Annotated in this window: 52 protein-coding genes and 1 tRNA gene; 34 read left to right on the top strand and 19 right to left on the bottom strand. The window is 58.2% G+C overall.

Going from position 1 to position 57,671, the window contains the following annotated elements; translation table 11 throughout:
- Positions 1-38 precede the first annotated feature (38 nt).
- From GOW60_RS18090 to GOW60_RS18100, 3 genes are all read right to left on the bottom strand, one after another.
- Positions 39-815, bottom strand: coding sequence for an integrase (locus GOW60_RS18090; RefSeq protein WP_171230369.1), 777 nt, complete (start codon positions 813-815; stop codon positions 39-41).
- A gap of 123 nt (positions 816-938) precedes the next feature.
- Positions 939-1,015 (bottom strand) — tRNA-Pro (locus GOW60_RS18095).
- 389 nt (positions 1,016-1,404) lie between these two features.
- Positions 1,405-2,520 (bottom strand): class I SAM-dependent RNA methyltransferase, encoded by a 1,116-nt coding sequence (locus GOW60_RS18100; protein ID WP_171230370.1) that lies wholly within the window; start codon positions 2,518-2,520, stop codon positions 1,405-1,407.
- Positions 2,521-2,817: 297 nt separating this feature from the next.
- Here GOW60_RS18100 and GOW60_RS18105 point away from each other — a divergent pair, with 297 nt between their 5' ends.
- Genes GOW60_RS18105 through nqrF form a run of 6 tightly spaced genes read left to right on the top strand, consistent with a single transcriptional unit; the run spans position 2,818 to position 8,690 of the window.
- Positions 2,818-4,161, top strand: a complete 1,344-nt coding sequence (locus GOW60_RS18105; RefSeq protein WP_171230371.1) for a Na(+)-translocating NADH-quinone reductase subunit A — start codon at positions 2,818-2,820, stop codon at positions 4,159-4,161.
- Between the two features lie 5 nt (positions 4,162-4,166).
- Positions 4,167-5,375 carry an NADH:ubiquinone reductase (Na(+)-transporting) subunit B gene (locus GOW60_RS18110; RefSeq protein ID WP_171169456.1) on the top strand — a complete coding sequence of 403 codons (1,209 nt, stop codon included), beginning with the start codon at positions 4,167-4,169 and terminating at the stop codon, positions 5,373-5,375.
- Positions 5,368-6,195: a Na(+)-translocating NADH-quinone reductase subunit C gene (locus GOW60_RS18115; RefSeq protein ID WP_171230372.1), complete on the top strand. Its 828-nt coding sequence runs from the start codon at positions 5,368-5,370 to the stop codon at positions 6,193-6,195. Before GOW60_RS18110 ends, GOW60_RS18115 begins: the two co-directional genes overlap by 8 nt.
- Complete coding sequence (locus tag GOW60_RS18120) at positions 6,195-6,848, top strand: NADH:ubiquinone reductase (Na(+)-transporting) subunit D (RefSeq protein WP_152460184.1); 654 nt, start codon at positions 6,195-6,197, stop codon at positions 6,846-6,848. Before GOW60_RS18115 ends, GOW60_RS18120 begins: the two co-directional genes overlap by 1 nt.
- The gene (gene nqrE, locus GOW60_RS18125) at positions 6,848-7,456 is read left to right on the top strand and encodes an NADH:ubiquinone reductase (Na(+)-transporting) subunit E (RefSeq protein WP_050603817.1); all 609 of its coding nucleotides are present in this window, start codon (positions 6,848-6,850) and stop codon (positions 7,454-7,456) included. The genes GOW60_RS18120 and nqrE overlap by 1 nt, the downstream gene beginning before the upstream one ends.
- Before the next feature lie 10 nt (positions 7,457-7,466).
- Positions 7,467-8,690 (top strand): NADH:ubiquinone reductase (Na(+)-transporting) subunit F, encoded by a 1,224-nt coding sequence (gene nqrF / locus GOW60_RS18130; RefSeq protein ID WP_171169459.1) that lies wholly within the window; start codon positions 7,467-7,469, stop codon positions 8,688-8,690.
- 59 nt (positions 8,691-8,749) lie between these two features.
- Here nqrF and GOW60_RS18135 read toward each other — a convergent pair whose 3' ends face one another.
- Entirely contained in the window at positions 8,750-9,763 is a 1,014-nt protein-coding gene (locus tag GOW60_RS18135) for an NAD-dependent epimerase/dehydratase family protein (protein WP_171230373.1), read from the bottom strand.
- 184 nt (positions 9,764-9,947) lie between these two features.
- Here GOW60_RS18135 and GOW60_RS18140 point away from each other — a divergent pair, with 184 nt between their 5' ends.
- A complete protein-coding gene (locus GOW60_RS18140) occupies positions 9,948-10,712 on the top strand; it encodes a metallophosphoesterase family protein (protein ID WP_171230374.1) in 765 nt (254 codons plus the stop codon).
- 11 nt (positions 10,713-10,723) lie between these two features.
- On the opposite strand, the gene GOW60_RS18145 is transcribed toward GOW60_RS18140, so the two are convergent.
- Positions 10,724-11,248 carry a CBS domain-containing protein gene (locus GOW60_RS18145; protein ID WP_171230375.1) on the bottom strand — a complete coding sequence of 175 codons (525 nt, stop codon included), beginning with the start codon at positions 11,246-11,248 and terminating at the stop codon, positions 10,724-10,726.
- Between the two features lie 123 nt (positions 11,249-11,371).
- Between GOW60_RS18145 and GOW60_RS18150 the strand changes: the two genes are divergently transcribed.
- The 7 genes from GOW60_RS18150 (at position 11,372) to GOW60_RS18180 (ending at position 18,827) form a co-directional block, all read left to right on the top strand.
- Entirely contained in the window at positions 11,372-11,557 is a 186-nt protein-coding gene (locus GOW60_RS18150) for a hypothetical protein (RefSeq protein ID WP_152460190.1), read from the top strand.
- Positions 11,558-11,623: 66 nt separating this feature from the next.
- Positions 11,624-12,649: an FAD:protein FMN transferase gene (locus GOW60_RS18155; RefSeq protein WP_253283539.1), complete on the top strand. Its 1,026-nt coding sequence runs from the start codon at positions 11,624-11,626 to the stop codon at positions 12,647-12,649.
- 15 nt (positions 12,650-12,664) lie between these two features.
- Positions 12,665-12,901, top strand: coding sequence for a (Na+)-NQR maturation NqrM (nqrM, locus tag GOW60_RS18160; RefSeq protein WP_171230376.1), 237 nt, complete (start codon positions 12,665-12,667; stop codon positions 12,899-12,901).
- 71 nt (positions 12,902-12,972) lie between these two features.
- Positions 12,973-14,643, top strand: coding sequence for a sulfatase-like hydrolase/transferase (locus tag GOW60_RS18165; protein ID WP_171230377.1), 1,671 nt, complete (start codon positions 12,973-12,975; stop codon positions 14,641-14,643).
- 192 nt (positions 14,644-14,835) lie between these two features.
- A complete protein-coding gene (gene gpmI, locus GOW60_RS18170; protein ID WP_171230378.1) occupies positions 14,836-16,353 on the top strand; it encodes a 2,3-bisphosphoglycerate-independent phosphoglycerate mutase in 1,518 nt (505 codons plus the stop codon).
- Entirely contained in the window at positions 16,350-17,480 is a 1,131-nt protein-coding gene (locus tag GOW60_RS18175; protein WP_171230379.1) for a murein hydrolase activator EnvC, read from the top strand. Before gpmI ends, GOW60_RS18175 begins: the two co-directional genes overlap by 4 nt.
- A gap of 6 nt (positions 17,481-17,486) precedes the next feature.
- Positions 17,487-18,827, top strand: coding sequence for a S41 family peptidase (locus tag GOW60_RS18180; RefSeq protein ID WP_171230380.1), 1,341 nt, complete (start codon positions 17,487-17,489; stop codon positions 18,825-18,827).
- A gap of 42 nt (positions 18,828-18,869) precedes the next feature.
- Here the strand turns inward: GOW60_RS18180 and GOW60_RS18185 are convergent, their stop codons facing one another.
- The 3 genes from GOW60_RS18185 to GOW60_RS18195 form a co-directional block, all read right to left on the bottom strand.
- A complete protein-coding gene (locus tag GOW60_RS18185) occupies positions 18,870-20,396 on the bottom strand; it encodes an MFS transporter (protein WP_171230381.1) in 1,527 nt (508 codons plus the stop codon).
- 78 nt (positions 20,397-20,474) lie between these two features.
- Entirely contained in the window at positions 20,475-20,834 is a 360-nt protein-coding gene (locus GOW60_RS18190) for a hypothetical protein (RefSeq protein WP_152460198.1), read from the bottom strand.
- A gap of 11 nt (positions 20,835-20,845) precedes the next feature.
- Positions 20,846-21,607, bottom strand: a complete 762-nt coding sequence (locus tag GOW60_RS18195) for a DUF6478 family protein (RefSeq protein ID WP_171230382.1) — start codon at positions 21,605-21,607, stop codon at positions 20,846-20,848.
- A 252-nt stretch (positions 21,608-21,859) separates the two neighbouring features.
- Here GOW60_RS18195 and GOW60_RS18200 point away from each other — a divergent pair, with 252 nt between their 5' ends.
- The 4 genes from GOW60_RS18200 to GOW60_RS18215 are packed head-to-tail and all read left to right on the top strand — an operon-like array spanning position 21,860 to position 28,105.
- Complete coding sequence (locus GOW60_RS18200) at positions 21,860-24,967, top strand: ABC transporter transmembrane domain-containing protein (RefSeq protein WP_171230383.1); 3,108 nt, start codon at positions 21,860-21,862, stop codon at positions 24,965-24,967.
- Positions 24,960-25,844, top strand: coding sequence for a CPBP family intramembrane glutamic endopeptidase (locus GOW60_RS18205; RefSeq protein WP_152460201.1), 885 nt, complete (start codon positions 24,960-24,962; stop codon positions 25,842-25,844). Before GOW60_RS18200 ends, GOW60_RS18205 begins: the two co-directional genes overlap by 8 nt.
- A 60-nt stretch (positions 25,845-25,904) precedes the next feature.
- Positions 25,905-26,834, top strand: a complete 930-nt coding sequence (accD, locus tag GOW60_RS18210) for an acetyl-CoA carboxylase, carboxyltransferase subunit beta (protein WP_152460202.1) — start codon at positions 25,905-25,907, stop codon at positions 26,832-26,834.
- Positions 26,831-28,105: a folylpolyglutamate synthase/dihydrofolate synthase family protein gene (locus tag GOW60_RS18215; RefSeq protein ID WP_171230384.1), complete on the top strand. Its 1,275-nt coding sequence runs from the start codon at positions 26,831-26,833 to the stop codon at positions 28,103-28,105. The genes accD and GOW60_RS18215 overlap by 4 nt, the downstream gene beginning before the upstream one ends.
- A gap of 64 nt (positions 28,106-28,169) precedes the next feature.
- Here GOW60_RS18215 and zapE read toward each other — a convergent pair whose 3' ends face one another.
- Positions 28,170-29,237 (bottom strand): cell division protein ZapE, encoded by a 1,068-nt coding sequence (gene zapE, locus GOW60_RS18220; RefSeq protein ID WP_171230385.1) that lies wholly within the window; start codon positions 29,235-29,237, stop codon positions 28,170-28,172.
- A gap of 148 nt (positions 29,238-29,385) precedes the next feature.
- Between zapE and GOW60_RS18225 the strand changes: the two genes are divergently transcribed.
- On the top strand, positions 29,386-30,621 hold the full coding sequence (locus GOW60_RS18225; protein WP_171230386.1) for an MFS transporter: 1,236 nt from the start codon (positions 29,386-29,388) through the stop codon (positions 30,619-30,621).
- A gap of 45 nt (positions 30,622-30,666) precedes the next feature.
- Here GOW60_RS18225 and GOW60_RS18230 read toward each other — a convergent pair whose 3' ends face one another.
- From GOW60_RS18230 to GOW60_RS18255, 6 genes are all read right to left on the bottom strand, one after another.
- Complete coding sequence (locus tag GOW60_RS18230; RefSeq protein ID WP_217355636.1) at positions 30,667-32,706, bottom strand: bifunctional aldolase/short-chain dehydrogenase; 2,040 nt, start codon at positions 32,704-32,706, stop codon at positions 30,667-30,669.
- 75 nt (positions 32,707-32,781) lie between these two features.
- Complete coding sequence (mtnA, locus tag GOW60_RS18235) at positions 32,782-33,876, bottom strand: S-methyl-5-thioribose-1-phosphate isomerase (RefSeq protein WP_171230387.1); 1,095 nt, start codon at positions 33,874-33,876, stop codon at positions 32,782-32,784.
- Between the two features lie 121 nt (positions 33,877-33,997).
- On the bottom strand, positions 33,998-34,453 hold the full coding sequence (locus GOW60_RS18240; RefSeq protein ID WP_171230388.1) for a YaiI/YqxD family protein: 456 nt from the start codon (positions 34,451-34,453) through the stop codon (positions 33,998-34,000).
- A complete protein-coding gene (sthA, locus tag GOW60_RS18245) occupies positions 34,450-35,907 on the bottom strand; it encodes a Si-specific NAD(P)(+) transhydrogenase (protein WP_171230389.1) in 1,458 nt (485 codons plus the stop codon). The genes GOW60_RS18240 and sthA overlap by 4 nt, the downstream gene beginning before the upstream one ends.
- Positions 35,908-35,910: 3 nt before the next feature.
- Positions 35,911-36,744 carry an S-formylglutathione hydrolase gene (gene fghA, locus GOW60_RS18250; RefSeq protein WP_171230390.1) on the bottom strand — a complete coding sequence of 278 codons (834 nt, stop codon included), beginning with the start codon at positions 36,742-36,744 and terminating at the stop codon, positions 35,911-35,913.
- Between the two features lie 103 nt (positions 36,745-36,847).
- The gene (locus GOW60_RS18255; protein WP_171230391.1) at positions 36,848-37,777 is read right to left on the bottom strand and encodes an AEC family transporter; all 930 of its coding nucleotides are present in this window, start codon (positions 37,775-37,777) and stop codon (positions 36,848-36,850) included.
- 146 nt (positions 37,778-37,923) lie between these two features.
- On the opposite strand from GOW60_RS18255, the gene GOW60_RS18260 reads away from it, so the two are divergent.
- The gene (locus GOW60_RS18260) at positions 37,924-38,541 is read left to right on the top strand and encodes a TetR/AcrR family transcriptional regulator (protein ID WP_171169500.1); all 618 of its coding nucleotides are present in this window, start codon (positions 37,924-37,926) and stop codon (positions 38,539-38,541) included.
- Here the strand turns inward: GOW60_RS18260 and GOW60_RS18265 are convergent.
- Positions 38,529-39,629 carry a CHRD domain-containing protein gene (locus GOW60_RS18265; protein ID WP_171230392.1) on the bottom strand — a complete coding sequence of 367 codons (1,101 nt, stop codon included), beginning with the start codon at positions 39,627-39,629 and terminating at the stop codon, positions 38,529-38,531. The genes GOW60_RS18260 and GOW60_RS18265 overlap by 13 nt on opposite strands.
- Before the next feature lie 182 nt (positions 39,630-39,811).
- Between GOW60_RS18265 and GOW60_RS18270 the strand changes: the two genes are divergently transcribed.
- Positions 39,812-40,189: a LysR substrate-binding domain-containing protein gene (locus GOW60_RS18270; RefSeq protein WP_171230393.1), complete on the top strand. Its 378-nt coding sequence runs from the start codon at positions 39,812-39,814 to the stop codon at positions 40,187-40,189.
- A 129-nt stretch (positions 40,190-40,318) separates the two neighbouring features.
- On the opposite strand, the gene GOW60_RS18275 is transcribed toward GOW60_RS18270, so the two are convergent.
- Together GOW60_RS18275 and GOW60_RS18280 are read right to left on the bottom strand one after the other, a co-directional pair.
- Positions 40,319-41,020, bottom strand: a complete 702-nt coding sequence (locus GOW60_RS18275) for a GntR family transcriptional regulator (protein WP_152460215.1) — start codon at positions 41,018-41,020, stop codon at positions 40,319-40,321.
- Positions 41,021-41,098: 78 nt separating this feature from the next.
- The gene (locus GOW60_RS18280) at positions 41,099-42,460 is read right to left on the bottom strand and encodes a formimidoylglutamate deiminase (RefSeq protein WP_171230394.1); all 1,362 of its coding nucleotides are present in this window, start codon (positions 42,458-42,460) and stop codon (positions 41,099-41,101) included.
- 82 nt (positions 42,461-42,542) lie between these two features.
- Here GOW60_RS18280 and hutI point away from each other — a divergent pair, with 82 nt between their 5' ends.
- The 13 genes from hutI (at position 42,543) to GOW60_RS18345 (ending at position 56,866) form a co-directional block, all read left to right on the top strand.
- Positions 42,543-43,754: an imidazolonepropionase gene (gene hutI, locus GOW60_RS18285; protein WP_171230395.1), complete on the top strand. Its 1,212-nt coding sequence runs from the start codon at positions 42,543-42,545 to the stop codon at positions 43,752-43,754.
- Positions 43,751-45,289 (top strand): histidine ammonia-lyase, encoded by a 1,539-nt coding sequence (hutH, locus tag GOW60_RS18290; protein ID WP_171230396.1) that lies wholly within the window; start codon positions 43,751-43,753, stop codon positions 45,287-45,289. The genes hutI and hutH overlap by 4 nt, the downstream gene beginning before the upstream one ends.
- The gene (gene hutG, locus GOW60_RS18295; protein ID WP_171230397.1) at positions 45,286-46,080 is read left to right on the top strand and encodes an N-formylglutamate deformylase; all 795 of its coding nucleotides are present in this window, start codon (positions 45,286-45,288) and stop codon (positions 46,078-46,080) included. The genes hutH and hutG overlap by 4 nt, the downstream gene beginning before the upstream one ends.
- Positions 46,077-47,759, top strand: a complete 1,683-nt coding sequence (gene hutU, locus GOW60_RS18300; protein WP_171230398.1) for a urocanate hydratase — start codon at positions 46,077-46,079, stop codon at positions 47,757-47,759. The genes hutG and hutU overlap by 4 nt, the downstream gene beginning before the upstream one ends.
- A 142-nt stretch (positions 47,760-47,901) precedes the next feature.
- On the top strand, positions 47,902-48,951 hold the full coding sequence (gene nadA, locus GOW60_RS18305; RefSeq protein ID WP_171230399.1) for a quinolinate synthase NadA: 1,050 nt from the start codon (positions 47,902-47,904) through the stop codon (positions 48,949-48,951).
- Positions 48,952-48,957: 6 nt separating this feature from the next.
- Positions 48,958-50,526 carry an L-aspartate oxidase gene (locus GOW60_RS18310; RefSeq protein WP_171230400.1) on the top strand — a complete coding sequence of 523 codons (1,569 nt, stop codon included), beginning with the start codon at positions 48,958-48,960 and terminating at the stop codon, positions 50,524-50,526.
- A complete protein-coding gene (gene nadC, locus GOW60_RS18315) occupies positions 50,523-51,371 on the top strand; it encodes a carboxylating nicotinate-nucleotide diphosphorylase (RefSeq protein WP_171230401.1) in 849 nt (282 codons plus the stop codon). Before GOW60_RS18310 ends, nadC begins: the two co-directional genes overlap by 4 nt.
- A gap of 115 nt (positions 51,372-51,486) precedes the next feature.
- On the top strand, positions 51,487-52,467 hold the full coding sequence (gene bioB / locus GOW60_RS18320) for a biotin synthase BioB (protein WP_171230402.1): 981 nt from the start codon (positions 51,487-51,489) through the stop codon (positions 52,465-52,467).
- Positions 52,464-53,597 carry an 8-amino-7-oxononanoate synthase gene (locus GOW60_RS18325; RefSeq protein ID WP_171230403.1) on the top strand — a complete coding sequence of 378 codons (1,134 nt, stop codon included), beginning with the start codon at positions 52,464-52,466 and terminating at the stop codon, positions 53,595-53,597. The genes bioB and GOW60_RS18325 overlap by 4 nt, the downstream gene beginning before the upstream one ends.
- Complete coding sequence (gene bioD, locus GOW60_RS18330; RefSeq protein ID WP_171230404.1) at positions 53,594-54,214, top strand: dethiobiotin synthase; 621 nt, start codon at positions 53,594-53,596, stop codon at positions 54,212-54,214. The genes GOW60_RS18325 and bioD overlap by 4 nt, the downstream gene beginning before the upstream one ends.
- Positions 54,211-55,497 (top strand): adenosylmethionine--8-amino-7-oxononanoate transaminase, encoded by a 1,287-nt coding sequence (gene bioA / locus GOW60_RS18335; protein WP_171230405.1) that lies wholly within the window; start codon positions 54,211-54,213, stop codon positions 55,495-55,497. Before bioD ends, bioA begins: the two co-directional genes overlap by 4 nt.
- Positions 55,494-56,114: a DUF452 family protein gene (locus tag GOW60_RS18340; protein WP_171230406.1), complete on the top strand. Its 621-nt coding sequence runs from the start codon at positions 55,494-55,496 to the stop codon at positions 56,112-56,114. Before bioA ends, GOW60_RS18340 begins: the two co-directional genes overlap by 4 nt.
- Positions 56,111-56,866: a methyltransferase gene (locus tag GOW60_RS18345; protein WP_171230407.1), complete on the top strand. Its 756-nt coding sequence runs from the start codon at positions 56,111-56,113 to the stop codon at positions 56,864-56,866. Before GOW60_RS18340 ends, GOW60_RS18345 begins: the two co-directional genes overlap by 4 nt.
- Positions 56,867-56,870: 4 nt before the next feature.
- On the opposite strand, the gene GOW60_RS18350 is transcribed toward GOW60_RS18345, so the two are convergent.
- On the bottom strand, positions 56,871-57,644 hold the full coding sequence (locus GOW60_RS18350) for a DeoR/GlpR family DNA-binding transcription regulator (RefSeq protein ID WP_171230408.1): 774 nt from the start codon (positions 57,642-57,644) through the stop codon (positions 56,871-56,873).
- Positions 57,645-57,671 lie beyond the last annotated feature (27 nt).

Raw genomic sequence — 57,671 nt, forward strand, 5'->3', positions numbered from 1 at the left:
CGTGGTCCTCCGTTTCCTAAACATAACGGTGGACCAGTTCAGTGGGGGAGGCTCACAGAGTTTGCACTCAGAGGAAGGACACGCGCTTCCGTGTTTGGCAAAGCGCGCAACACTTCCACGGCTGTAGGCGACAACGGAACCAATCGTGAATGCCCGTTCTTGGTTCTGGGCAGAAACACCATACACGCATCGAAATCGACATGTTTCCACCCCATTGAAAGGAGTTCACCGCGCCGCATTGCAGTCTCTCTCGCGAGAACCAGCAACGGCTTCACGTAGGGGTTAAGGCACTCGTCAGCCGCCTGAAGCAATCGACGCCATTCGTCTTCAGTCAACCTGCGATCGCGTTGTTCCTTGCTCCTTGGCCGTTTCGCGTGCCTGACCGGGTTCGCGTCACTTCCGCTGTCGCCAAGTACTCGGTCAATTGCTGTTTGCATCAGCGACAGCTCGCGAACGACTGTAGACGGCTTGGCATCTTGCAGGCGTACGTCTCGCCAAGTCGAAACGTCTTTCGCAGTCAGCGCTTCGATCTGCGATCTGGCCAACTTGGAGCGTGCCAATGCCTCGAGTCGCCAGCGTTCTCCAGGCATTTCATTTGTCAATCGGCGGAGTGCATCTGCGAGGGTCAGCTGCAGCGCATCTGCCTGCTTGCTTGCCGGTTTCGGCAAGCCTCCCCCGATTGCATCGGCCTGCGCTTCGACGGCGCTTCCCCACTTCATCGCATCCGCGCGTCTTTCAAACGACTTGCTTGCCGTACGGCCCTCACGTCTGACGATGCACTGCCACTTGGTTCCACGCTTTCTGATCGTTGCCATTCCCGTTGCTCCGTAGGTGGGCAACGCGGTGCTGCGAGTGACGAGAGAGTGACAGACAAGTGCACGTCGGTGCGTGCCGAGGGGAGAAACTGCAAAAGATGTATGTCACATCAAGTAGTTAATTGGTCGGAGTGAGAGGATTCGAACCTCCGACCCCTGCCTCCCGAAGACAGTGCTCTACCAGGCTGAGCTACACTCCGACCGTGGCGGGTGATCTATACGCGGCGTGTCTGATGCGCAAGAGGATTCTGTATTTCGATCACTCGAATCTTTCGAACGCAACAACCAAAAAAGGGCGGCGCACCGATAAGGTCGGAACCCGGTAATTTGAGCAGGTCTTCACGATTCGAAAAAACGAGCGGTTGCTTGTCTGCGTTCTTCTGGTTGATCGGCAAGCAAGAGTGTCCGCCAACTTGTTCGCCCCTGCCGGACGGGTCACGATTGCACCGGTGCCAAGATGTCGAGAGGTTCACAGGCACGTTGAGAAACAAGGGAAGCGCCCCCTTTGCGGCGGAAACCCTGTGGTTTTCTTGTCCGCTCTCGCCCGCGCAGCCATCGTCATGAATTGGTTGTGAAGCGTCCCAGGCAATCACGGCAAGCGATCTGTTTTGTACAGACGAATTTTGGTTCCACCATGGTCGACGACCGGTCCTGGCGCCAGCAAAGGCAGACGTGTGGCCCGGGCAAGCCCCGGAGCGCTGGTGATCACGCCGACCCGCCATCCCCGGAACCGGTTCATCAAGGTCTTGCCCATCGCACCATAGACCGAACGCAAGCGTCTTTCGTCACCAATCCGCGCCCCGTAGGGCGGGTTCACAATGACCAGCCCCGCAGGACCTTCGGGGGGCTTTATGTCACTGACGGAACGCTGTTGAAACTGCGTCACAGCAGCGACTTGCGCCCTTTCGGCATTGGCAGTCGCCGCGTCGACCGCGCCCGAGTTGCGATCCGAGCCGTAGAAGGTAAGCGCGCATTCCGCCGTCTTGGTTTCCTGCCGCATTTCCTGCCACTGATCAGGGTCAAAGCCCGCCAGGTCCTCGAATGCAAAACTGCGGGAGCGGCCAGGGCGCAGACCCAGAGCGATCTCGGCGGCCTCGATCACGAAGGTACCGGATCCGCACATCGGGTCCAATACCGGTTCATCGCCCGAGTAGCCACACTCTCTCAGGAACATGGCGGCCATTGTTTCGCGCATTGGGGCCTTGGCAATGGCTTCCTTGTGACCGCGTTTGTGCAACAGCTCGCCGGAACTGTCGACCGAGATCGTGCAGATGTCTTTCTCGATTCGAAGCAAGACCCGAAGGTTTGCCTCGGATGAAATCGAGGTGCCCAATGTCTCGGATATTGCCCGCTCGATCCTCTGACGAGCTGCACCGGCGTGATAAATTCTGGATTTGCGGCTGATGGCTTCCACCTTGACCGGCACGTCAGGACGCAAAACGGTGCCCCAAGGAAATTTCCGAGCACGTTTGTCCAATTGGGCAAGGTGCACGGCGGGGAAACTGCCCAGTCGCACCAGAACCTTGTTGGCGCCGCGCAGTGTCAGGTTGGCGCGCCAGACCTCGGGCCATGAACCCCGGCATGTCACCCCGCCGGGTACAGTTCTGACCTGCGCGAATCCGTTGAGTTCCGCCTCGTCACCAAGAGGCGCTTCGAGGCCCGGCGTGGCAACCAGAAAGATTTCCAAATCTGTGTCTTTTTCCATTCCGGTTGCTTACACTGGAACCTTGGTGGGCGCGATATGCAATTATACGCCATGGATTCAGAGGAAATGACCGATCAATCGAAGGATTGTGTGGTTCATCCTCAAGTTTTGGCGGTAACAGGTTTGCGTTTGTGACCTTCCCCGCGTAAAGGGTCCTTGATCGGAAATACGCCTGCGGATTTTGGACCGTTTTCGACGCTTTTGCGACGGAGGTTCAAAAAAACCGCGCTATTGCATGACCCCGAAAGGGCGTTGGCAGAGCTGGCGCAGAAAAGAGGCTTGGAAGAACGTAGCAACATGCAAACTTTCAAACTGAAAAAGGGGCTGGATCTGCCGGTGGAAGGCGCTCCTGACCAGACCATTCACCCGGGCCCGGAATACTCGACCGTTGGCGTCCTGGGCGGTGACTACATCGGCCTGAAACCCAAGATGCTGGTGCAGGAAGGCGACAGCGTCGTTCGTGGCGCGCCGCTGTTCTGTCACAAGGACGCGCCTGACGCGATGATGGTCGCACCGGTAAGTGGCAGGGTCGTCGCGATCAACCGTGGTGCCCGTCGGGTGCTGCAAAGCGTCGTGATCGAAGTGACAGACGTCAATGACGCCGGTGTTGATTTCTCGGGCATAGGGGATGCCGACAGCGCCGAAGGCGTGACGGCCAAGCTGTGCGCCGCCGGCCTGTGGACGTCGTTCCGCACGCGTCCCTATTCGAAAATGCCGAACCCCGGCGCCAAACCGGATGCGATCTTTGTCACCGCCATGGACAGTGACCCGTTGGCCGCTGACGCTGCCACGATCATTGCCGAGGCGCCCGAAGAATTTATCGCCGGTTTGGCGGCAGTCAGCACATTGACCGAGGGCAAAACCTATCTTTGCCAAAAAGAGGGTGACACGATACCCGGCGCAGATGTCGCCGGTGTCGAAGCTGCATCTTTCGCAGGCCCGCACCCATCGGGGCTGGCCGGAACGCATATTCACTTCCTCGAACCCCTTGCAGGCGACAAGCAGGTCTGGACCATCGGGTATCAGGATGTCATCGCCATTGGCCGCCTGATGCTGACCGGCCATCTGGATCCGAATGTCGTGATTGCCCTGACAGGGCCGGGTGCGCGTCAACCGCGTTTGATCCGTACCGTGATGGGCGCATCAACTGACGATCTGACCCGCGACGAAGTCGATTTGGACGGTACGCCCCGTGTCATTTCGGGTTCGATCCTGTCGGGCCGGCACGCTGAGGGTCCGACCGCCTATCTGGGCCGGTTCGCGCGCCAGATCAGCATCATCCGTGAAGATCCCGATCAAATCCCGTTGGGCTGGATTCGTCCGATGCCGTCGAAATACGCGGTCCAGCCTGTATTGGGTTCGGCATTCGCCAAGAAGCTGTATGCCTTCACATCCAACCTGAACGGCGGGCGTCGGGCCATGGTGCCCACAGGTGTTTTCGAAGACCTGATGCCGCAGGACTATCTGCCCACTCAGTTGCTGCGGGCGCTGCTGGTAATGGATACGGACACTGCCCAAGCCTTGGGTGCGCTGGAGCTGGACGAAGAGGATCTGGGCCTTGTGGGCTTTGCCTGTCCGGCAAAATATGAATACGGGCTGGCGCTGCGCGACTGCCTGAGCAAAATTGAAAAGGAGGGCTGAGCCGAATGGGTTTGCGCAGCTTCTTTGACAGGATCGAGCCGAACTTTACCAAGGGCGGCAAGTACGAAAAGTACTTCCCCATCTACGAGATGGTGGAAAGCTTCATCTACACTCCAAAAACCGTGACCACGGTGGCGCCGCACGCGCGGTCCTATGTGGATATGAAGCGGATCATGACCTATGTCGTGATCGCGACGATCCCCTGCATCCTGTGGGGGATGTGGAACACCGGCTATCAGGCGAACTCGGCGATTGCTTTGCTGGGGCCGGAATCGGCCACCGGCTGGCGGATTGCTTTGTTGCAGATGTTCGGGATTTCGCTGGACCCGTCCAGCATCTTTGCCAACGTCATGCATGGTCTGATGTATTTCCTTCCGATCTACATCGTCACGCTGGTCGCGGGCGGTATCTTCGAGGTCATCTTTGCCACCGTGCGCGGGCACGAGGTGAACGAAGGCTTCCTTGTTACATCAATGCTTTACACGCTGATCATGCCTGCTTCGACGCCCCTGTGGCAGGTGGCATTGGGCATCATCTTCGGCGTCGTGATCGGTAAGGAAGTGTTCGGGGGCACCGGCAAGAACTTTCTCAACCCCGCGCTTGTGGGGCGGGCGTTTTTGTATTTCGCCTATCCGGCACAGATGTCGGGGGATGCGGTCTGGACACCCGTTGACGGGTTCTCGGGCGCAACTGCATTGGGCGTGTCTGCGGCCGAAGGTGTGCAGGCACTGGCCGCCGAAGGCATCACTTGGTCGAGCGCGTTTTTCGGCACCATACAGGGCAGCTTTGGCGAAACATCGACACTGGCCTGCATGATCGGTCTGGCTTTCCTTCTGATGACCAGGATCGCCAACTACCGCCTGATTGTGGGCTGCCTGGCGGGCACCATCGGCTTTACCCTGCTGTTGAACCTGATCGGATCGGATACCAACCCGATGTTCGCGATGCCGTGGTACTGGCATATCGTGTTGGGCGGTTACGCTTTCGGGCTGGCCTTTATGGTGACGGAACCGGTTTCGGCCAGCCACACCAATGTAGGGCGTTATATCTACGGCGCTCTGATCGGTGTCATGGTCGTGATGATCCGCGTGATCAACCCGGCTTTCCCCGAAGGGATGATGCTGGCAATCCTGTTCGGCAACGTCTTTGCACCGCTGATCGATTATTTCGTCGTGCAAGCCAACATCAAACGGAGGGCGCGTCGCCATGTCTGATACGCAATCCCCAGATAAAAACGAGGCACCCAAGGGCGCATTGGCCAAATTCCTGGCGGCGTCGCCGGATTCTGTTGGCAAGACGATCTTCATCGCCGTTGCCGTCTGTCTGGTCGCCTCGATGGTTGTGTCCGCAGCCGCAGTCAGCCTGCGCCCGGTGCAAGAAGCCAACCGGCTGAAGGACAAACAGGTAAACGTTCTGCAAGTTGCGGGCGTGTTTGAGCCGGGCATCGACGTGACAGAGGCTTTTGCCGCCTTCGAACCACATGTGCTGGAGCTGTCCACAGGCACCTTCGTCGATGATCAGTTTGATCCGACCACGTTTGACGACATCACCGCCGCCAGCGATCCAGAGCTGAGCGTCGCGCTGGACAATGACCCAGCCGGTATCGGCCGCAAATCCAAGTACCGTGTTATCTATCTGCTGCGCGATGATGCGGGTGATCTGGACAAGGTGATCCTGCCTCTGCACGGATACGGCCTGTGGTCGACGCTCTATGGATTTATCGCGCTTGAAAACAACGGCAACGATATCTACGGCCTGCAATTCTATCAGCATGGTGAAACTCCGGGTCTCGGGGCCGAGGTGGACAACCCGCGCTGGAAAGCCTTGTGGAACGGGAAAAAGTTGCGCGACGAAGCAGGTGATCTGCAAATCACCGTTGCCAAATCGCAGCCCGCCGCCGGGCCAGATTTCTATGTGGATGCGTTGGCGGGGGCCACGCTGACGTCGGTCGGCGTCGACAACCTTGTGAAATTCTGGATGGGCGATGCGGGCTATGGTCCCTTCCTGGCCAAACTTCAAGCAGGAGAGATTTGATGTCCCAGACCAAGAAAGAGATGCTGGTCGACCCGCTTGTCGACAACAATCCGATCACATTGCAGGTGCTGGGCATCTGTTCGGCGCTTGCGGTGACATCATCGCTGCAAGTGTCGATGGTGATGGCGCTGGCGGTGATCTTCGTGACCTCGTTTTCGTCCTTCTTCATTTCATGCCTGCGCAACCAGATCCCCGGTTCGATCCGGATCATCGTTCAGATGGTGATCATCGCGTCGTTGGTGATCCTGGTGGACCAGATCCTGAAAGCCTATGCTTTCGAGATTTCGAAAACCCTGTCGGTTTTCGTCGGCCTGATCATCACCAACTGCATCGTGATGGGCCGCGCCGAGGCGTTTGCGATGAAGAACCCTCCGGTTGCGTCCTTCATCGACGGAATGGGCAATGGCATGGGCTATGGTCTGATCCTGCTGCTGGTCGGCTTCATTCGTGAGCTGTTTGGCGCGGGGTCGCTGTTCGGCGTCACCATTCTGGAAACCGTCAACAATGGCGGCTGGTACGTGCCCAACGGCATGTTGCTGCTGCCGCCCTCGGCGTTCTTCATCATCGGTCTGATCATTTGGGCTTTCCGCACATGGAAGCCGAACCAGGTGGAAGAGCGTGAATACAAAATTCAGCAGGTAGAGGCCCACTGATGGAAGGTCTGATCTCACTGGCCGTAAAGGCCATCTTTGTCGAAAACCTTGCGCTCAGCTTTTTTCTTGGCATGTGCACTTTCATCGCCGTGTCCAAGAAGATTTCGACAGCGCTGGGGCTGGGGATTTCGGTCATGGTCGTGCAGGCCATCACCGTGCCTGCCAACAACCTGCTGCTGAACTATCTGCTGAAACCGGGCGCGCTGGCCTGGGCCGGGTTCCCGGATGTGGACCTGACCTTCCTTGGCCTGATTTCCTATATCGGCGTGATCGCGGCGATGGTGCAGATCCTCGAGATGGTTTTGGACAAGTATTTCCCACCGCTTTACAACGCGCTGGGGATCTTTCTGCCACTGATCACGGTGAACTGCGCCATCCTTGGCGGCTCGCTGTTCATGGTGGAGCGTGACTATAACTTTGCCGAGGCGGCGACTTATGGCTTGTCTTCCGGTTTTGGCTGGGCACTGGCAATCACCGCAATGGCCGGAGTACGGGAAAAGCTGAAATATTCGGACATTCCCGATGGTCTGCAAGGTCTGGGCATTACCTTCATTACCGCAGGTCTGATGGCTATGGCCTTCATGTCCTTCTCGGGCGTGAAACTGTAAGGGGGCGTTGATGGAAACCTTTACCTTAGGCGTAGCTCTTTTCACCGTAATCGTTCTGGCATTGGTGGCCATCATCATGGCCGCCCGATCCAAGCTGGTATCGACTGGAAACGTCAACATTACGATCAACGGCGAAAAGACGATTTCCGTCCCGGCAGGTGGCAAGCTGCTACAGACACTGGCTGCCGAGAAGCTGTTCGTTCCTTCAGCCTGCGGTGGCGGCGGCACCTGTGCGCAGTGCCGGGTGCGGGTGCATTCGGGGGGCGGATCGATCCTGCCAACCGAAGAAAGCCATATCACGAAACGTGAAGCGTCATGTGGTGATCGCCTGTCTTGCCAGGTGGCCGTCAAGCAGGACATGGATATCGAAGTTCCGGAAGAAGTCTTCGGCGTCAAGAAATGGGAATGTACCGTTCGGTCGAACGAAAACGTAGCGACCTTCATCAAGGCGTTGATCCTGGACCTGCCCGAGGGCGAGGATGTGAACTTCCGCGCCGGCGGCTACATCCAGATCGAAGCACCTGCACACCAGTTGAAATACACGGATTTCGACATTGAAGAGGAATATCGCGAGGATTGGGATCGCTTCAATCTGTGGCAATATGAATCGGTGGTGACCGAACCCATCGAGCGCGCCTATTCGATGGCCAACTACCCGGACGAAAAAGGCATGATCATGCTGAACGTCCGCGTGGCCTCGCCGCCGCCGGGGTCCGAAGGCATTCCGCCGGGTCAGATGTCGTCCTACATCTTCAACCTGAAGCCGGGTGACAAGGTCACCATTTCAGGCCCATTCGGCGAGTTCTTTGCCCGTGAAACTGACAAAGAGATGGTCTTCATTGGCGGCGGCGCCGGTATGGCACCGATGCGCAGCCATATCTTTGATCAGCTCAAGCGTCTTCAGAACCGCAACCGCAAGATCAGCTTCTGGTACGGTGCGCGGTCGAAGAAAGAGATGTTCTTTGTCGAAGACTTCGACAGTCTGGCTGAAGAATTCGACAATTTCGAATGGCATGTGGCCTTGTCGGACGCGCAGCCCGAGGACAATTGGAAAGGCTATACCGGCTTCATCCACAACGTATTGTTCGAAGAGTACCTCAAGAACCACCCCGCGCCTGAGGATTGCGAATACTACATGTGTGGTCCGCCAATCATGAACCAGTCGGTCATCAACATGCTGCTGGATCTGGGCGTGGATCGTGAAGACATCATGCTCGACGATTTCGGCGGGTAAGGAACAAAAAAGAACCGGTGTTGAAGACGCCGGTTCTTTCATTTGGCGATAGGCCTGCGTTATTTTCCGTAATAATCTCGGTACCACGCAACGAACTGGGTGATGCCGTCTTTCAGGTCTGTCCGGGGACGATAGTTCGTCAGTCTTTGTAGCAGCCGATTGTCTGCCCAGGTGGCATGAACATCACCCATCTGCATCGGCATGAAGTTCTTGATCGCCTTCTGCCCCACGGCCTGTTCGATGGCTTCGATGAAATCCATCAGGCGCACTTTTTCTCCGTTGCCGATATTCACGATGCGGTAGGGCGCGACGGGGGACAGGCTGTCTCCGTCCTCGATATCCTCACGCCTGGCTGGCCGCACTGGAGGCACGTCGATCAGCAATCTGATGCCGCGTACAAGGTCTTGGACATGGGTGAAATCCCGGTACATGTCGCCGTGATTGTAAATGTCGATCGGGCGGCCATCCAGGATGGCGGCGACAAATTTGAAATACGCCAGATCCGGCCGTCCCCAGGTGCCGTAGACGGTAAAGAAGCGGAACATGGTCGTCGGCAAATCCCAAAGATGCGCATAGGAATGCCCCATCGCCTCATTCGCCTTTTTTGTTGCGGAATAGATGGTCAGCTGGGTGTCGGCTTTTTCCGTCTCGGTAAACGGCATGTCTTCGTTGGCACCGTATATCGAAGAGGTCGATGCCATTAAAAGATGATCCACCTTATGTTGCCGTGCAATTTCCATCACGTTGAATGTTCCAACGACATTCGATTCAACATAGCTGCGGGGATGTTCCAAACTGTGTCTCACACCGGCCTGAGCCGCCAGATGAACGATGACTTCCGGCTGAAACTCTTCGGCGACCTGCATCAACCGATCAAAATTTTCCAACCGATCCTCGGTTGCCGTGAACCCGGGTGTCTGAAGCAGAATTTGATGCCGACGCTGTTTCAGGACCACATCATAGTAATCCGTCATCCCGTCGTATCCATGCACGCGGAACCCTTCCTCTAACAGCAGCTTTGCCAGATGGAACCCGATGAACCCCGCAGAGCCCGTAATCAAAACTCGTTTCATAGAACCCTCAAAACGCCCTGCACGATCATCGCCGAACAAAAGGTTCTGCCCGTGATGCCGGGTCAAACATTTTGAACTGCGCCGAAGGTCATATCGAACATCCAGACGTCATTGGTCAACTCTTTGCTGATTCAATCAGATGCTCATTGCCGCCAATGGAGGAGAAGGATAGGGATCAACGTGTATGATTACGAACTGGATCAGACGGTGGTTCGACCGCAGTGCGGGGCGGACAACGAATGCAGTGTCTTGCGACATCGCTCCGGCCGAGAAAGTGACGGCCGTGGGCGATGTCCACGGTCGTCTGGACGTGTTGCAGGCGTTGTTGCCCAGACTGGACGATCAGGGCTTGCTGGTCTTTGTCGGAGATTACATCGACCGAGGGCCATACAGCGCGCAGGTGCTGCGCCACCTGTTTCACCTGAGCGAGACGTCAGGAGGACGCGTTCAATGTCTTCTTGGAAATCACGAAGAGTTTCTGTTGCAATTCCTGGAGGCGCCGGAAGGCAACGCTCGGCTCTGGTTTCAAAATGGGGGCGTGCAAACGCTGGCGTCTTTCGGGTTGAAGCCGCCCGGGGATGTCGACAACAACCAGCAGGTTCGAAAACTGGCGGATGATCTTCGCCTGAAGATGGGGGAAAGCCTGATCAACTGGCTTGCCGACCGGCCTTTGACCTGGACCACCGGCAACGTCACTTTCGTTCATGCGGCGCTGGACCCCCGACATCCGATTGAGGCCCAGGATCGCCAGATTTGCCTCTGGGGACATCCCATGTTTCCCAGGCTGGCTCGCAGCGATGGCCAATGGGTGGTGCATGGCCACACCATCGTGGACCTGCCCCGGATCAGGAACCGGGTGGTATCGATTGACACGGGCGCTTTCGCTTCGGGTCGATTGACAGCCGCCGAGATCAACGCCGGAAGTGTTCGGTTCACCTCGACCGGATGAACAGTGGGCCTTTAGCCGACGATCATTTGCTTCATGCGAAGCGCTTCATATTCCAACTCTTTGAGACGGAAGTGGACAACGTCTCCGATCGTGATGACGCCGCACAAGTTTCCGTCGCGCAGCACCGGCATATGGCGAAAACGACCCTCGGTCATTGTTTTCAGAACTTCATTCAGCAGATCATCCGGTGTGCAGGTCTTGACATCCCTGGTCATGAGGTCTTCGACCGATTGCGGAAGGGTCTGGCCGGGTGTATCTGCCATGCGCCGAACGATGTCGCGCTCTGACAAAATCCCCTGCAAAGCCCCGTTCTGATCCGTCACGAGAACAGCACCGATCCGCTTTTCCTTCAGCGTGTTGACCACAGAATGGATGGTGTCATTTGGCCGCACCGAAAACACCGCGTCCCCTTTACCTTCCAGCAGCTTGGCCACGGTTGTCTGCGAATGCGACAGGTTCGATTCCGCTGACTGGCTGTACGTCGTCTTGTCTGACTTGTCGCCACGCGAAGGCGACTGGTAAGAGGTTGGAGCCATGGGCAATCTCCTTGTGGTTCTTGCAAAGTCTTTCCCTTTCACCTTAGCGCAGCTAAACGACCTGTATAGGGTGCAATTGCGCCGATCGGCAAAAACGCGGGCCCGGAAAGGACGTTCAAGCCATTGAGTGAACTCTATCTTACGCCACCCATAGCGGCATTGATCTTCTTTGCCGTTGTTGTTTGTGGCCACAATTTCCGCATGGCGTGGAAGCAACAGCCGCCGGGTTGGCAAAAACGTGCGTGGTTGTTCGGCGTGCCGGCGGGGGTCGGCCTTTTGATGCTGGGTTTCCTGCCGCTGAAGATGTGATCGCAGTTTGACTCTGGCCGGGGCCACTGGCATATGCCGGGCACAGAATTTCCCGGAGATCGCCCGATGCGTCTTATGCCTTTACTGGCCGTTGCCACCCTTCTTTCCGGCTGTTTGTTCGACAAAGAACCCGAGGTGGTTCGTCTGTCGGGCGAAACGATGGGCACGACCTTCAACATAACCGCGATCGGCGAAGATCTTGATGAGGCCGCATTGGCCGCGGCCGTCGAAGAGACGCTGGCCGAGGTGAACGCCAAAATGTCCAACTGGGATCCAGAATCCGAGGTGTCCGTCTTTTCGGCGTCAACCAGCACAGCCCCCGTTCCGGTCTCGGACGAACTCGCATTGGTCCTTTCGGCAGCCAATGACGTGCACGAAAAAACCGGTGGGACTTTTGATGTAACTCTGGGCCCGCTGATCGAACTTTGGGGCTTTGGCCCACGCAAGCCCGAGGATCCGGTGCCATCGGATACCGAAATCGAGGCCGCGTTGAGCGGCGTCGGGCAGGCCCGTTTGCTGACGCTCGACACCGAAGCCGGCACGCTGTCGAAGGCTGATCCAAAGGTGGGCATCAACCTGTCGGCGATTGCAAAGGGCTATGGCATCGATACGGTTGCCGGTGCTTTGCAGGATGCCGGTATCGACGATTACCTTGTCGAGATCGGCGGTGATCTTGTTGCCAAAGGCAAGAATGAGCAGGGCGAAGCCTGGCGCATTGGCATCGAAAAGCCTGAAACGGGCGCTCAGAGCATTCAACTGATCGTTTCTCTGGATGATCGCGGCATGGCCAGCTCGGGCGATTACAAGAATTTCTTCGAACAGGACGGTGTGCGTTATTCGCATATCATCGATCCGACCACGGGACGCCCGATCACACATCGCACGGCCTCTGTCACGGTTCTGGCGGAAAACGCAATGTTGGCGGATGCTTGGGCAACGGCCATGCTGGCTTTGGGTCACGAGAAGGGAATGGACATTGCGGAAAAGCATAAACTTGCCGTGTACTTCATCTCGCGGGATGTGACAGGCGGCGAAGATGCCTATATTACTTCGCACAGCACCGAGTTCAAAAACGCTTTGGGAACCAACTGACAGTCAGGAACCGAGATGAGCACTTTTATTCTGGCCTTTATTCTTTTGGCGCTTGTCATGGTCGGTATGTCATTGGGCGTCATGCTGATGGGCAAGACCATCAAAGGCAGCTGCGGTGGCCTGAATGCGATCTCGGGCGCCGATAAATGCGTTGTGTGTCAAAAGGATGTCGACCCGGACAGCCCGCTGCGCGATCAGTTGCAGTGCAAACGTGCCAGGAAGATGCTGGAACAGATGGAGCATAAGGCCTGAAGCAAGTTTTGCTTCGCTCTGCGAACGGAAGTGGCTAACTAGGTCCCTATGACTTTCGGGGAGGCACCGTATTGGCCAAGGCAAAAAATATCCTGTTCATCATGTTCGACCAGCTGCGCTGGGATTATCTGAGCTGTTACGGGCACCCACATCTGCATACTCCGAATATCGATCGTCTGGCCGCGCGCGGTGTCCGCTTTGACCGGGCCTATATCCAATCGCCGATTTGCGGCAGTTCCCGCATGTCGACCTATACCGGGCGCTATGTGCATTCCCATGGGGCCTCATGGAACAACATTCCCCTCAAAGTGGGTGAGATCACGTTGGGCGACCACCTGCGCAAGGCGGGAATGGATTGCTGGCTGGTCGGCAAGACCCATATGGCAGCCGATGCCGAGGGGATGGCCCGTCTTGGGCTGGAGCCCGACAGTATCATCGGGGCCCGCGTCGCGGAATGCGGGTTTGACGTGTTCGAACGCGATGACGGGTTGCGCGCAGAGGGTCCGGACGGATTCTATGACCCGGACGGGGCAAAGAAATACAACCATTACCTTGCAGACAAGGGATACGAGAGCGACAATCCGTGGCATGATTTTGCCAATTCCGGTCTGGATGCCGATGGCAACGTGCTGTCGGGGTGGTTCCTGAAGAATTCATCCGAACCGGCAAATATCGCGGAAGAGGACAGTGAAACACCATATCTGACCACCCGTGGAATCGAGTTCATGGACAGCCATGACGGACCGTGGTGCTGTCACCTCAGCTACATCAAGCCTCACTGGCCTTACATCGTGCCGGAACCTTACGCTTCGTTGTACGGGCCCGAACATGTCGTGCCCGTGGTCCGCTCGGAAGCTGAGCGAAAGAATGCCCATCCCGTCCTGAAGGCCTTCATGGACACCAAGGTCGGGCAGGCATTTTCGCGGGAGGATGTCCGCGAGGCGGTGATCCCGGCTTATATGGGGCTGATCAAACAAGCGGATGACCAGATGGGTCGTCTGTTCGACTGGATGGAGAAAACCGGGAGGATGGAAGACACGATGATCGTGCTGACCTCGGATCACGGTGATTTTCTGGGTGACCACTGGATGGGTGAGAAGACTTTCTTCCACGATGCCTCCACCAAAATGCCGCTGATCATTTATGACCCGTCACCCGAAGCGGACGTCACGCGCGGCACCACCTGCGACGCGCTGGTCGAGTCGATCGATCTGGCGCCGACGTTTCTGGAACTGGCAGGCGGCGAAAAGGCCGGGCATATTCTCGAGGGGCATTCTTTGCTGCCGATCCTGCATGGTCAGTCCGACAAAACGCCCCGACAGGTCGCGATCTGCGAATATGACTATTCCGCGTCTCCCATCGCGCAGCGGCTGAACCTATCCGTTCGTGACGCGGTGATGTTCATGGTCGCGAATGAAAAGTGGAAGCTCATCCATTGCGAGGGCGGGTACAGGCCGATCCTGTTCGATCTGGAAAACGACCCCGATGAACTGGTGGATCTGGGTGACAGCGCGGATCATTCGGATGTCATCGCGCAAATGTACGATCACCTGTTTGCCTGGGCGCGGCGCCCGTCACAGCGCACCACCCGGTCCGAACAGCAGTTGATCGACATGCGGACCCGAAGCGGAGGCACGGGCATCATGATCGGCATCTACGACGAAAACGACACGCCACTGGAACTGACGGTCAAATATCGCAACCGCAAGGCGAAGCCATACACAAGTTACCGAAAAGACTAGTCTCGTCCGGGTTTTCACCGATAAAACCATGATGGCTTTGCGTCGAAAAATGCAGCGGCTCATTGTCCTCCAGCGATGGGCCGAAGCCGCCAGGCCGTTTGATTAATTCTGCGTAAATTGCCGCAAAGATGGTTCACCCCTTGCCGGCCAGACGCTAGAAGAAGACCCAAGAGCAGTAATCGGAGAATTTCAATGCCAACCCCCAAACCCGTTGTTCTGTGCATTCTTGATGGGTGGGGCGTGTCAGACGACACACAGGCGAATGCGCCCTATCTGGCGCACACGCCGACCTTTGACGCGATCATGGCCAAATGCCCGCACGCCACGCTGACAACGCATGGCCCGGACGTAGGTCTGCCCAGTGGGCAGATGGGTAATTCCGAAGTCGGTCATACCAATATAGGTGCGGGCCGCGTTGTGGCCATGGATCTGGGGCAGATCGACCTGGCCATCGAAGACGGTTCGTTCTTTGACAATGAGGCATTGCAGGCATTCATTTCCAAGGTCAAATCCTCTGGGGGGACGGCTCATCTCATGGGGTTGGTCTCGGACGGTGGTGTTCACGGGCACCTGAACCACATCATCGCTGCAACCAAGGCCATTACGGATGCCGGTGTTCCGGTCGCCCTTCATGCGGTCACGGATGGGCGCGACGTGGCCCCAAAATCAGCGCTGACCTATTTTTCCAAGTTGGAAGAACGGCTGCCCGAGGGGGCCCGTGTCGTCACGGTAAGCGGTCGCTATTTCGCCATGGATCGCGACAATCGCTGGGAACGGATCGCAGAAGCTTATGACGGGATGATCAACGGCAAGGGCAGGGCGGCCAGCACCGCACATGGCGCCGTGGACCATGCCTACAACCAGTCTGAATCTGATGAATTCATCACGCCGACCGTGTTGCAAGGTTACAAAGGTGTCTCCGACGGCGATGGCTTTTTCTGTCTCAATTTCCGTGCAGATCGTGCTCGTGAAATCCTGCGCGCGATTGGTGAACCGGGCTTTGCCGAGTTCGAAACCGGGCCGCGGCCGAAACTGTCGGCGCTGCTGGGCATGGTAGAGTATTCGGACGGCCACAACACATATATGACCACGGTTTTTCCGAAACGGGCGATCGTGAACACGCTCGGGGAATGGGTCGCCAAGCAGGGGTTGCGTCAGTTCCGGCTGGCTGAAACCGAAAAATACCCCCATGTCACTTTTTTCCTGAACGGGGGCAAGGAGACCCCTGAAAAAGGTGAAGATCGCTTTATGCCCAAATCACCCAATGTCGCGACCTATGATTTGCAACCCGAGATGTCCTCGGCCGAGGTCACAGCCAAGTTTGTCGAGGCGATCGAACAAGGTTACGACCTGATCGTAACCAATTACGCCAACCCTGATATGGTCGGGCATACCGGCGACCTGCAAGCCGCGATCAAGGCATGCGAGGCCGTTGATGCAGGACTGGCTCAGGTCATTGCTGCCTTGGAAAAGGCAGGCGGTGCAATGATCCTCACCGCCGATCACGGTAATTGTGAAGTGATGGTTGATCCGGAAACCGGCGGTCCGCATACGGCGCACACGCTGAACCCGGTGCCCGTCGCGTTGGTTGGGGGACCTGAAGGCGCGCGATTGCGTCAAGGAAGATTGTCTGATCTGGCGCCGACGCTGCTTGATTTGATGAACCTGCCCAAACCGCCGGAAATGACCGGAGAAAGCCTGCTGTCATGAGGCTGACCGCCCTAGCGATTGTGCTGCTTTCAGCTTGTCAGGCCTTTGCCCAGACCAACGCTTCTCGGGCAGCACTGGATGCGGCAAGGATGCTGGAACAGGCGTCGATTTCGCTGAGCGAAGCCGACGGCGCAAGGGATCGGGTGCGGGCGCTGACCGAAACGATACAGGCCTATGAGGCCGGGCTGAGCGCGATGCGGACCGGTCTGCGCAAGGCTGCAACACGCGAAGCGCAACTGAGCGCGCAATTGAGCGCGCGTGAAAAGGACGTCAGGCAGTTGCTTGGTATTTTGCAGACCATCGAAACGACCGCGCCGCCAGTGCTGATGCTGCACCCGTCAGGCCCATTGGGCGCGGCGCGGGCCGGAATGATGCTGTCCGAGGTCACGCCTGGTCTTAACGCAAAAGCGCAAGCGCTGGCACAGGACCTGCAAGAGGTTCAGACCCTGCGTCTGCTGCAACAAAGCGCCTCGGAAACTTTGACCGAAGGGCTGCGTGGCGTGCAGGACGCCCGCACGCGGTTGAGCGAAGCGATTGCCGACCGCACTGATTTGCCGCGTCGGTTTGTCGAAGACCCGGTGCGCACGGCCATTCTGATTTCTTCGACCGAGACCCTGGATGGCTTTGCAAGCGGTCTGTCAGAGATTTCAGAAGGCGAGATCGTTGAAACCGACGCAAGCATCCTGAATCAGAAAGGACAGATTCCCTTGCCGGTGCAGGGCATCCTGCTGCACAAGGCCGGTGAACCGGACGCTGCAGGGGTCGCCCGCGCTGGTCTGGTCATCGGCACCCGTTCCCGTGCGCTTGTAACATCCCCCACTGCGGCCACGATCCGCTATCGCGGGCCATTGCTGGATTTGGGAAACCTTGTCATTCTGGAGCCGCAACCGGGCCTGTTGTTCGTGTTTTCGGGTTTGCAAGAGGTCTATGGTCAACCAGGGCAGGTGATCCCCAAAGGCACTCCGGTTGGCCTGATGCCGGGTGAAACGCCGGAAATCGGCGCAATATTGTCAACAAGCGGTGATGGCACTGGAACTGATCGTCCAGAAACGCTCTATATAGAGGTAAGAGAATACAACACCCCAGTGGACCCGGAAACTTGGTTTCGGACCGACAAGGATGGATAAACGAGTATGAAGAAATTTGTGATGGCCGGTTTGGCCGGAACTGTGGCAGGCATTCTTGCGACAACGCAGATCGCAGGCCCCCTGCTGGCGCAAGAGGCTGTGAACAAGGCCAGCGTCTATGAACAGCTTGACCTGTTCGGTGACATTTTCGAACGCATCCGTGCGCAATATGTCGAAGAGGTCGAGCCCGAAGAACTTATCGAGGCGGCAATCGATGGTATGCTGACCTCTCTTGATCCGCATTCCAGTTATCTTTCGCCCGATGATGCGGAACAGATGCGCGTGCAGACCCGGGGCGAGTTCGGTGGACTGGGTATCGAGGTCACGCAGGAAGACGGTTTTGTCAAAGTCGTGTCACCCATCGACGACACACCCGCTGACGAGGCCGGGATCGAAGCCGGAGATTTCATCACACATGTGGATGGCGAAAGCATTCTGGGCCTGACGCTGGACAAGGCGGTGGATCTGATGCGGGGTCCGGTCGGCTCCGAGATTGTTATTACCGTCGTGCGCGAAGGCGAACCTGATCCCTTCGATGTCACCATTATCCGTGACACGATCAAGCTGACCGCCGTTCGCGCCCGCACCGAGGGCACAAGTGTCGTGCTGCGGGTAACGACCTTTAATGATCAGACTTTCCCCAACCTACAGGAAGGGTTGAAGGAACAGATCGAAGAAGCTGGTGGCATCGACAAGGTCAATGGTGTCGTACTGGACCTGCGCAACAACCCGGGCGGTCTGTTGACACAGGCCATCAAAGTTTCGGATGCGTTCCTGAACGAAGGGGAAATCGTCTCGACCCGTGGACGGAACCCGGAAGAGGGTGAGCGGTTCAACGCCACCCCCGGCGATCTGGCGGAAGGCAAACCCATTGTCGTGTTGATCAATGGTGGTTCGGCCTCGGCATCTGAAATCGTCGCGGGCGCGCTTCAGGATCATCGCCGGGCCATCGTCGTCGGCACCAAAAGCTTCGGCAAAGGGTCGGTTCAGACGGTGATGCCGTTGCGGGGTGATGGTGCGATGCGCCTGACCACGTCCCGGTATTACACCCCATCAGGGCGGTCGATTCAGGCTCTGGGTGTCAGCCCTGATATCATCGTGGAACAACCCCGTCCGGCGCCGGAACCGGAAGAGGAAGAAACCAACGCCCGTTCACGCTCCGAGGCCGATCTGCGCGGCAGCCTCAACAATGACAGCCTGAGCGAAGATGAGATTCGCCAGATCGAAGAAGATCGCGCCAAGGCCGAAGCAACCGCAGAGCTGAGGGAAGAGGATTACCAGTTGGCCTACGCCATCGATATCTTGAAGGGGCTGTCCGCCTTCAACCCCAACGGGCCGTCACAGTAAAACGGTAAGGGCTGCGGATGTCGCAGCCCTTGGCTCCCGGCTTCAGCTTTCGATCCGGTGCAGTTTCTTTTCGTCGAGAAGCAGCGCCAGAACGAGACCGACCGAGACGGACAAGGCCGAAAAGACGAAAGCCATACTCATCCCGCTGTCAAACGCCGCCGACAATGCCCGTTGAACCGTCTCTGCCTCGCTGGATGACAACCGGCTGATGACCGCGTGGGCGGACGGCGTATCAAGTGTTCCGCCGTTGATCGTGCGAAGCTCTGCTTCGGTCAACTTGATACCCGAAGCGGCCACATTCTGGCGAAGGTCAGACAGGCTGACGACGTACATGATGGCCGTGGCACAGGCGACAGAGATTGCGCCGTAAACCAGGTGGGTCATGAAGCTCAGGCCGCCAACCAGCCCAGCCCGTTCCGGCTTTACGGCGCACATTGCAGCAGTGCCGGACGGCCCGACCGTCAAAGTTGCGCCCAGTCCGATCATCGCCATGCCGGGCAGGATGCGAAAGTACCCCAGATCACCGGGCAGCACGACAATGGTCGCAGCGCCGATCGTTGCGATCAGATATCCCCAAAACAGCAGCCGCTTGGGGCCGAAATCATTGTAAAGCGTGCCCGAAACAATTGATCCCACGGCAAGCAACACGGTCAGCGGCGCCAAGCCCAGTGCCGATTCAAACGTCGACCAGCCCAGCACCTTTTGCATGTATTGGGGAAAATACAGCAGCCCCACAAATGCCGCGGACACGTTGAACATGTTCAGGCCAAGGGTGATGCGAAACTCGCGGTTTTGCATCATCTGCGGCAAAAGCAGCGGCTCTGTCACGCGTTTTTCGACTTTGGGGAACAGAATGAAAAGCGCAGCGCTGATGAAAAACAGCATCAACAACGGGACGGACGTCCACCCCCAGTCCGCGCCCACATCCAAACCGTAAAGCAGCAGCAAAACGGCAAAGGACAACACACCCATCCCAGCGAGGTCGAGGTGTTCATCCGGTTTGTGCTGTGTTTCGCGCTCCATCAGGATCAGCGCGGTGGCCATCGAAATGCAGGAAAAGACCACATTGGCAAGGAAGAAGTAGCGCCACTCTCCCAAGTTCACGGCCAATCCGCTGATCATCGGACCAAACACGTTTCCGGTGGTCACACCTGCCAGAATTAGCCCCATCACCAAGGCTCGATGTTCTGGCTTTGATACTTTGGTTGCCCCGAAGGCCAGCGTGCAGGGCCACACACAACCCGCGCCGATGCCTTGCAGCGCACGCGCAATGACAAGAAAATCAAGACTGGGCGAAACGAAGCACATGACCGAGGAAAACAGAAAGATCGACAGGCCAAAAAGCATCATTCTGCGGTGGCCGTACATGTCGCCAAGCCGCCCGCCTGCGACCATGGTCATGGCGAAAAACAAGGCATAAATGTTCAGAACCCATTGGGTGCTGGTGATATCGGCGTCAAAGCTGCTTTCGATCGCAGGCACCAGCATCAGGGCGCCGGTAAAATCAATACCGATGCCAAATCCGGTAACCATCAAAGCGATGACTTTGACTATGCTGCTGCGATCCATGACAAGGCGCGATCCGCTCTGAAAACGCCAATGATGCACGAATCTGGCAAGATTGACAGGAAAACCAGCAGGAACGAATTAGGGGTCGTCTCGGCAAATCCGGCGGAAAGCGCGTTTCAGCATATCCAGTTCAGCCCGCAGCAAATCAATTTCGGCCCTTAGATCATCTGCGGCGGGCTCACCGGCAATCACCGTGAAGCTTCCCAGTTTCTCGGTCGTGGCTGCATCTGCAACGACGAACGTGTGCACACCTTCGGACAGGGCCGCAACAGGCACCTGTATGCGCAAGTCCCATCCGTCTTCTGCGGGCGACAGGTCAACATCGCTCAGGGTTTCGCCCTGATAGCTTACCTCGGGGTTAGGCGTACTGCTGGCTTGAATGTGGCCTTGCCAGATTCCGTTTTCGAACCGTATGAAGGTTAGCTTGGTCTGCGTCATGACTGATCTTCTCACAAATCGGCGCGATGAAAACGGCAAAACGTAAGATCCCGCACCACCATGCGATTCATCTCGGGCGTTTCAAAAATCAGATCAAGCCAGATTTTTTCGATCCTGCGCTCATTCAGGGGGAGATGCGCCAGATCAAAATCCACGGCTTTTGATACCTCGCCGGGATCAAGGCTTCGCAATACCTGTTCCATGTTGGGACCGTGCTGAATGTTGAGGCGCGCGAACACGCCCGATGGCTTTTCACACTCGATCAGGGTTTCCACCCTCACAAGGTGCTCGCGTGTCAGGTGAATTGCAGCATCCTCAGGCAATTCGACCGAAACGGACAGAAAGGACCCCCCAAAGCTGAAAACCTCGATTACGAGACTGAACGGAGCCAGGTCTCTGTCCCCTCTGTTCCGGACTTGCCGAACGGCAATTTCAGAAAACGGGCAATCGTGGAACACGCTGACTTGACTGTCCAGAACGGTCTTTCGCGGGGCCGAAGCCACACCGGGTTGCGTCAGGGGCGCACGCCATAGGTCGGGGCGGCAGCTCCAGTCTGTTCCGACGGGTTTGGGAAACTGCGTTGACCCAATCGTTGGCCGGATCAGGCGACTGTCTGCCTGCTGTATCAAATGATCAAGATGCCTGCGCAAACCGCGGGCCTGATCCCTTTGCAAGCGCAAATCTGCCTGGCTGGCATACGGTGCCTGATGCGCGGCCCGACGCCAGCGCCCCAGAGTCTTGCGATGAATATAGCGATCCAGAATCCTGCCCATGGCCACGTCGTCCAATAATGCCCGGCCTTAGTCAAGGACAACGGCATGAACAAAACCGCAATAACGGATTTGCTATTGAAGACTTGTGTTTTCCTGTTGGGGTCCCTCCATAATTTGGTTAGGCGCAACATGCTGAAACTGAACTGGTCTATTCTTGCAATGTACCGGGTCAGTGCTTACCGTTTGGCTCCTGCAAAGTGGGTCATCCCAAGAACAGCCACACAACAGTTTAGCGCATGACAAGGCCAGGTTATGGAGTCCACTTTATTTGCCTTCATTTGGAAATATTCGAAGAAACAGCAACTTGTTCTTCTTCTGCTGACGGTCCTGTCGTTCCCGTTTCTTTACGCCTCGCTGGAATTGCCCAAACAAATCATCAACGACGCAATCGGCGCGCCGGGTGACACGGTAACCATCTGGAACTTCACCGTGACGCAGGTTCAGTATCTGATGATACTGTGTGTTGCATTCCTGGCGACGGTGATCGCGAGCGGTGTCATGAAGATGCGCATCAACACGATGAAGGGCGTCCTAGCCGAGCGCATGCTGCGGCGCCTGCGCTATACGTTGATCCAACGGTCGATGCGGTTTCCGAAATCCTATTTTGCGACCACCAGCCAGGGTGAGCTGGTATCGATGATCACGTCCGAGGCCGAACCGATGGGTGGCCTGATGGGAGATGCCATCGCGCAGCCGGTTTTCCAGTTCGGCCAGATGATGACGATCGTCACCTTCCTGTTCATGCAAAGCGTTTGGTTCGGACTTGCCAGTATCGCGCTGATCCCGCTTCAGGCCTGGCTGATCCCCAAGCTTCAGCGGCAAATCAACCTTCTGAACAAGGACCGCATTCAGGAAGTTCGACGTCTGAGCTCGGAGATCGGCGAAACTGCGGCGGGTATCAGCGATCTGCGGACCAACGGAGGGTGGCGCTATCGCCTTGCGCAATTCAGCCATCGGCTGGGGAAACTGTTCGAGATCCGTTTTAAGATATACAACAAAAAATTCTTCATGAAGTTCCTCAACAACCTGATAACTCAGATGACACCCTTCCTGTTTTATTCAGTGGGTGGATATCTGGCGATCACCGGTGAGGTGACCGTAGGTGCGCTGGTTGCCGCGTTGGGCGCCTACAAGGATCTGAGCGGCCCATGGAAGGATCTGCTGACCTATTACAATCAGGTACAGGACATGTCTTTGCGGTGGGAAATCGTCACCGAGAGATTTGCGCCGGACAACATGATACCGGAAGAGCTTTTCGAGGGTGAGCCTGAAACCATTCCGCGTCTGACTGGCGACATAGAGCTGCGAAATGTGACGGTTCGCGACAGCGATGGTAAAACCGTTCTCGAAGATCTCGATCTGACCATTCCGCGCGGCGCGCGCGTCGCAATTCAGTCTGGACAGGCGTCGGAACGCAGCGCGCTGGGACAGCTTCTGACACGTGAGGTGTTGCCGGCTCAGGGTGAGGTGATCATAGCCGGGCATAATCTGCGGGGTCTGCATCAGGCCGTCATCGCGGCCCGCATCGGCTATGCCTATTCGCGCCCTTACCTGTTTGACGGGACATTGGGCGACAACCTCATGATGCCTTTGCGCACGCATCCACGACATCAAGCAGATACGCTCAAGGCCCCGACGCGGTGGCAAATCGAAGCTGTTCGTGCAGGCAATTCACCGGATTCTCTGGACGATGAATGGATTGACCCGGGCCTCGCCGGTCTTGATGATATCGACGACATACGTGACTGGTGGTTCCAGCTGGTGGAAGCGATGGGTATCGACGAGTTCATGTTCCGCCGCACTTTGCGTACGCAGTTCGACCCGGAAATTCACCCGGTCCTGGCACAGGAAGTTGTCAATTTACGAGGGACCATCGCCGAGCGCCTGGCAGAAAAGGGGCTTGATCGATATGTGTACCGTTTCGACCCTGATCGCTTTAACCCGGCAGTTCCGCTGGGCGGAAACCTGTTGTTCGCGGCACCATCCAAGGACATTTCTCCGGATATTTTGGCGGGTGACGAACGGTTCGTTCAGATGCTCAGGGCCCATGATCTGGTTGACGACGTGATCAGCATCTCTCAGGCCGTCATTGACACGCTCAGCAAGACCTTCGGGCGGGACGGGGCGGATCACCCGCTTTTCCTAAGGCTTGGCATGTCCAAGGACATGTATCACAAATTGCTGGATATCGAAGAACGGCGTAAAGCCAAGGGTGATATGGCCGTGAGCGACCAGGAGCGCGCATTGCTGTTGACGGTACCGTTCCTGTTAACGGCCGAACAGATCGGCCCAAATTTCCCGGAAGTATACAAGGAAAAGATTCTTGCCATCCGCAAAAGCCAGGCCAAGCGGCTGCGGGATGCGATGGGTGGCATGTTCATGTCAGTTGCGCCGGACATCTTTGTGCCGCGCCTGACCGTGATGGAAAATGCGATCTACGGCCGGGTGTCGTTGATGGCCGGTGCACATGCGGACGAAATAGAAGACGTTGTGGCCGAAGCCATGAACGAAGCCGGCCTGCGACGCCGTGCAGCTGCCATCATCTACGATCTGCCAGCAGGCCTGGGCGGGAACAATCTGCCGACCGTCTTTCAGGAGCGTGCCGCATTCTCTCGCGCGGGTATCAAACGGCCTGACGTCCTGATTCTGGACAGGGCCCTGGCAAGTCACGATTCCGAAAGCCGGTTGCGCACCCGCCTGAAACTGCGGGAATTGTTGCCGGATTCCATTATGATCTTTATGGAAGATCACTTTGCACATCCCGAAGCGTATGATCTGTTTGTGGAAATCAAGGATGGCCGTATCGATGGTGTGTCACGCTCCAAATCCCCGCAAGAAGACAGCACGTCGGACGATCTGAGCCGCAAGCTCGAGATCATTTCGGCGACCGAGTTGTTTTCCGGCGTGGATGGCCGCAACCAGCGGTTGTTGGCGTTCTCAGCGCAATGGTACGAAGCAGCAGCGGGGCAAGTCATTTTCTCGCGTGGTCAGGCGCCGGACGCGGCGTATCTGTGCGTCTCAGGGCAGGCCAGGCTGGACTGGCCCACGGATGATGGAAAAAAACGCCCGATCTCGATCATCGAACCCGGGCGGCTGATCGGTGATCTCTCGATCATAACAGGAGAGCCCAGACAACTGGATCTGGTCGCCACCGAAGATTGCAGGTTCCTGCGTATCGGCGCCGAGGAACTGCGTGCCGTGGTCGAAAGCGACGCTTCGGTTGCTACGCAATTGCTACAGACTGTTGCGGGATATCTGACTACGTTGTCCACAAGAATCAATGCGGCGCAGAACCCCGAGGAGCTGCTCCCGACGATTACGGATCAGGCGATTCAGGAAAGCACGGATAATAATGCCTAAAGCATATTCCGCTCATGACCATCTGGTCGAAACCGCGCGCGGCAAACCGGAAATCTGGCGCCTGTTGCTGGGGCTCTTGCTGGTTGCCGTGCTGGTCAGCGTTCTGAACATGGTGTTTTTTACCGTGGTTGCCGGGATGGGTCCGGAAAGCTGGGCGCAGACGCTTCTGATGGGCGGTTCACCCCTCGCGCTGCTGTTGCTGTTGGCCAGTTTCGGTTTCATCATTCTGGGCGTGGCCGTCGCCGCGCGGCAGGTTCAGCACAGGTCTTTGGTGTCCATCGTGGGCGGGTACCGATTGGCTGCGGGCCAATTCCTTAAAGTGTTGAAAGCACTGCTTATTTTGGGCGTTGTCGGGTTCCTGTTGCCGCCTTATGGCTTTGGCGGATCTCTGTCGCAGAACCTGCCATTGTCAACCTGGCTTCTTCTTTTGCCGGTTTCGGCCCTGGTTGTTCTGGTGCAGACCAGCGCCGAAGAGCTGTTGTTCAGAGGCTATATTCAGCAAACCCTAGCAGCCAGATTCCAATCGCCTGTCATCTGGATGGGGGTACCATCCATCCTGTTTGCAGTTGGACATTACACACCGGACATGGCTGGCGACAACGCGTTGCTGATTGCGCTGTGGGCTTGCGTTTTCGGTCTGCTGACATCGGACCTAACGGCACGGGCGGGAACATTGGGGCCAGCTATCGCCTTGCATTTTTTCAACAACATCATTGCGTTGCTGTTCATCTCGTTGCCCGACAATCTGAACGGGCTGGCGCTGTTCACCCTTCCGTTCGATGCATCCGACGCCGAACAGCTTCGCCCCTGGCTTCTGGTGGACCTTGCCGTGATGTTCGTTTGCTGGCTGGCCGCGCGACTTGCGCTCAGGCGTTGATTGCAATTCCTTCCGTGGCGTCCTATTTGACGTCAACACCGCACAAGTCAAGGTTCCGACATGAACTGGATCACAAACTACGTCCGCCCCCGGATCAACTCGATCTTCTCACGCCGCGAAGTGCCTGAAAACCTCTGGCACAAATGCGACGAATGCGGAACGATGCTGTTCCATCGCGAGTTGGCGGAAAACCAGAATGTCTGCACACAGTGCGACCACCACATGGCGATCAAACCGCGAGAGCGGTTCAAGCACTTGTTTGACGGCGGCATCTTTACCGAACTTGAAGTACCCGCGCCAAAAGACGATCCGTTGCAATTCCGCGATCAGAAGAAATACCCCGATCGCATGAAGGCAGCGCAGAAGAAGACCGGCGAAAAGGAAGCCATGCTGGTCGCCTTGGGTGAAATTGGCCGCACCCCCATTGTGGCCGCCGCGCAGGATTTTTCGTTCATGGGCGGATCGATGGGCATGTATGTCGGCAACGCGATCATCGCCGCCGCGCAGGAGGCGGTGAAACTCAAACGGCCGCTTATCCTTTTCTCGGCAGCCGGTGGCGCCCGTATGCAGGAAGGTATCCTCAGCCTGATGCAGATGCCGCGCACCACTGTGGCAGTCGAGATGCTGAAAGAAGCCAACCTGCCATATATCGTGGTGCTGACTCATCCGACAACCGGTGGCGTTACTGCGTCTTATGCGATGCTGGGCGATGTCCATATCTCGGAACCCAATGCGCTGATCTGCTTTGCCGGGCCTCGCGTGATCGAGCAGACGATCCGCGAAAAACTGCCCGAAGGCTTTCAACGCGCCGAATACCTGCTGGATCACGGGATGCTGGACCGTGTCACCAGACGTACCGAAATGCGCGATGAACTGATTACCATCACGCGGATGCTGATGAATCTGCCGCCAGCGATCAAGGGCGATCTGCCTGCACCGGAACCAACCGACGCAATCGAGGCCCCCGCCGAAGAGACAGATCAGAAATGACGGCTAAGACGTCCGACGCCATCCTCGACCGGATGATGGCGCTGCACCCCAAGATCATTGATCTGACCTTGGACCGTGTCTGGCGTCTGCTGGAGGCACTGGACAATCCGCAGCTGAAATTGCCGCCGGTCATCCATATTGCCGGGACCAACGGCAAGGGCTCAACTCAGGCGATGATCAGAGCGGGGCTGGAAGGGGCGGGGCGCTCGGTACATGCCTATACCTCGCCGCATCTGGCCCGTTTTCATGAACGTATTCGATTGGTCGGAGAGCTGATCTCGGAGCCAGAACTGACGGCGGTTCTGGATGAATGCTACGCTGCGAATGGCGGCGAAAACATCACTTATTTCGAGATCACCACATGCGCCGCCCTGTTGGCCTTTGCCCGCGCCAAGGCAGATTTCACATTGCTCGAGGTCGGGCTGGGCGGGCGTCTGGACGCCACAAACGTGATTGAAAACCCGGCCGTCACGGTTATTACCCCCGTATCCATCGACCATGAACAGTTCCTGGGTGATACTTTGGGCAAGATCGCGGCGGAAAAAGCGGGCATCATCAAGCCCGGCGTTCCGTGCATTGTCGGCCCGCAACAGGACGAAGCGCTTGAGGTCATCGAATACACGGCCGCCCGATTGGGTGCGCCTTTGTTGGTTCATGGTCAGCACTGGCACGTGCAGGAAGAAAACGGGCGTCTGATCTATCAGGACGAAACCGGTTTGCGGGATGTGCCTCTGCCCAACCTTCTGGGCGCACATCAGATTCAGAATGCGGGCGCAGCGTTGGCGGTTCTGCGCCATCTGAACATGGGCGACGACGCATACGAAGCTGCCGTGACCAAGGCCGAATGGCCGGCGCGAATGCAGCTTCTGAAATCCGGCCCGCTCGTCGATCAGGCGCCGCAGGCCGAGATTTGGCTGGATGGTGGTCACAACGCCGCCGCCGGAATCGCGTTGGCGGACGTGCTGACGAACCTGCCGCAAAAACCCACGCACATGATCTGCGGCATGCTCAACACCAAGGATGTGACCGGGTATCTTGCACCTCTGGCAAAAAAGGCGACAAGTCTGACAGCCGTGTCCATTCCGGGTGAGACCGCAACGCTCAGCGCGGAAGAAACCGCTGCGGCTGCGGCCAGGGTCAACCTTCCCGCATCCACCGCTGACAGCGTATCGGACGCATTGAAAGTGATCGCGGACACTGACCCGCAGGCGCGCGTTCTGATCTGCGGCTCGCTCTATCTGGCTGGAAAAATTCTGCAAGAAAATGCGTAGGCGCGTTCCAGCCTCTTGACCCGGCTGACACTGTCTTGGATGCGGCGCGGGCGATACGGGCGGATCAGCGCCCCTGTCGCCCCCAATCCTGATCCTGCATTTCACGCAGGCGGGATGCCGTGCGCTCAAATTCGAAGGTTCCTTCGCCTTCGACATACAGCATCTCGGGTTCGGCGGCAGCCGAACAGATCAAACGCACCCTGGCTTCGTAAAGCGCATCAATCAGGGTGACAAAACGCTTGGCCTCGTTGAAATTGTTGCGCGACAGGCGCGGGATGTCCTCAAGCACCAGCACCTTTACCTCTTCGGCGATCGCCAGATAATCACCCGGCCCAAGCATGCGGCCACACAGATCATAGAATGAAGCCCGCGCCACCCCGTTGCGAAAGGCGGGCAATTCGACGGCCCGGCCTTTGACGTGCAACACAAGCGGATCAGCTGGTCCGCCGGCAAGATCTGTCCAGACCTCTCTGATCTTCTGCCGGGCTTCTGGGCCAATCGGAGTGAAATAGACCGGGGCACCCTCCAACCGGTTCTGCCGATAGTCCGTGGGCGACACCAATTCCCACACCTGCAACTGCTCTTTGATATGGGCGATGAAGGGCAGGAACAGCTGCCGGTTCAGCCCATCCTTGTACAGATCGTCGGGATGCCTGTTCGACGTGGTAACCACGACCACGCCGCCCTCGTGCAGCAAGTCAAACAGCCGCCCGACAATCATTGCGTCCGTAATGTCGGTGATCTGCATTTCGTCAAACGCGAGCAAGCGAACTGAATTGACCACCTCCTTCGCCACCGGTGCCAGGGCATCCTCGACATTCTGTTGCCGGGCCTTGTGCATTCCAGCGTGAATTTCCTGCATGAAAGCGTGAAAATGCACGCGTCGTGCCGGGATATTGTCCAGTGTATCGACGAACATGTCCATCAGCATGGATTTCCCACGCCCGACACCGCCCCACAGGTACAGTCCTTTGGGGGGCGGAGGCGCCTTGCGGAAGAGCCCGCGTTTGACCGGCTTGGACAGCGCCGCCCGGATACGTTCGAATTGGGGCAGAACGGCCTCTTGCGCGTCGTCGCGTGTCAGGGTTCCGTCCGCAATGCGGGCCTCGTAAAGCGAAATAAGATCCGTCATGAATCCGAGCCTTACCCGTCACCTCGGCCGTTGAAAAGAAGCCATTTTTGGCGACACATCAATTTTGTTTATCCGTGACCGCAAATCTGCTGAATTGACGGTGACACCAAAAGTAATACGGTCCTTCGGACGTAACGCCTGAGGTCCCATGCCCCGATCCGCCCGCTTGTTGAATCCGATTCTGATTGTCGGATGTATCATCATCACGGTCAGCTTCGCCGTTCGTGCGTCGTTCGGCGTGTTCCAGATTCCGATAGCGGATGAGTTCGGCTGGCTGCGAACCGATTTCTCGATGGCGATTGCAATTCAGAATCTGGCCTGGGGCATCGGGCAGCCGATCTTTGCCGCGATTGCCGAAAAGGTGGGCGACCGCCGAGCCATCATCCTCGGCGCTCTCACCTACGCGGCCGGCATGGTGCTGACGGCATGGTCCGTTACGCCGTTCGAGCATCAGATATACGCGTGGCTGGTGGGTTTCGGCATCGCCGGGACCGGGTTTGGTGTGGTTCTGGCGGTTGTCGGACGGGCGTCCACCGATGAAAACCGGTCCATGTCGCTGGCCATCGTTACCGCCGCGGGCAGCTTTGGGCAGGTTCTGGGGGCCCCGACCGCCGAATGGCTGCTGACTTTCCTGCCTTGGCAGCAGGTTTTTGTCGTGTTCGCCGCGGCAATTCTTGCCCTTGTGCTGACCTTGCCCTTCATGCGCACACCCCAGCCCGTTTCAAAAGCAGAGATGCAAGAAAGCATGAGCGAGATTCTGGGCAAGGCGTTCCGCGACCCTTCCTATGCGCTGATTTTTCTGGGTTTTTTCAGCTGCGGATACCAGCTGGGCTTCATCACCGCGCATTTCCCGGCTTTCGTGACCGAGATGTGTGGACCAATCCAGCCCGGAGGCGTACTGCATTCCATCGGGATCACCTCCACATCCGCACTTGGTGCGGTGTCGATTTCCTTGATCGGTCTGGCCAATATCGGCGGCACGCTGCTGGCGGGTTGGGCCGGCAACCACTTTCCGAAAAAGTACCTTCTGGCCGCAGTCTATACGGGCCGGACGATTGCGGCGGCTTTGTTCATCGTGTTCCCGATCACACCGCTTACGGTCATCGTGTTCTCGCTGGTGATGGGATCGCTTTGGCTGGCCACCGTGCCGCTGACTTCGGGGCTCGTCGCGCATCTATACGGTCTGCGCTATATGGGAACGCTCTATGGCTTTATCTTCTTGAGCCACCAGATCGGCAGCTTCCTGGGCGTCTGGCTTGGCGGACGCATGTATGACCAGTATGGCGACTACAACATGGTTTGGTGGATCGGGGTCGCGATCGGTGCCTTCAGCGCCATAGTCCACCTGCCGATCCGCGAGAACCGAACGGCAGTTCCTGCCTGAGGCACATCGATACGCCACAGGCAGGAAACCAATCGGGCAAAGGCGTTACCGAAGTTCGGCCTCGGTATTGCCGCCATCCACCGTCACGACATGACCGGTGGTGCGTTCCATCAGCGCCAGCGCAACAAAGGCGTTTGCGACATGCTTTGCCTCGACTTCGCGGCCCAGCAGGTTGCCTGACATATAGATCTCCTGGGAAACGCCACGTGCGGCAGCGCGTTCCTGAATGAAACCATCCGTCAGCAGGCCAGACCGAATTCGATCTGCATTCACCCCGTTCACACGGATTCCATATTCGGCCAATTCAAGCGTCAGCTGGCGCAACAGGAAGAGTGTGGCGGCTTTTGGCGTGCCATAAGCCCCCATGTTCCGGCCCGGGTTGATCGCCTGTTTGGAGATATTGAACAGGATCTGACCGCCGCGGCCCTGAGCTTGCATCACTTGGGCAGCCTGTGTCGCAAATGCCTTGTGCGCGAAGAAATTCAGTTCAAAAGCCGCGCGGAAATCGTCGTCACCAAGATCCATCAAAGCGCCCGAAGTCGCCGACCCGGCATTCGATACCATTACATCGATCCCACCAAACCGGTGTATCGCCGCCGCAATCGCGGCATCTGCGGCGCCTCTCTCGGTTACGTCGCAAGCATATGTCGAATGCCATGTGCCAAGGGTCGATTTGGCCTCGGCCAACGCCCGTTCATCCCGGTCCACCAGAACGACATTTGCACCGGCGTCAGCAAAGGCCTTGGCGGTGGCCAGACCTATCGCCCCTGCACCGCCGGTCACCATCACAATCTTGCCCTGAAGCGGAGGTGGTGAGCTTTTGCCCAGCTTCGCCTGTTCCAAGGACCAGTATTCACAATCAAAGCGATCCTTTTCATTGATGGGAAAAAAACCGCCCGCGTCTTCGCCCACTGTTCGAACCCGCAGGTTTTGTTCCGCAAGATCCGCCGCTGCCGAGGCAGCCTTCGCGTTCGGGCCCATTCCCAGGACCCCCACGCCCTCGATCCAGGCATGTTTGGGGTCTTGGGGCAGCAGTTTCTTGGGTTCGTCGGCCTGCGGCGACTGCCGTTCAAAATACGCCCGATAGTCTTTGGCAAACTCTTCGACCTTTGCCTTGATCCGCGCCCGCCCCCCAGACAAATCCGACGCGCGCAATACAAGCGGGCAGCCTTTTGTCCGCAACACGTGATCCGGCGACGCCATGCCCCGCTGGGCCAATGAGTCAATATCCGGACGATCGAAAAACTGCATGACATCCGGCCCGTTGCGGAGGTCAAAAACCGGCATCGGGTCATCCCGTTGGGCCGCCACTTCGGCGATGACCCCGCGCAGGATCGGCAACACCTCAAGATTCTCAGCCGGATCGCGACGGCCAATTGTCGTCAGGTCCTTCATTCCGAAATAGGCAGCAACCTCGTTGGTATGCGCCACGATCCGGTCATAACTTTCCTGCGCCGTCGCGCCGAACGTGAAATGCCCGTGCTGAAGCAGCAGAAGCCCTTCGACATTCGGGTTTTCGTCAAATACCTCGGCCGCCTTTTTGGCCAACCCGAAGCCAGGCATGATATAGGGCACAATGCCCAGTCGGTCGCCAAAAATCTCGCGGCAGACGTCCTCGGCATTTGGCAGATTGGCGAGCACCAGAAAGGGTGTCGCATGCGTATGATCCACATATTTGTGCGGCAGAAATGCATGCAACAGAGTTTCCACAGAGGGGTTCGGAGAACCCGAATCCAACAGATTGGCGCGCTGAACATTGACCATCTGCGCATCTGACAGATGGTCCAATGCGCGCAGTTTCATCAAAGGATCAAGCCACACGCCCGGCAGGCCCGGTGCCTCGATGCTGTCCAGATCCCACCCAGATCCCTTGACATGCAGAACGCGCTGCGGATCACCGAACAGATCAGGGCGTTCCAGTTTGACCGACGTGTTGCCTCCTCCGTGCATCAGGAGGTCCGGGTTCTGACCGATCAGCCGCGAGGTATAGACACGCTCGCCCAGTTCCTGATCCGCGGGGTCTGTTCCGGCCCGATCACGCCATTTCCGTGCCTCGTCGGCCCTGTACCAGTTTTCAATCATCATTCATTCTCAGCAAGTTAAGCGGGTGCATGATCCGCGGGGGCGATTGCACAATTCAGGACTGTGATAAACAAAGTGTTAACCAGCCCGTTCGGGAAACAACCGGGCAAGCCCGTCAGCAGACGCCTCGCTGACGCCGCGCTCGGTGATAAGCCCCGTCACCAGCCGGTTTGGGGTGACATCAAAGGCAGGATTGCCACCTTCCGTGCCATCTGGCGTCACGCGTACATCCGAGATGTTCCCCTGCCCATCGACACCCATGACATGGGAGACTTCCCTGGAATCACGTTCTTCGATCGGGATTTCGGCCACACCGTCGCGAACGGTCCAGTCAATCGTAGGGGAGGGCAGGGCGACGTAAAATGGCACACCGTTGTCCCGCGCAGCCAAAGCTTTCAGATAGGTCCCGATCTTGTTGCAAACATCACCTTGGGCCGTGGTTCGGTCCGTGCCCGTAATCACCAAATCAACCAGGCCGTGCTGCATCAAATGACCGCCGGCATTGTCCACGATGTAACGATGTGGAATGCCATGTTCGCCCAATTCCCAGGATGTCAGCGCGCCCTGGTTGCGCGGTCTGGTTTCATCCACCCAGACGTGCAAGGGGATGCCAACGTCATGTGCGTGATACATTGGGCTTGTGGCCGTGCCCCAATCCACAGTCGCCAGCCATCCCGCATTGCAATGCGTCAGCAACCGAACCGGTTCTCCGGCGGGTTTTCGGGCCGCGATATCCTTGATCAGTTCCAACCCGTGCCGGCCGATTGCGGCGTTGATCTCGACATCTTCGTCTGCAATCTCCTGCGCCAGCGACCAGGCGCGCTCGGCACGGTCACCCGGAGCAAGCGGCATCAGCGCTTCTCGGCATCTGTCCAATGCCCAGCGCAGGTTGATTGCCGTGGGTCGGGTTGCATGCAAAACGTCATACGCGGCATAAAAGGAGGCTTCGGAGCTGTCCCGAGACATCTGCTCGGCAATTCCAAACGCAGCGGTCGCGCCTATCAAGGGTGCGCCCCTGACCCACATATCCCGTATCGCAGCTGCAAATTCATCAAGGGTTTTCAGGGTTACGACCCGAAAATCATGCGGCAACCACCTTTGGTCGATGATCCGAACCACGCCTGCCGGTTTGTCCCACCAAATAGACCGATAATGGGTGCCTTGTACTTTCATAACGCAGTCTCCGTATTCGAAAAGCCTGATCGGAATTCAAGCACAGGGTGCGTTCTAATGAGGTACTTGTAAACGGGCGTTTCGGAATTCGGGTCAGTAATTGATCCGGCAAAAGGAATGATCATCCCTTTCTGGCGGCACGTATTTCCCGCTCCAAGGCGTCCAGAAACCGCGAGCGGTCGGCTTTGCCGAAGGGTCGCCCACCGCCGCCGGTTCCCAACGGATTGGCCGCGCGCAGATCGGCCATCAAGTCACGCATTGCCAGTTGTTGGCCAATATTTGCCGCAGTGAAGGTTTCACCATTCGGGCGCAGCACGCGTGCGCCCGCTTCGACGCATTTTGCGGCCAAAGGGATGTCGGACGTTATGACGACATCCCCTTGTCCACAGCGTTCGGCAATCCATTTGTCGGCCTCATCGGCGCCTTCGGAAACGACAATGACCTGCACCAGCGGGTTGGCCGATGGACGAAGCCCGCCATTGGACACCAGCGCCATCGGCACTTTGTGCCGCGTCGCGACCCGTTCGGCCTCGGCTTTTACGGGACAGGCATCGCCATCGACATACAGCGTCGTCACGCCTTCTTTGCCTCTTTCTTTGCCGGTTCCACCGGTTTCTTTTTGACCTTGAATTCCTCGGGTATGGGCATGCGGTTGAACGCATCCAAGCCCGCGATTTTATACGCTTCTGCAAGTGTCGGGTAGTTGAACGTGTTCTGAACGAAGTAGTCCACCGTACCTTTCAGGTTCAGCACGGCCTGCGCGATATGGATCAACTCCGTCGCGCCTTCACCAACGATCTGGACACCCAGCACCCTGCGGGTCTTGAGCGAGAACAGCATTTTCAACATGCCGTGTTCCAGCCCCATGATATGCCCGCGAGAGGTCTCGCGGAATCGCGCGACACCGACCTCGTAGGGGATGTTGCGCTCCTGCAATTCTTCTTCCGACATTCCGCAGGTTGATATTTCGGGCACTGAATAGATGCCATAGGGGTACCACGGGCTTTCCGGCAGCGTGGGCGTTTCAAGCGCGTGACAGGCAGCCACGCGCCCCTGCTGCAAAGAGGTCGATGCCAGCGACGGATGTCCGATGACATCGCCCGTGGCATAGATATGCGGTACCGCCGTTTGATATGTCTTGCGGTCTACCTTGATCCGGTTGCGGTGGTCCGTCTCCAGCCCGACGGCATCCAGATTGAGTTTGGACGTCGCCCCCATGCGTCCGGCCGCGAACAGAAGCATTTCAGCACGAACGTGGCGACCGTTTTCAAGGGTCACTTCCACATGCTCGCCGGCGTCTTCAATCTTCTCGACAGCCGAGCCCAAACGCAGGTCGACACCGTTTTCCCGGATCTGATGCGTAAAGTCGTGGATCAACCGGCTGTCGATGAAATCCAGAAACGTGTCGCGGGGTTCGATCAGCGTGACCCGCACGTCCAGGGCTGAAAACATCGTGGCATATTCCACGCCAATGACCCCGGCACCGATAACGACCAGCGAGCGCGGAATCTCTGCCATTTCCAGAAATTCGTCACCGTCCACCACCGTTTTGCCGTTGAACGGGACATAATCCGGTCGATAGGTTTTCGTGCCTGTCGCAATCAGGAACTTCGCGGCCGTCACGCGCGTTGTTTCCCCGGCATCGGTTGCGACCTCTACTTCGTGTGGCCCGACAAATCTGGCCAGACCGTCCAGGGTTTCGACGTGGTTCCTGTTGAACTGATGCTCCAACACGTCGACTTCATGGTCGAGGGTCATATGCAGGCGGGCTTTCAAGTCTTCTGCCCGGATCTGATCCTTTACCCGGTATGAACGCCCGTAAAAGCTGCGCTCGCGCCAGCCCGACAGGTTCAGAACGGTTTCGCGCAGGGTCTTGGACGGAATCGTACCTGTATGGACAGAGACGCCACCAAAACGGTCTTTGCGGTCGATGACCAGCACACGCCGTTTCAGTTTGCCTGCCTGAATCGCCGCAGAACGCCCAGAAGGCCCCGACCCAATGATGATCAGGTCATAATCGTAATTGCTCATCCCTCAGTCTCCGTACAGTGCCTCGGCATGGAAGATGACGTGATCTTCCATAAACGTGGACACAAAGAAGTACGAATGATCGTAACCCGGCTGGAAGCGATACGTCGCTGGCTGGCGGCGTTCGGCGATGGCTTGCGCCAACGCTTCGGGGCGCAGAAGATCCATGAACTGATCGTTTGCACCTGTGTCGATCAGGATCGGACCGTCAAAGCCGGTTTTCTTCATCAACAAGGACGCATCGTGTTTTGCCCAAAGCGCTTCCTCGTCACCAAGGTAGGCGCTCAGCTGTTTGCGTCCCCAATCCGCTCCGGTCGGGTTCGAGATCGGCGCAAAGGCTGACACCGAACGGAAGCGTCCGGGCAGGTTCATGGCAAGTGTCAGGGCGCCGTGCCCCCCCATGGAATGGCCCGTTATGGCCTGGCGTTCGCTGTCGATGGCGAAATTTTCGAACAGCAGGGCGGGCAGCTCTTCGGCGACATAGTCCCACATCCGGAAATGCGGCGCCCAGGGTTCCTGTGTCGCATTCACATAGAACCCCGCGCCCTGACCCAGATCATAATCTTCGTGATCTGCGACGCCGTCACCACGCGGTGACGTATCCGGAAACACCACGGCAATTCCCTGTTCCGCAGCCCACGCCTGAGCCCCGGCTTTGGTCATCGCGTTTTCATGGGTGCAGGTCAATCCCGACAAATACCAAAGAACCGGGACCGGTCCGTCCCTGGCCTCGGCTGGAAGAAACAGGCCAAAAGTCATGTCACACTTGCACGACGAGGAGGCGTGGCGGTACACGCCCTGCACACCGCCGAAACAGGCATTTTCCGAAATGGTTTCCATCAGGCACCGTCCTTGTTTTCGAGTCGCAACATGGCTAACGATCCGCGGACCCGGCGTAAAGTCTGTGCGCCTTCGTTGAGAGTATTTTTCGAAAAGGTGAAAGTCAGAATGTGCCCGCCCAGGCAATCACCATCGGCACGCTGAGAATACTGACGATTGTGGATAGAAGGATTGCCGCCGACGCGCGATGCGGGGCGATGCCGTAATGCGCGGCCAGCATGTAAACATTGCCCGCAACAGGCAAAGCAGCGGCAGAGATGGCAACAGTTGCGGGAAAAGTATCAATCGGTATCAGCCACAACAGAGCGACCGCAACGCAGGCCGGATGGATCACCAGTTTGCAGAAGCTCAACCATGCCGCGATCTGGACACGTTCAGCCGACTTGTCCGCCAATGATGCGCCAATGGCGAACAATGCACCCGGAGTTGCTGCCCCACCGAGAATGATCAGAAAATCGCCAAGAGGTTCAGGAACAGGCAATTGCAGCGAGGACCAGATGAGACCGGCCGAGATGGATACGATCATGGGATTGCGGACCAAACCCATTCCGATCAGCTTGAAGGTGGTCGGGGTCAATCTGCCGTCACGGCCGCCGTTGATCAGGATCACGATCAGGGAAGAGAACACGACCAGATCGACGGTCAGGACCAGCATCACGGGCCCGATCGCAGCCTCGGAAAACAAAAGGGAAAGCATGGGCAGCCCGAGGAACCCGACATTGCCGATGGCCGCGCACTGAGCCTCGACCGCAGCGGTCGGAATGTCGAGCCCGCGAAGCCAGGCGATGGCCGACGCCAGAACGTAGACGGTCATGGTTCCCAGCAGATATCCAAGGATGAGCCGGGCATTGAAAATCTCGGCAAATGGAAGGGTGGCGGCAAAGCGAAACAGCATCGCCGACAGCGCAAAGAAAAAGACGAACTTGGTCAGATATGCCGTGGCTTCAGCCGAGAAGAACCGTGTGCGCCCCGCCCAAAAGCCCAGGCCGATAATCGCGAAAAACGGAAGGGTGCGCAGAAAGATTTCGACCATGGGCCCAGTCCTAGCACGGTTTGAACGCGCTGCAAGTCCCCGGCATCAAAGCAAATGCAACCTCCGCTTCGCTGAAATACTCGAGAATCGTTGTATCTAAACCGAACGGTTTATAAACTGGCGCGGCTATCGATCGAGGAGAAGACATGACCCAGACCGCCACCATCCTGCGCACCGGCCGAAAATTCGACCAGGTTCTGCGCGGGGCTCGAGAGGTTTTCATGGCGGATGGGTTTGAAGGGGCAAGTGTGGATGACATTGCCCGCGCAGCTGGCGTGTCAAAAGCAACGCTTTACAGCTATTTCCCGGACAAGCGCCTTTTGTTCATGGAAGTGGCCCAGACAGAATGCTGCCTGATGGCCGAGCGGGTCATCTCGATGATCGACGAAACCAAGCCTGCCCGCGAAGTGCTTCAGATCACGGCGACGCAATTGACGGCCTTCCTTGTGTCGGACTTCGCGCAGCAGGTTTTCAGGATCTGCGTTGCCGAGCGCGACCGGTTTCCCGAGCTTGGTCGTGCGTTCTATGAGGCAGGGCCGCAAAACGGCCAGCGACAGATGGCCGAGTATCTGGAAAAAGCCGTGGCCAAGGGTGAATTGGCCATTGATGATGTACATATCGCTGCCGAGCAGTTTTCCGAACTGTGCAAAGTGCGGATCTGGACCCGGGCGGCTTTTGGCATTCAGAACACGTTCACCCAGGAAGAAATAGATCAGGTGGCTGCTCAGGCTGTTGACATGTTTCTTGCCCGTTACGGGGTCTGATCCACAAAAGTGATGGCCCGCGTCCGGAACAGGGGCGCAGACCATCGCTCACTCACCAAAACACTCGATACACAACAGTATGAAGCTGTAAGTCTTGTAAAACCCTTTACTCGATGAAAGTTCTGGCCAGACGCTCGCTGACAGGCTGTGCCAGATATGCAATCACCGTGCGTTCGCCTTTGCTGACGAACAGGTCTGCGGGCATGCAGGGGACCAAGTCCAAAGCCGCCACTTCGTCGGATTGCTGATCGTTCAGTTTGACCCGGGTCTTGAAATAGCTCTCGCCCGCGCGTTCGTCCTCCAATGTGCCGGCTGGGATAAAAGATGGAACCTCGGAACTCGGGCACATTGGCCTGCGCAAAAGCTAATAAACGAATCCGTGTGGCCTGACCGATTTTCAGCTTGTTGATGTCACCGGGATTGATCCGGCGCGAAATCGCCGAATTGCAACCGATAAGGATGTCGTCGCCGCCTTCACCGATCAGCGCATTGGTCAGATCGCTGCCGACAATCACGTCGCCATCATCCGAGCCAATGACGTTCTCAATTGAAAACAGTCCATCGGTTTCGACCTGGTTCGAGATCACGTCTTGACCGATGACACCGATGCCCCTTGATGCGTTCACATTCAGCGTGGCGCCTGCATCCGCCAGCGTGTCCTGTACAACCGGGTCGTTTTGGCCGACCGGCGCATTGTGCAGATGGATGGCCGAAACCGCGCCGGGGATGGGCGTGTTCAGGTCAACTTCGTTCCGCCCGACAACGCTCAGTTCGCTGGAATACGAGACTTCTCCGGTCGCCGAATTCCGGGTGATGACTACGATCGCGTGGCCGGTGACCTTGCTGTCCAAGGTCGGCCCGGGCTCTTGCTCCGCGTTCAGGCTGCCGCACAGGGTGACGGTGCGAGTGTCACCTTCAGTCACATCGGTGTCGATCAGCAGCGGCCCGCGGATTTCACCGGCGGGGAACTCAGCCGTGTGGATGCTGTAGTACAGATTGCCCTGTAGAGCTTCTTCAACAAACCAGGCACCGCCCGGGATATTCGCGCCGATCTGTTCCTGCGCCTCAACAACGATGTGCCCCGACACTGTACGGTGCCCGTGTCGTTGAACGGGCTGGGCGCCTTCTGAACAATGCGCAGAAAATCCGTGACACCACGACCGAGTTCCGCGACCCTGAAACAGTTCCTTTGACTTTCGGAATGACTCCGAATTAGGCCCCTTATCTGACCGGGTATCTCTCTGAACCCTCCAGCTCGCTGTTTCCGTGGATGCGGGTCACGCTGGTCGAGGATCTGCCTGAAAACATGTTGCGTATGGTCGATGATCACTTGCTGGACATGGCGCTTGTGGCGAAGATCAACAGCAGCGCCACTTTGGATTTCACTTCAATCTGGTCTGAACCATTGTTTCTGGCCCTTCGAAAAGTGCACCCGCCTTGCACCTTGTCATCCACCACCCCAGAGGATGCTCCGCCATATGATTTCATCCGGTTTTCACATGGTTTCGGCTACGAACTTGAGGGGAGGCTTCCCAACCAAGATGGATCAACCCGGATCAGCAAAGGTTTCGACCTGACCACGCTGAGGTTCGAGACGATCTGCCTGCCATTCCGACGATTGTACAATTGTCCGTGCCCTGGCCGCTGAACAACGAGAACCAAAACTCGGCTGCTTCGGATGCTGAATGGGCAAAGGTGACTGCCACGACAGCCAGGAAGGTGGGATCGAAGCGATGAGGTTTTGCTTCTATGTCAAAACCTGTTCGGTGCTCTGGCCTCAATACGTGGTGCGCATCTGGTATCCCTGATGGAAAGTCATGCGCACGAAAGTTACCGGATCGCTGCGAAACCATGTCGTGCGTTCCAGCTGAAACAACGGTGTGCCGGGCGGTACCGCCAGAAACTCCTGCAAATGCCCTGTTGCCGGGACGGCAGAGAAGGCAATTTCAGCGTTTGAAAACGGCACCTCGGACAGCAGCCATTCATTCGGCCCGGTGGTCAGGAAATCTTCGTCGAGAACCTGAGGCACGGTGCTGACGTTGATCCAGCGTTCCTCGAACTGGAATGGACGGTTGTCGGCGTGGTGCATGCATTGCAGATGGACGACCTGCGCACCTTCCGGGATGTTCAGCTTTGCCTGCAACCACGCGGGGCAATCGATCAGTGTCCGGCTGACCAGAGCATAGCGGTATTCGGCGTTCATTTCTTCGATGGTCTGCCGAACGACAGTGATCGGCAATTTCGCCTGCTTTACCGGTGTGGTCACGACACGCGTTCCACCCTTGCGTTTGCGGGTGACAATTCCCTGTTCGGCAAGTTCCCGCAGCGCCCGATTGACCGTCGCCCGTGCAACGCCGAATTCGGCAGCCAGTTCCATCTCGGTGGGCAACAGGCTGCCCTGTGGCCAGACACGGGTTTGAATGCGGTTCACGACTTCGTCCCGAATGTCCTGAAAGCCGAGAGGTTTTTGATCGGTCACGTGGTGTTCATCCAATTACGTACAAACATATTGTTATTATGATGCCATTTTTGTCAGCCCGTAAAGGCGGCAGCAAGCTCAAAGCCTCGGCATGAGATCAGCCATGGCCTGCCGATAGTCAGATACGATCCGATCCCGGGCAATATGGCGGCCCCGGCGTACCTGATGGCGGCCAGCCGACCACAGATCGGTCACTACGTGGTCCTTCGCGGCAAAGGCCAACCCGTCGAGCAACTGTTCAGGACGCAGGGCACACAGTGCGGGATCCTGGCTGTCGATGGCAACAAGATCCGCCAGCATCCCTTCTGCGATCTGGCCCGCCGCGCGACCCAGGGCCTGCGCACCGCCCAAAGCCGCATTGCAATACAGTGTCTGTCCTACCGAACCGTCCCCTTCGACCAGGACATTGCGCGACAGGTCTCGCAGGCGTTGGGAATACTCCAGCGTACGCAGTTCCTCTGTCATCGAAACCAACACGTTTGAATCCGACCCAACCCCGAAACGACCACCGGCTTCAAGAAAGACAGCCCCATTGAAAGGGCCATCCCCCAAATTGGCTTCGGTGATCGGGCAAAGCCCCGCGACCGCGCCCGTTACAGCCATATCGCGGGTCTCCTTTTCCGTCATGTGAGTGGCGTGGATGAGGCACCAGCGATGGTTTACCGGTGCATTGCTCAACAGCCATTCCACCGGGCGGGCGCCCAGACCCTCGTGAACCTGCTCAACTTCCATGGGTTGTTCCGAAATGTGAATATGGACAGGTCCCGTCTTTTTTGCGTCCAGCACTCGGGCAAGATCTTGCGGTGATGTCGCGCGCAAGGAATGCGGGGCAATGCCTATCTGACAGTCATCCGGCAGTTCGCCCAGTGCCGCCTGCGCCTGTTCGACCAACGCCAGATAGCGGTCTACATCATTGCCAAATCGTTGCTGTCCCGCTTCCAACGGTTGCTCGCCGACCCCTGCGTAAGAATAAAGTACGGGCAGATGGGTCAGCCCGATTCCCGTCTCGGCCGCAGCAGCCATGATGCGCTGGGACAGCTCTGCAAGATCGTCATAAGGTGTGCCGTCTGGCTGGTGATGCAGATAATGGAATTCACCAACCGAAGCATAGCCGGCTTCCTGCATCTCCATATAGACCAGAGCGGCAATCGCCTGCACCTGTTCAGGCGTCAGGTGCGCAGTGAATCGATACATCAGTTCCCGCCACGTCCAGAAACTGTCGCGACCGGCCTTTCGATATTCGGTCATGCCCGCCATCGCGCGCTGAAATGCGTGGCTGTGCAGATTGGCCAATGCGGGCAGCAAAGTGTCGACGCAAGTATCGCCTTCTTGCGCTGTCGCGCCCTGTTGCAGCGAGACGATCAGCCCTTGCCTGATTTCTACCCGCAGGTTCGTAGCCCAACCGGTGCTCAGTAATGCGCGATTAGCGAAGATAGCCATTTTTCACCTCATTTTATGCATAGACATATAAATGATAGAAATGTACTAGAAAAGAAGGAAATGCACGGAGGGTGCGAGTCACATGCAGACGCAAACGCAGGTTTTGACGGATCTTGACACCGCAACGATGACCGCAGGCGGTGCGCCATACGGTTTGGTCCCGGATGCCGCGATCGCGTTGCAGGACGGGCGCATCGCATGGGTCGGCCCTGTTGCGGATCTTCCTCCTCGTTTCGCCGACCAGCCAAGGGCTCGAATGGGTGGGCGCCTGGTTACGCCCGCCTTGATCGATTGCCACACCCATGTGGTTCACGGTGGCCATCGCGCGGCAGAGTTCGAAATGCGCCTGAACGGCGCAAGCTATGAAGAGGTCGCCCGCGCCGGGGGTGGGATCATCTCGACGGTAAAGGCCACGCGCGCAGCCGGAGTGGAGGAGTTGGTCGCACAGGCATTGCCGCGAGTTGATGCGATGCTGGCCGAAGGGGTATCGGTCATCGAAGTGAAGTCCGGTTACGGATTGGATGACGATACCGAATTGAACATGTTGCGCGCGGCTCGGGCGTTGCCTGATCATCGTCCCGTCCGCGTTCTGACCAGCTTTTTGGGGGCTCATGCGGTGCCTCGGGACTATGAGGGCAGGGCGTCGGACTACATTCATCAGGTCTGCATTCCCACGCTTCGCGCCGCTCATGCCGAGGGATTGGTCGATGCGGTCGATGCCTTCTGCGAAGGCATCGCCTTTCAACCGGAAGAGTTGATCCCGCTTTTTGATGTTGCGACAGAGCTTGGCCTGCCGATCAAGATCCACGCCGAACAATTGTCGAATTTGGGCGGCGCAAAACTGGCTGCCGGATACGGCGCGCTGTCGGCAGATCATATTGAGTACCTTGATGAAGCAGGTGTTCTGGACATGGCGCAGGCCGGTACCGTCGGGGTTATTCTGCCGGGGGCCTTCTACACCTTGCGCGAAACACAGGCGCCACCGATTGACCTGTTGCGCCGGCATGCTGTGCCCATGGCGCTTGCCACGGATTGCAACCCCGGTTCGGCGCCGATGACCTCGCTGTTGCTGGCGATGAACATGGGGTGCACCCTGTTTCGCCTGACGCCAGAAGAGGCCCTGCAAGGCGTGACGGTTCACGCGGCCCGTGCTCTCGGGTTGGCTGACTGCGGCCAGATCTCAGTCGGGCGGCGCGCTGATCTGGCGGTTTGGAATGTCGAACACCCCGCGGAATTGGCCTATCGCATCGGCTTCAACCCTCTTCATACCCGCATATTCGGAGGTATATTTTGACGACCCTCACCCTTACCCCGGGCACCGTTACCCTGTCGCAGCTGGAACAGGTCTTTCGCGAAGAGTGCGCAGTTCGGTTGGACCCCGCCTGCCGCCCGGCCGTCGAAGAAGCGCACAAGCGCATCGCCGATGCGGCGGCGGGAGAGGCCGCCGTATATGGCGTGAACACAGGGTTCGGGAAACTGGCAAGCGTCAAAATCGCGGCCGAGGACACGGCAACCTTGCAGCGCAACCTGATCCTCAGCCATTGCTGCGGCGTGGGCCCTGCGATCCCGCGCGCCCTTGCCAGATTGATGATGGTTCTGAAATTGCTGAGCCTGGGGCGCGGGGCCTCGGGGGTTCGGCCAGAAGTGATCACCCTGCTGGAAGGGATGTTGTCACAAGGTGTGACCCCGGTGATCCCGGCGCAGGGTTCGGTCGGGGCTTCGGGTGATCTTGCGCCCTTGTCCCACATGGCTGCCGTCATGATGGGCGCTGGTGAGGCCGAGTTTGGCGGCGATGTGATGCCCGGTGACGCTGCGCTGTCCAAAGCGGGTCTGCACCCGATCGAACTGGGCCCCAAAGAAGGGCTGGCGCTGATCAATGGCACCCAGTTTTCGACGGCCTTTGCGCTGTCCGGCCTGTTTGGTGCGTGGCAGGCGGCGCAAAGCGCGCTGGTTACCTCGGCGCTGACGACGGATGCGATCATGGGTTCGACCGCCCCGTTGCAACCGGAAATCCACACGTTGCGCGGGCATCGCGGGCAGATCGAGGCCGGCGTGACCATGCGGGCGCTGCTGGCCGGGTCGGTCATTCGTGAAAGCCATCGGGATGGAGATACCCGGGTTCAGGATCCGTATTGTATCCGCTGCCAGCCTCAGGTGGTGGGGGCCGCGATGGATGTGCTGAGGCAGGCCGCTACAACGCTGGAAATCGAGGCCAACGCGGCGACGGACAATCCTCTGGTTCTATCGGAAACCGGTCTGATCGTTTCGGGCGGGAATTTTCACGCCGAACCCGTTGGGTTTGCCGCAGACATGATCGCGCTTGCCGTGGCCGAGATCGGGGCAATTGCGCAACGCCGCATTGCGTTGATCGTCGATCCGGCGCTCAGCTTTGATCTGCCGCCATTTCTGACGCCCAATCCGGGCCTGAATTCGGGCTATATGATCGCTGAGGTGACGACTGCCGCACTGATGAGCGAAAACAAGCATCTGGCCAATCCATGCGTGACGGACTCGACGCCCACATCGGCTAATCAGGAAGATCACGTTTCGATGGCGGCCCATGGTGCGCGGCGATTGGGGCAGATGGTTACCAATCTGGAACGCATTCTAGGGGTCGAACTGCTGTGTGCCACACAAGGGGTCGAGTTCCGTGCGCCGCTGCCTACGAGCGAAACGTTGCAGGCCGTGATGGCACGGCTGCGCGCCGTGGTGCCGGCCTTGGGTGACGATCGCTATATGGCACCCGAGATCGAAGCAGCCTCGGCCCTGATTGCCAGTGGTGAGATTGCCCGTGGCACGGGCATCGCCATGCCGGAACTTGGCGCATGAGCGGCCCGGTCGAGATTTCGCGCGGTGACGGTCCGATCGTGCTGGGTCTGCCGCATACCGGCACCCATGTTCCGGCCACGATCGAGGCCAAGTTGAATGCGCGGGGCAAGGCTCTGGCGGATACGGATTGGCATGTTCACACCTTGTATGAAGGACTTCTGCCCGGTGCGACGACGGTTCGGGCGACCTTCCACCGATATGTAGTCGACGCCAACCGGGATCCGTCGGGCCTGTCGCTTTATCCCGGTCAGAACACAACCTCTCTTGTGCCGCTGACGGATTTTGACGGCCAGGACATCTGGAACATCCCGCCTTCGGAAAAGGATATCCTCGAACGACGGGAAGCTTTTCATGCACAGTATCATGCCGCCATGAAGGCCGAGCTGGAACGCGTGAAGGCGGCCCACGGGGTTGCGGTGCTGTATGATTGCCACTCGATCCGCAGCCATATTCCATTTCTGTTCGAAGGTACTCTGCCCGATATGAGCATCGGCACGAACAATGGGGCGACCTGCGCTCCGGAAATCGAAGCCATAACGCATGAATTCGCGGCGTCCTCGCCCTATACGGCTGTTCTGAATGGGCGGTTCAAGGGCGGATGGACAACGCGCCATTATGGGCGCCCCTCGGAAGGGGTTCACGCGATCCAGATGGAGCTGGCTCAGTCGACCTACCTGAAAGCTGAAGCGCCGCCCTGGGCTTTTGACACCGACAAAGCCGACCGCCTGCGCCGGTGGCTCAAAGACATACTTGACGCTATCCACGACACTGCATTGGAGCTTGCCCGATGACCGATCCTCGCAAAAATACCCGTGACATCTATCCCCCGACAGGGCCCGAACTGAACGCCAAAAGCTGGATGACCGAAGCCCCGATGCGGATGCTGATGAACAATCTGCACCCTGATGTGGCCGAGAATCCGCATGAGCTGGTTGTCTATGGCGGCATCGGCCGCGCCGCGCGGACATGGAAAGATTTTGATACCATCGTTGCTAGCCTCAAGGACCTGGAGGAAGATGAAACGCTGGTGGTGCAATCCGGCAAACCGGTCGCCATCGTTCGGACGCATGCCGATGCACCTCGGGTGCTGATCGCGAACTCGAACCTCGTGCCGCATTGGGCCAACTGGGACCACTTCAACGAGCTCGATAAGAAGGGCCTGATGATGTACGGCCAGATGACGGCCGGTTCGTGGATCTATATCGGGACGCAAGGCATCGTTCAGGGCACTTACGAAACCTTCGCCGAGGCGGGGCGTCAACATTATGACGGGGACCTGACCGGCAAGTGGATTCTGACCGGCGGTCTGGGCGGCATGGGTGGCGCGCAACCTCTGGCGGCGGTCTTTGCAGGGGCGTGTTGCCTGGCCGTCGAGTGCAATCCAGACAGCATCGATTTCCGCCTGCGCACCAAGTATCTCGACGAAAAGGCCGAGACGCTGGACGAAGCGCTGGAAATGATCGACCGCTGGACCAGGGCGGGCGAGGCCAAATCGGTCGGTTTGCTGGGCAATGCGGCCGAGATTTTCCCCGAGATCTACCGGCGGATGCAGGCGGGCGGGATGCGCCCTGACATCGTGACCGACCAGACCAGCGCCCATGATCCGGTCAACGGTTATCTGCCATTGGGCTGGAGCATGGCGCAGTGGAAAGACAAGAGGGAAAGCGACCCCAAGGCCGTGGAAAAGGCAGCGCGCGCGTCGATGAAGCAGCACGTGGCCGCCATGGTCGATTTCTGGAACGCGGGCGTGCCAACCCTGGATTATGGCAACAACATCCGGCAGGTGGCGCAGGACGAAGGTTTGGAAAACGCCTTTGCCTTCCCAGGTTTCGTGCCCGCCTATATCCGCCCGTTGTTCTGCCGTGGCATCGGCCCGTTCCGCTGGTGCGCACTGTCGGGCGATCCCGAGGATATCTACAAAACCGACGCAAAGATGAAGGAACTGTTCCCCGAAAACACCCATCTGCACAATTGGCTCGACATGGCGCAGGAGCGCATCGCCTTTCAGGGCCTTCCCGCGCGCATCTGCTGGATCGGACTGGGCGACCGCCACAAGGCCGGTCTGGCGTTCAACGAGATGGTCAAAACCGGAGAACTGAAGGCGCCGGTCGTCATCGGTCGTGACCACCTCGACAGCGGCTCGGTCGCGTCGCCGAACCGCGAAACCGAGGCGATGAAGGACGGCTCGGACGCGGTGTCGGATTGGCCGCTGCTGAACGCGCTGGTCAATACCGCCTCGGGCGCGACATGGGTCTCGCTGCACCACGGCGGCGGCGTTGGCATGGGTTTCAGCCAACATGCGGGTGTCGTGATTTGTGCCGACGGAACCGATGCAGCGGCCAGACGTCTCGAACGGGTTCTGTGGAACGATCCGGCGTCTGGCGTCTGGCGTCACGCAGATGCGGGTTACGAGGACGCCAAGGCCTGCGCACGTGAACACGGGCTGCGTCTGCCGGGGATTCTGGGCTGATTTGCCATTCATCTTTGAATTTGTCTGCATGGCTTAGCGCTAACGTCTCATTTTCCGGTTTCGAACCGGGGATGTTTCCGCTAGGGCTAAGCCGTTAAGCAGCCCGCCAGGCTAACGACAACTGACAAAGGTGGCTCGCCCGTTGCTCGATATTGCACAAGTCCGCACTGTTCTTTCGGACGTCTATGACCTCGCCCCATCGGCCACGTTGGCCAATGAGATGAAAGACACGTTTGCCCGTATGGATCGTGTGATCAGCCCGCCGGATTGGGCGATCTATGCGCCCTATGTGCGGGCGATCAACGCGCTCAAGAAAGAGCGTAACGCCGTGATCCTTGGGCACAATTACATGACACCGGAAATCTATCATGGTGTGTCCGATTTCGTGGGTGACAGCCTGCAACTGGCGATCAAGGCCAGCGAGGTGGAAGAGGATGTGATTGTTCAGGCCGGGGTTCATTTCATGGCCGAGACATCGAAAATTCTGAGCCCCGGGAAAACGGTTCTGATGCCCGACATGGATGCGGGGTGTTCGTTGGCAGAATCGATTACGGCCGAAGGAATCGACGAAATGCGGGCCAAATACCCCGGCGCGCCGGTTGTGTCTTACGTGAACACCACTGCCGAGGTCAAAGCGGCCTCGGACATCTGCTGCACCTCGTCGAACGCCTTGCAGATCGTGAATGCCATGGAGAGCGACACGGTCATCATGACGCCGGATCAATATCTGGCTCAAAACGTGGCCAATGAAAGCCACAAGAACGTGGTGTACTGGCCCGGTTCCTGCATCGTGCATGAACAATACACCGCACAGGACCTGCGCGACTTCCGCGAATGGAACCCCGGAACGCGCCTGATTGCGCATCCGGAATGCCCGCCGGATGTGGTGGCCGAGGCGGATTATTCCGGTTCGACCAGCGGGATCATCAAATATGTGCACGATGAGAAACCCGAAAAGGCGATGCTGATCACCGAATGTTCGATGGCGTCGAATATCGCGGATGAACTGCCCGAGGTCGATTTCGTAGGGCCGTGCAATATGTGCCCGTACATGAAAAAGATCACGCTGGAAAAGATCCTCTATGCGCTGCACACGATGGAAGGCCAGGTCGAGGTCGCTGAAGACGTGGCAGAGAAGGCCCGCAAATCTGTTCAGGCGATGATTGATCTGTCCCGCAAGCTCGGCATCTGATCGGCAATGACCGACATCACCACGGATCGCGTCGTTATTGTCGGGGCCGGGATCGGCGCGCTTTATGCTGCGCTGAAACTGGCGCCGCGCCCGGTGGTGATCATCTCGCCTGATCCTTTGGGCGAAGGTGCAAGTTCGGCATGGGCGCAGGGTGGCGTGGCGGCGGCGATGGACCTGGCCGACAGCCCGGAAAGCCACGCCGTTGACACCGTAAATGCCGGGGCAGGCACCGTCGAGCCTGACGTTGCGGATTTGGTGACCCGAGAGGCGCGGGACTATATTCTGGACCTGACCACTTTGGGCACACCATTTGATCGCACCGAGGGTGGCGGGTACGTCCTGTCCCGAGAAGCCGCGCACAGTTTTGCCCGTGTCGTGCGGGTAAAGGGCGATCAGGCCGGCAGTGAAATCATGGCCGCCCTGATCGAACGAGTGCGCGAAACTCCGTCGGTGCAGGTGTTGGAAGGGGTCCTTGCCGTTGCGCTGGAAGTGACGGATGGGCGCGTGGTGGGTGTGGTTTTGCAGGACGCCTCGGAAAGCGGATCCGCGCCCGTGACGCTTCGTGCACCTGCCGTATTGTTGGCGGGTGGCGGTTCTGGCGGGCTTTATGCCCTGACGACCAATCCGGCCCGCATCCGGGGGCAGGTTATCGGAATGGCCGCACGGGCGGGGGCGCTGATCGCCGATGCCGAATTCGTGCAGTTCCACCCCACGGCCATGGACGTGGGTGAAGACCCGGCCCCGCTGGCGACCGAGGCCCTACGCGGAGAAGGGGCAATACTGATAAACAAGCACGGCGAGCGTTTCATGCAGGCCGTTCACCCTGATGCCGAGCTTGCCCCGCGCGACGTTGTGGCCCGGGCGATTTTTGCCGAGGTACAGGCCGGCAACCGCCCGATGCTGGACACCCGCAAGGCTTTGGGCGCGCAAATCAACGCACTTTTCCCGGCGGTTGCCGCATATTGCGCGCGCAACGGAATCGATCCGGTCCGGGATGCGATCCCGGTTGCTCCGGCAGCGCATTACCACATGGGCGGGATTGCCACAGGCACTGATGGCCGCGCGACGCTGGATCGGTTGTGGGTGTGCGGCGAGGCGTCTTCGACCGGCCTTCACGGCGCCAACCGGTTGGCCTCGAACGGTTTGCTCGAAGCGTTGGTGTTTGCACGCATCTGTGCCCAGGACATTGCGCGTTCGATACCGGACACTTCTGCGTCGGAACCTGTGGCCCTTCAATTTGATCAAGCTGACATCCCTGATACGTCTGATGCGGTCAGTATGTTGCGCACGACCATGTCGCGCGATGTTGGCGTGGTCCGGGACCGCGCCGGGTTATGCCGGGCATTGCACAGGATTGCCACGCTCGAAGAGCGGTATGGCACATGCCCGTCCTTCAGAAACATGTGTGCCACAGCAACCTTGATCGCCGCGGCGGCATTGCAGCGCGAAGAAAGCCGCGGCGCGCATGAGCGATCCGACTTTCCGGAAACTGCCGATGGCCCCGGCAAACGATCCCGGATGTATCTTAGCGACGCGCTGCACATTCGCGCCGAAGCCTGCAAGGAAATATCATGAGTTTTGCGACCCTGCCCGATCTGATCCTCGAACCCGTCATCCGCGCGGCGCTGATGGAGGATCTGGGAGCATACGGTGATGTGACCACCCGCGCCGTGATCCCACCGAACGCGACCTATACGGCCCGGCTGAATGCGCGTGAGGATGCCGTCGTTTCGGGCATGCAGGTGGCGACGATTGCGTTCCGGCTGGTCGACCCGACGCTTGAGGTTGAGGTGCATGTCAAGGATGGCCAGCCTTGTCGGCGCGGCGACACGCTGATGACCATCAAAGGTTCTGCGGCCTCGATCCTGTCGGGTGAGCGGGTCGCGCTGAATTTTGCCGGTCGTCTGACCGGTATTGCCACAAAAACTGCCAGCTTTGTTCAGCAGACAAAGGGCACGAATGCCCGCATGACCTGTACCCGCAAAACCACGCCCGGACTTCGCATCGTCGAAAAACAGGCCGTGCTGCATGGCGGCGGTTTCAATCATCGTTATTCTTTGTCCGACGCGATCCTGATCAAGGACAACCACATTGCTGCCGCCGGGGGTGTGCGTCAGGTTCTTGAGGCCGCCAAAGCGCAAGCCAGCCACATGATGGCCGTCGAGATCGAAGTCGATCGACTGGACCAGTTGGCCGAAGTGCTCGAGGTTGGCGGCGCGTCCGTCGTATTGCTGGACAACATGGATGACGAGATGCTGTGCGAAGCGGTTGCCATGGTGGACGGGCGGATGAAGACCGAAGCCAGCGGTAATGTGACGTTGGACCGGGTTGCATCGATTGCGGCGACCGGCGTCGATTACATCTCGTCCGGGGCGCTGACGCATTCCGCCCGAACCGTTGATCTGGGTCTTGATTTCTGAAAAGCGCGGCATTTCCGCTTGATTTGGGATCGTTTGCGCCAACACGGTTGCGCCTTCAGATTTTATCGATAATAAATCCACGGCAACGCAAGCTGCAGGAAGTTTTATAGATAAAATGATCATCCCTCATTCCGGCTGGACCCGAAAGTCTGCGCAAGCTGTTCATGACCTCCCGTTGATGGACCTTCTGTTCCGGGCACAGACCGTGCACCGCGAGAATTTTGATCCGAACAAGATCCAGACCTCTAAGCTGCTGTCGATCAAAACCGGCGGGTGCGCCGAGGATTGCGCCTATTGTTCGCAATCGGCCCGCAACGGATCCACCCTGCCTGCATCGAAACTGATCGAGGTTCAGCGTGTACTGGCCGAGGCCAAGAAGGCCAAAGACGGTGGCGCGACCCGGTTCTGCATGGGGGCCGCCTGGCGCGAGCCCAAACCGCGCGATATGCCTGCCCTGATTGCCATGGTGGAAGGCGTCAAGGCGATGGGCATGGAAACCTGCATGACGCTGGGCATGCTGGATGACACCCAGGTGGTTCAACTGCGCGATGCCGGGTTGGACTATTACAACCACAATATCGACACGTCCGAACGCTATTATTCCGAAGTGATCACCACCCGTACTTTCGCGGACCGGATCGACACGATGAACCGGGTGCAGGAAGCCGGGATCAAGGTCTGCTCGGGTGGCATACTTGGTATGGGCGAACATACCGGCGACCGTATCGACATGTTGCTGACTTTGGCCAACATGACCCCGCCGCCGGATTCCGTGCCGATCAACATGCTGATGCCACAGGCGGATACCCCGCTGGCTGATGCGGAACCGGTTGATCCAATCGACTTTGTGCGGATCATCGCAACCGCTCGCATCCTGATGCCCAAAGCCTATGTTCGGTTGTCCGCCGGGCGCAGCGACATGAGCGACGAGATGCAGGCGATGTGCTTCTTCGCCGGAGCAAATTCCATCTTTGTCGGTGAAACTCTTTTGACGGCGGAAAACCCCGAAGAAGACACCGACTCGATCCTGTTTGCAAAACTTGGCCTTCAGGCCGAAACGGCTGAAGAGCATAAGCGCACGGAAGCCGCCGAATGAACGCAGTCGAACGACTGGAATCCATGCTGGGTGCGCTGGAAGCCCGGCACCGCCGCCGGGTCTTGATCCCGGCGCGCGGGCTGGATTTTGCGTCCAATGACTATTTGGGCTTGGCCGGGTCAAGCCTGTTGCAAGAGGCCGCACAGGCGGCGCTGGCGCGCGGCGTACCCGTCGGCTCGGGCGGCTCGCGGCTGCTGCGGGGAAATCACCCAGAGCATGAGGCGCTGGAACACGAAGCGGCTGCGTTCTTTGGGGCCGAGGCCGCATTGTTCATGGGTGGGGGGTTTCAGGCCAATCAGGCAATCTTTTCCACTCTTCCGGCTGCCGGGGATCTGGTTTTGTATGACGAACTGGTTCACGCCAGCGCCCATGAGGGGATGCGCGTCAGCCGAGCGGATCTGCGCGCTTTTCGTCACAACGACGTTGCGGATGCGCGCAACGTTCTGACCGAATGGCGATCCGCTGGTGGGTTGGGCCAGGTGTGGGTTGCCGTTGAAAGCGTCTATTCCATGGAGGGCGATCTGGCTCCGCTGGAAGACTTGTCATGTCTGGCGCGTGAAGCCCAAGCTGTTCTGATCGTGGATGAGGCGCACGCAACCGGCGTTTTCGGGGCAAATGGCAAAGGTTTGGCGCATGATCTGAACGCTGACCTTCTGACCCTGCACACCTGCGGCAAGGGGCTTGGAGTTTCCGGCGGGCTGATCTGTGGCCCGCGGGCGATGATCGATACCCTGATCAACCGCGCACGGCCCTTTATCTTTGCAACGGCGCCGTCCCCTCTGAATGCTGCGCTGGTACGGGCTGTCTTGCGTGAATTGGCCGGGAATGACGATTTGGTCACTGCTGCACGCAAACGTCTGCGCCATGCACATGAGGTGGCCCGTGAAACAGGGTTGCCTGACGCGGCCTTGAACAGCCAGATCATTCCCGTCGTTCTTGGGGATGAGGCCCGCACGATGGCGATGGCACAGGCTTTGCAAAATCAGGGATTTGACATTCGCGGCATTCGCCCGCCTACCGTTCCAAAAGGCACATCCCGTCTGCGCGTCTCGATCACCGGGAATGTCAGTCCCGAGGACATTTCGGCCCTGTTTGCAACCATCTCCAGCCATCAGTCGGAGGCGGCATGAGCGCTCTGGTCATTGTCGGAACCGATACGGGCGTCGGAAAAACAGTTTTTTCGGCTGGCCTGACGGCGGCCCTGAACGCCACTTACTGGAAGCCGGTTCAATCGGGGCTCGAGGATGCGACGGACACGGAAACCGTCTGCACCTTGTCCGGTGTGGACGTGTTGCCCGAGGCGTATCGCCTGAACATGCCTGCCTCACCCCATCTTTCTGCCGAGGATATGGGCATAGAGATCGATCTGTCCCGGCTCGCGCTGCCGCAGGTTGACGGGCCGCTGGTTGTGGAAGGGGCAGGGGGGCTGATGGTGCCTCTGAACCGCAAATCCTACTATCTGGATCTGATTGCCCAATGGCAGGCCCCGGTCGTTCTGGTCGCGCGCACGGCGTTGGGAACGATCAACCATACCACGTTGTCCCTGATGGCGCTCCGAGGCGCTGGGTGCGAAGTGGTCGGCGTTGCCTTTGTCGGAGATCCGGAGCCCGACGTGGAACAAACCATCGTCGAAATGAGCAAGGTGCGACACCTCGGACGCCTGCCTTATCTTGGCGACCTGACGCAGCAAAGCTTGTCAGAAGCTTTCTCGTCCATAGACATGGCGACCATACGGAGGTTTCTGTGACCCCGCTGGAGTTTGACGCCCACCACCTTTGGCATCCCTATACCAACGTGGCCGATCCCGGTGCGATGCACCTGATTGACCGGGCCGAGGGCGTGTATCTTTACCGGGAGGACGGCGCAAAGATGATAGACGCCATGTCGTCATGGTGGTGCGCCATCCACGGTCACAAGCATCCCGAAATTACATCCGCCATGCAGTCCCAGCTGGAAAAGATGCCTCATGTGATGTTCGGGGGGCTGACACACCATCCGGCCATTGATCTGGGGCGCAGGATGGTCGACATGTTGCCCGAGGGGCTGGATCGCATTTTCTATTGCGACAGTGGGTCTGTCTCGGTCGAAGTGTCGATGAAGATGGCGGTGCAGTATCAAATGGCCCATGGCCGCAGCCGCAAATTCGAATTTGCCACAATTCGGGGCGGCTATCACGGTGACACGTGGAAAGCGATGAGCGTCTGTGACCCTGTGACGGGTATGCACGGGCTGTTCCGAGGGGCTTTGTCGATCCAGCACTTCCTGCCGCGCCCCCAGGTTCGGTTGGGGGATGACTGGCCCGAAGACCCGGCGCTGAACGGATTGGAGGCGCTGGAACGACTGTTGGCCGACAAGGGCGATCACCTCGCGGCCCTGATCCTTGAACCCGTGGTTCAAGGCGCCGGAGGCATGTATTTCTATCATCCCCAATGGCTGCGCGCGGCGCGCGCCATGTGCGATGCCCATGACGTGCTGATCATTTTCGACGAGATCGCAACCGGATTTGGCCGAACCGGCAAGCTATTCGCCACCGATCATGCGGGCATCACCCCGGACATAATGTGTCTGGGCAAGGCATTGACCGGGGGGCATATCTCGTTTGCTGCTACCGTAACCAGCAAGCAGGTGGCGTATGGCATTGGCAACAGTGAGGCTGGAGTGTTCATGCACGGCCCGACCTACATGGCCAACCCTCTGGCCTGTGCCGCCGGTTCGGCCAGCCTCGGACTGCTGGCCGAGGGGAACTGGCAACGCCAGGTGGCCGATATCGAAGACCAGATGCGGACCGAACTGGAGCCAGCGCGCAGTTTGCCGGGCGTTGCAGATGTCAGGGTTCTTGGCGCTATTGGCGTTATCGAAATGAAGGAAACGGTTGATCCTTCGGTTGCTCATCGGCTGGCCCCTGAAACCGGAGTGTGGCTGCGCCCCTTTGCGCGCAACATCTATTGTATGCCGCCTTACATTGTTTCTCCTGATGAGCTCGGCCGGATCACCAGCGCGATGGTCGCTTTGGCCGGGGGCCAGCAATGAAACACCGGTGGCTGGCGCAATCGGATGACAGCAAGCTGACACTGGTCTTCGGGGGGTGGGCGCTGGGTGCTGCCCCGTTCCGCGGGCTGACCGGAGGCGAATCTGTTCTGCTGGTGGATGACTATACCCGGCTTGATGATCCCTTGCCCGATTTGGCCGGGTTTGACTGCGTCGAAATGCTTGCGTTTTCCTTCGGTGTCGCATCCGCGGCCCATTGGCTGGCCAGCACAGGGTTTCGCCCTGACCGGCTGGTTGCCGTCAGTGGTACGTTGCATCCTGCCTGCGCAGACCGGGGCATCGCGCCCGATATTGTCCGGGCCACGGCGGATCAGCTGTCATCGGCAAGTTTCGTCAAGTTTTGCCGACGCGCCGGGCTGTCTGCTGACATACCTGAACTGGACATTGAGCAGGCAAGAAAGGAACTTCACGCGGTCATCGAGCGTGGCTCGGCGCCTGATCCCGGCTTTGATCGGGTTTGGATATCAGAGCGGGACCGGATCATTCCTACCAATGCTCAGAGGGCGGCCTGGGCCGCAGCCCCGGATGTGGTCAAGGGCGTTGCCGCTCCGCACGTGCCATTTGAACCGGGCCAAAGCTGGGCGGAGTGGATGTCATGACGGCGCAATTGGCCGACAAGGTTCAGCGAAGCTTCAGCCGAAGCTTCCAGACTTACAACGATACAGCCAGCCAGCAGGCCTGGGTTGCGCGCAAGCTGGTTTCCGAGATGCGTCGGGTTGGCGCGCCGAACCGGTTTGATGTGGCGTTCGAGCTGGGATGCGGCACTGGCCATCTGACCCGGTTGCTGCGGCAGAGCTTTGACCTACCCGATCTTCACCTGAACGATATCGCGCCGCAGGCTCGGGCGACGGCGGATGCGGAAAAAGCGGCCTTCATTGCCGGAGACGTCCGCCTGGTCGAATGGCCCGCAAAGCTGGAATTGGTCGCTTCGGCCTCGATGATCCAATGGATGGAGGATCCGGCCGGTTTGCTGCAACAGGTTGCCGAGGCGCTTGAACCCGGAGGGTGGTTGGCGATTTCCGGGTTTGGCCCATTGCAATATCAAGAGCTTGCACAAATCGGATCGACAGCCCGTGCACCGGGCCTATGCCTGCCTGACACCCTTGCAACCGCCATAGATGGGCCGTTCAAGATTTTGACGGTTGGCCAAAGCGTTCGGCCATCCTATTTTGACACGCCCAGAGATGTGCTGAAACATTTGCGCAGTACAGGGGTAAATGGCCGCGCTCAGGGTGCATGGACCCGGTCCACCTTGGCCCGGTTCGAAGCTGACTATGTGCAGAAGTTCGGAGAAGACGGCAGGGTTCCTCTGACTTACCATCCGGTGTGGGTCATTGCCGAAAAGCGTTAGGCGCTTATTCGGCGACGACAAGGTCGATTTCATTCGCCGACAGCATCTGGCAGATATCCTCGGGCGGGGTCACATCTGTAAAGAACAGATTGATCTTGTCGGCAGGTTCCAATGTGACAGGCGCGCGCTTTCCCAGCTTTTCGCCATCGGCCACGACAATGCGGACCTGTGCGTTTTGGATGGCGACGCGGGCCAGGTTTGCTTCTTGCAGGTCGTGCAGCATAAAGCCCGGGTCCGCATTGACCGCTCCGACCGAAAGAATGGCGAAACGGACGTTCAATCGTTTGATCAGGTCCTGAGCTTCAACGCCAAATGCGCCCCCATCGTGCGACCGCAGTTCGCCACCAGCCATGAACACCCGGTTGTTGTTTCGTGAAGCCAATGCCTGCGCCACAAAAACCGAGTTCGTCACGACAAAGAGATCGCTGTGGTTGCAAAGCGCCTGTGCCACGTAAGCGGTAGTAGAGCCGATATCGAGGAAAACGGAGTCGCCGTCACTGATGACCTCGGCAACCGCCTTCGCCAGCTTCTCTTTCGCGTCAACCTTCTTGTCCAGGCGGCTTTGCAGCGACGGTTCCAGAATGTCTTCGAGAAGATGAACCCCGCCATGGACCTTGCGTACGATGCCGCGTTCTTCCAGATTGCGGACGTTTCGCCGAATGGTTTCCAGGCTGACCTCAAGTTCATTCGCCAGAACGCTTACCCGGCACGACCCGCCCGCGCGAAAAAGGGCGCGCAGGATTTCTTCTTCTCGTTGGTTTGTAGTCGGCAGGTTCATGTTTCGCGCTCTGATGGCATCGTCATA

It is taken from the genome of Ruegeria sp. HKCCA4008 (assembly GCF_013033125.1).
GTDB lineage: Bacteria > Pseudomonadota > Alphaproteobacteria > Rhodobacterales > Rhodobacteraceae > Ruegeria.

Bases quoted from the DNA above. Each gene is read 5' to 3' on its own strand.
- GOW60_RS18090 (WP_171230369.1), bottom strand. From the start codon at position 815: ATGGCAACGATCAGAAAGCGTGGAACCAAGTGGCAGTGCATCGTCAGA.
- GOW60_RS18100 (WP_171230370.1), bottom strand. From the start codon at position 2,520: ATGGAAAAAGACACAGATTTGGAAATCTTTCTGGTTGCCACGCCGGGC.
- GOW60_RS18105 (WP_171230371.1), top strand. From the start codon at position 2,818: ATGCAAACTTTCAAACTGAAAAAGGGGCTGGATCTGCCGGTGGAAGGC.
- GOW60_RS18110 (WP_171169456.1), top strand. From the start codon at position 4,167: ATGGGTTTGCGCAGCTTCTTTGACAGGATCGAGCCGAACTTTACCAAG.
- GOW60_RS18115 (WP_171230372.1), top strand. From the start codon at position 5,368: ATGTCTGATACGCAATCCCCAGATAAAAACGAGGCACCCAAGGGCGCA.
- GOW60_RS18120 (WP_152460184.1), top strand. From the start codon at position 6,195: ATGTCCCAGACCAAGAAAGAGATGCTGGTCGACCCGCTTGTCGACAAC.
- nqrE (WP_050603817.1), top strand. From the start codon at position 6,848: ATGGAAGGTCTGATCTCACTGGCCGTAAAGGCCATCTTTGTCGAAAAC.
- nqrF (WP_171169459.1), top strand. From the start codon at position 7,467: ATGGAAACCTTTACCTTAGGCGTAGCTCTTTTCACCGTAATCGTTCTG.
- GOW60_RS18135 (WP_171230373.1), bottom strand. From the start codon at position 9,763: ATGAAACGAGTTTTGATTACGGGCTCTGCGGGGTTCATCGGGTTCCAT.
- GOW60_RS18140 (WP_171230374.1), top strand. From the start codon at position 9,948: ATGATTACGAACTGGATCAGACGGTGGTTCGACCGCAGTGCGGGGCGG.
- GOW60_RS18145 (WP_171230375.1), bottom strand. From the start codon at position 11,248: ATGGCTCCAACCTCTTACCAGTCGCCTTCGCGTGGCGACAAGTCAGAC.
- GOW60_RS18155 (WP_253283539.1), top strand. From the start codon at position 11,624: ATGCGTCTTATGCCTTTACTGGCCGTTGCCACCCTTCTTTCCGGCTGT.
- nqrM (WP_171230376.1), top strand. From the start codon at position 12,665: ATGAGCACTTTTATTCTGGCCTTTATTCTTTTGGCGCTTGTCATGGTC.
- gpmI (WP_171230378.1), top strand. From the start codon at position 14,836: ATGCCAACCCCCAAACCCGTTGTTCTGTGCATTCTTGATGGGTGGGGC.
- GOW60_RS18175 (WP_171230379.1), top strand. From the start codon at position 16,350: ATGAGGCTGACCGCCCTAGCGATTGTGCTGCTTTCAGCTTGTCAGGCC.
- GOW60_RS18180 (WP_171230380.1), top strand. From the start codon at position 17,487: ATGAAGAAATTTGTGATGGCCGGTTTGGCCGGAACTGTGGCAGGCATT.
- GOW60_RS18185 (WP_171230381.1), bottom strand. From the start codon at position 20,396: ATGGATCGCAGCAGCATAGTCAAAGTCATCGCTTTGATGGTTACCGGA.
- GOW60_RS18190 (WP_152460198.1), bottom strand. From the start codon at position 20,834: ATGACGCAGACCAAGCTAACCTTCATACGGTTCGAAAACGGAATCTGG.
- GOW60_RS18195 (WP_171230382.1), bottom strand. From the start codon at position 21,607: ATGGGCAGGATTCTGGATCGCTATATTCATCGCAAGACTCTGGGGCGC.
- GOW60_RS18200 (WP_171230383.1), top strand. From the start codon at position 21,860: ATGGAGTCCACTTTATTTGCCTTCATTTGGAAATATTCGAAGAAACAG.
- GOW60_RS18205 (WP_152460201.1), top strand. From the start codon at position 24,960: ATGCCTAAAGCATATTCCGCTCATGACCATCTGGTCGAAACCGCGCGC.
- accD (WP_152460202.1), top strand. From the start codon at position 25,905: ATGAACTGGATCACAAACTACGTCCGCCCCCGGATCAACTCGATCTTC.
- GOW60_RS18215 (WP_171230384.1), top strand. From the start codon at position 26,831: ATGACGGCTAAGACGTCCGACGCCATCCTCGACCGGATGATGGCGCTG.
- zapE (WP_171230385.1), bottom strand. From the start codon at position 29,237: ATGACGGATCTTATTTCGCTTTACGAGGCCCGCATTGCGGACGGAACC.
- GOW60_RS18225 (WP_171230386.1), top strand. From the start codon at position 29,386: ATGCCCCGATCCGCCCGCTTGTTGAATCCGATTCTGATTGTCGGATGT.
- GOW60_RS18230 (WP_217355636.1), bottom strand. From the start codon at position 32,706: ATGATGATTGAAAACTGGTACAGGGCCGACGAGGCACGGAAATGGCGT.
- mtnA (WP_171230387.1), bottom strand. From the start codon at position 33,876: ATGAAAGTACAAGGCACCCATTATCGGTCTATTTGGTGGGACAAACCG.
- sthA (WP_171230389.1), bottom strand. From the start codon at position 35,907: ATGAGCAATTACGATTATGACCTGATCATCATTGGGTCGGGGCCTTCT.
- fghA (WP_171230390.1), bottom strand. From the start codon at position 36,744: ATGGAAACCATTTCGGAAAATGCCTGTTTCGGCGGTGTGCAGGGCGTG.
- GOW60_RS18255 (WP_171230391.1), bottom strand. From the start codon at position 37,777: ATGGTCGAAATCTTTCTGCGCACCCTTCCGTTTTTCGCGATTATCGGC.
- GOW60_RS18260 (WP_171169500.1), top strand. From the start codon at position 37,924: ATGACCCAGACCGCCACCATCCTGCGCACCGGCCGAAAATTCGACCAG.
- GOW60_RS18270 (WP_171230393.1), top strand. From the start codon at position 39,812: ATGCGGGTCACGCTGGTCGAGGATCTGCCTGAAAACATGTTGCGTATG.
- GOW60_RS18280 (WP_171230394.1), bottom strand. From the start codon at position 42,460: ATGGCTATCTTCGCTAATCGCGCATTACTGAGCACCGGTTGGGCTACG.
- hutI (WP_171230395.1), top strand. From the start codon at position 42,543: ATGCAGACGCAAACGCAGGTTTTGACGGATCTTGACACCGCAACGATG.
- hutG (WP_171230397.1), top strand. From the start codon at position 45,286: ATGAGCGGCCCGGTCGAGATTTCGCGCGGTGACGGTCCGATCGTGCTG.
- hutU (WP_171230398.1), top strand. From the start codon at position 46,077: ATGACCGATCCTCGCAAAAATACCCGTGACATCTATCCCCCGACAGGG.
- GOW60_RS18310 (WP_171230400.1), top strand. From the start codon at position 48,958: ATGACCGACATCACCACGGATCGCGTCGTTATTGTCGGGGCCGGGATC.
- nadC (WP_171230401.1), top strand. From the start codon at position 50,523: ATGAGTTTTGCGACCCTGCCCGATCTGATCCTCGAACCCGTCATCCGC.
- bioB (WP_171230402.1), top strand. From the start codon at position 51,487: ATGATCATCCCTCATTCCGGCTGGACCCGAAAGTCTGCGCAAGCTGTT.
- GOW60_RS18325 (WP_171230403.1), top strand. From the start codon at position 52,464: ATGAACGCAGTCGAACGACTGGAATCCATGCTGGGTGCGCTGGAAGCC.
- bioD (WP_171230404.1), top strand. From the start codon at position 53,594: ATGAGCGCTCTGGTCATTGTCGGAACCGATACGGGCGTCGGAAAAACA.
- GOW60_RS18340 (WP_171230406.1), top strand. From the start codon at position 55,494: ATGAAACACCGGTGGCTGGCGCAATCGGATGACAGCAAGCTGACACTG.
- GOW60_RS18345 (WP_171230407.1), top strand. From the start codon at position 56,111: ATGACGGCGCAATTGGCCGACAAGGTTCAGCGAAGCTTCAGCCGAAGC.
- GOW60_RS18350 (WP_171230408.1), bottom strand. From the start codon at position 57,644: ATGAACCTGCCGACTACAAACCAACGAGAAGAAGAAATCCTGCGCGCC.